We start from the raw sequence: 55089 nt of genomic DNA on the forward strand, positions 1-55089 counted from the left end.
TCCGAGTAGTCCTTCATCGCCATCGGCGGGGTTCTCGCTTCCTCCGGATCAAGCAGATCCAGTATCAGCGTGTCCACCACTCAGGGGGAGGCCCCCTCAGTTCACTGATCCCTCCCCCGCATACCCCTCCGCTGAGATCAGCCCACTGCGATCAATCCGCCGAGATCAGTCCGCCGAGAACCGATCGCCTCGCAGGTTCTCACCAGCTGCTCGGCACAGAATCAGGGCAGTGTGAGAATTCGGGGGCCCTCATCGGTGATGGCGACCGTGTGCTCGATGTGAGCGGCCCGGCTGCCGTCGGTGGTGCGCAGGGTCCAGCCGTCGGGATCGGTGCCGTAGGCGTCTTGTCCGCCGGCCATGAGCATGGGTTCGATGGCGAGGACCAGGCCGTGACGGAGAGGAAATCCGCGGCCGGGGCGACCCCGGTTGGGGACGGGGGGATCCTCGTGCATACGGCGGCCGATACCGTGGCCGCCGAAGTCGGTGGGCATTCCACAGCGGGCCTTGCGGGCGACGGTGCCGATGGCGTGCGAGATGTCGCCCATGCGGTTGCCCACCTGGGCGGCGGCGATGCCGGCGTCGAGAGCCTGCTGGGTGGCGTCGATCAGGTCGAGATCGGCGGGGCGCGGCGTTCCGACGGTGAAGGTGATGGCCGCGTCGCCGGTCCAGCCGTCGAGCTCGGCACCGCAGTCGATGCTCACGAGATCGGAGTCCCGCAGGCGATAGTCGGTAGGGATGCCGTGCACCACGGCATCGTTGACCGAGGCGCAGATCACGGCGGGGAAGGGGACCGGAGCAAAGGACGGGCGATATCCGAGGAAGGGTGAGCGGGCCCCGGCCTTGGTCAGAACGGTGCGGGCTACCTCGTCGAGCTCCTTCAGGGACACCCCCACGCCTGCCGCTTCCCGGGCCGCGGTCAGCGCCTGGGCCACCACCCGTCCGGCTTCCCGCATCGCGTCCAGCGCGGCATCGGTCTTGATCTCCACCATGTGCTGCGATTCCCTACCTCAAGAGACCCAATACTTATACCGGTATTAGTATCACGGTCATGGTGAGGACTCCACTGACTCCGTGGGAACGGGAACGCGGCGAGCGCTTCGGCGCGCTCCTGCGTCAGGCGCGCGGCGACCGGAGCATGACGGAGGTGGCCGCCGCGGCAGGGGTCTCGGCGGAGACGCTGCGCAAGATCGAGACAGGCAGAGCACCGACTCCTGCCTTCTTCACCGTCGCGGCTCTGGCCGCCGCGCTGCACGTGTCATTGGACGAACTGGCGGCCGCGTGCGCACACGATCCGGACTGGCAGGAGCCACCACTCACGGCATGAGAGACGAGACCGGCACTCGGCGTCGCCCGGTGCGAGCAGGCCGGCGAGCCCGGAAGCCGCGGGCACAGCCCCGGCGGAGCCGGCACGTGGAAGACGCCGTCAGGTTGTGCCGGTGATCAGCGTGCGCCGTGCTGTGCGCGCAGTAGGGCGAAGGCGAGCCGAGTGCGCCCGGTGGCGGTGAGGTGCGCGGTGGGCTCGGCGAGTTGTCGCCCCTGCGAGGTGAGAGTGAGCCCTGTACTTCGCGGGTCGTTGGATCGGTCGGGTCGAGTTGGCAACGGAACGGGATAGTTCCGGCCTCGAATCGGACACTGACCAGCATCGGTACGTCTTCGGTTCGACAACGGAAGCAACTCAAGTACGGGAACGGGCGTTGGTCGTCCGACGAACTACTCGCGATCACCGGTGAATCTGTCCGGAATTCAGCCAACCGGTACGCGTGTGACGCCGCCGCGGACCGCGTCTGCCGCATCGATGGAGAGCGCACCCGCTGAATTGACCAGTTCTCGTCAGCACCCTTACGTTCTGCGCCTGACTTGATCCATTCCGGATCGTCCAACCGTCGAGCCCTGGGGGGACACACAATGAGCTGGTTCATCGAGGCCCTGAAGAAGTACGCGGTGTTCAGCGGGCGTGCGCGCCGCAAGGAGTACTGGAACTTCGTGCTGTTCGTCGCGATCATCTACATCGTGCTGATCGGCATCGGTGTCGGGGCGAAGGTAACGGCCGTCCTGGCTCTCGCGGGCATCTTCTACCTCGCGATCCTGATCCCCAGCCTGGCCGTCGGCATCCGCCGACTGCACGACACGGGCCGCTCTGGCTGGTGGCTCCTGTTCGGGATCGTCCCGGTCGTCGGCCCCATCACCCTGTTGGTCTTCACGGTTTCGGACAGCCAGCCGGGCGTGAACCAGTACGGCCCGAACCCGAAGGAGACGGACGCGGCTCCGGGATACGCCGCCTGATCACTGCGCTCCGAGGCCGTTCGGTTTCATGACCGGGCGGCCTCTTCGCGTTCTGAAGGGCAGAGGCGTAATGCCACCGGGCGTGGGCATGGCTCATCGGCCGGGCCAGGCAGCAAGTCACCGGTTCAGGTCTGTGGCCGGCGGGTTTGGGCCGTGCCGAGCCCGAGCCCCACTTGGTCGGCCGGCAGGTGAACCGCGTGAGTGAAGTACAGCACCCCGGCGGTCCGATAGAGGCCGCTGCCGACGGTGCAGACGAAGTTCGAGACCACGAGGACGCGTTGCGGTCCGGTATCCGGCATCAGGCAGGGCATGACTGGGCTCCCCGTCACAGGCGAACAGTAGGGACCCGCCCAGCTTGTTGCACATACTCGCGATAGCAAGACGTAGGCGTTTCTGGTCGGATCCAACCGCGGTTGCCGTGGTGCGGCGTCGCATGATCGGATGGCGGCAGCATCGCGTGCCGATGACGGACTGCGTCAGGCATGGAGGTGCGGAACCGAAGGGGCCGCGACTCGTGGCATCCCACGACAGCGACCGTGTAGTCGCCTTGAGCTTGCAGCTCTCACAAGCACATCAAGAACTGCGTCGCCGGATCAACGAGATCAGGACAGGTCTCGGACGCCGACGGTCGAACGACGAGACGCTTCTCCCCCGTTGCCTGGCCTTCTGTGCCGCGTTGACGACGCACCACCGCGGCGAGGACGACGGTATGTTCTCCCAACTGCTTCGCGAGCGGCCCGATCTCGCAGTGACGGTCGCAAGTCTTCGCGAGGATCACCGAATGATCGCGTCCATCCTGGCCCGGGTGCGCGAACTCGCTGGCACGGCTGTCGAATCGCGTGGCCCAGTCCAGGTGGCGATCGAGCGCGAGCTCGAAGGGTTGGCCGCGATCATGGAATCCCATTTCCGCTATGAAGAGCGGGCGATCAGCGAGGCGCTCGACGGCGGCACACCCGACACCGGCTGGTCCCCTCAGGTGTTCCGGTTCGATATGACGTGACGTGAAACATCGGCGGCCCTCCTCAGAGGAGCCGCTCGTGGCCGTAGGAACGTCGGCCGGTTCACTCGGTGAAGCGGACATTGCTGAGGTCGATCGAGACCATGACCTGGTGCGGACGGGGGCGGCCGTCGGTACTACGACGATAGGCCCGGCGTCTGGTGGGCACCATGATGCCGTCGGCCTCGACATAGTCGCCGACGTACTGCGCGGCGGCGAATCCGCCGGCCACGTCCACGTGGTAGTCGTGCCGGCGCAGCAGCCCGTCGGAGCCGAAGTAGAAGTCCTGGTCGTCACTGTGGCTGGCGATCTCGGGTGGGAAGGTGGCGCGCACTCCTCGCCAGACCTCGTCTCCTTCCCGCCACGGTTCGATCTCGGTGACCGTGAAGCCGGGCATGGTCAGCAGGAACGGCGTCGTGAGGTAGGTCCACAGCGCATAGCCGTTGAAGTAGGCGCGGTCCAGCGCGTCCCAAGGGGTCTCCAGAGCGTGGCCGTCGAACGACGTCCGCGGGTCCATCCGTTCGGCCACGACTCGCCCGTCAATTTTCTCGATGCTCACGCGTTCGGGCGTGAAATCGGTCTTCTGGTCGGGGGCGCCGAAGGGCCTCACCGAGGCGCACTCCTCGTGCAGCCGTACGGTCATCTCCCGTGGCGCGGGATCCTGCGGCACGCCCTTGATGGTGAACAGATCACCGCCGCTGACGATGGTGGCATGCCCCTCGGTCAGTGCCCGCCAGCGTGCCATCCCGCCGTGGGCCTGGATGGCCTGTGCGAGCAGCTCGTTCATTCCTGTCTCCTTCAAGTGTCTCCGCGGTGAGTGCCACGCCGGGGTGCGACGTGAGGCGCGGACGCGGGAGTCCGGCGAAGATACGGGGCCGAGGTGCGTCAGTGACCCTTGAAATCGATGGCGGGGCGGGGCAGTCCTGCCTTGTAGGCCTTGACCGCCGAGGCCAGACCGGCCTTGACGTCGTCGGTCTCGAAGAGCGGCATGGCGATGTCGAACATCGCCTCGTCCGCCGCGGCGACTCCGCCGACGGCCCAGGCGCGCAGCAGGGCCTTGTGGGCGGCGTACGCACGGGTGGGGCCCTTGGCCACCTTGCGGGCGAAGGCCGTGGCCTCGGCCAGCAGGGCGTCGTCGGCGATGACACGGTTCACGACGCCGGCGTCTGCCATGACCGAGGCGGGTACCTGCTCGGAGGTGAGTGCCCACTCCGAGGCACGCGCCCGCCCGGCGCGTTCGGCCACTCGGTAGATGCCGCCGAGCAACGTGACGATGCCGAGGGTCTGTTCGGGGTGGCCGAAGCGGGCCGTCTCGGCGGCGAAGATGACGTCGGCACGCAGGGCGAGTTCCAGGCCGCCGCCGAAGCACAGGCCGTGAACCGCGGCGATGACCGGCAGGGGCAGCCGCTCGAGCTGGTTGAAGACCTGCATATAGCGCTCGAAGAGGCTCCGCAGCTCGCGTACGTCGGCGTCCGGCCAGTCGACGATGTCACCGCCGAAGCTGAAGTCGGGCCCCTCGGCGCGCACCAGGACGGCACGGGCACCGCTGTGGCCGATGGCCTCCAGGGCCTCGGCGAGATCGGTGGCCATCTGCGGATCGATACGGTTCTGCGGCGGGTTGTCCAGGACCAGCGTGGCGAGTCCGTCGTCGATGGAGTAGGTCAGGTGAGGCATGCTTCTTCCTTCGGTTCTGCCTTCGGTTCTGCCTTCGGCTCTTGCTTCGGTTCTTCCGTCAGGCGAGGTGCTCACGGAACCAGGCGAGAGCGGCGGCGCTCGCCTTGTCGAACTGGGCGGTGTACGGGTCGAAGTGGCCACCCGGGATGAGCTGCAGCCGCTTGGGTTCCAGGGCTTGTTCGTAGGCGGCCAGGGCCAGGTCGGTCACGGTGACCGTGTCGTTCCGGGCGACGATCATGAGCAGCGGGGTGGGGGACACTCGGGTGATCCAGGTCCCGGGCTCGTACATGCGGGCGGCGCGGGTGGACCGGACGGTGACGTGGTTGTCCCAGACGCCGTCGGGTTTGGGCTGGAGGTAGAAGTCGATGGCGTCCTGGGACCGGTAGGAGGCGGGCACGGCCGGATCGCTGCTGACGATGGCCTGGGTGCGCGGGGCCTCACCCCGGAACCGTGCGCGCTCGTCCTCGTTGAAGGCCTCTTCGAGTGCGGCCACGGCGTCGGGGGCGATGCGCCGCAGGCCCTGCTGGTAGCCGCTGATGGTGGGGACCTGGGAGACCACGGCCCTCAGTCGGCGATCGGTGGCGCCCAGCACGAGGGCGTGGCCGCCGGCGTAGCTGCTGCCCCACAGGCCGATCCGGCCGGGGTCGACCTCGGGGCGGCTCTCCAGGTAGGAGATGGCCCGTCGCCAGTCGGTGATCTGCTGCCAGGGGTCGACGTCCTGGCGCGGCAGGCCGTCGCTGGCGCCGAAGGTGCGGTGGTCGTGCACCAGGACGACGAACCCGTCCTCGGCGAATGCACGTGCGAAGCGCTCGAGACCGTGGTCCCGGACGCCCGCGTAGCCATGGGCCATCGTGACCGCCGGGTGCGGGCCCGGGCCGTCCGGCAGGAACAGCCAGCCACGCAGCGTGACTCCGCCGTCGGCCTCGAACTCGACATCCTTGCGCTCAACCATGAATATCCTCCTACTGAACTTCGGGCTCAGCCCTGGTGGAACAGATCGGCCGGGACCACACCGCGCAGCCGCTTCCCCAGTTCCGCGGAGAACCGGTGCAGAGCGCCCAGCGGACGGTGATGGATGGCGATCCGGGCGATCTGCCCGTTGTCGTCCTTGGTCAGAATGGTCACGCCCTCGATGGGCACGCCGCCGAACGCCGTGGCCCGCCACTCCAGGTAGCTCCGATGGCCGTCGACGGCCTCCTGGGTGAAGGCAAGCGACTCGTAGATGCCGCTCGCCGCCCCCATCACGCTCGTGACCTGGTCCCGGCCTTCGACCGGACGGGTGAGCGCACTCGCCTCCAGCACCACATCCGCAGCGAACGTCTCCCTGAACGCCTCGGCGGACTTCTCCTCGAACGCGTTGGTCCAGCCCTGCGGGCGTACGGCCGATGCCGCGGACTCGTCGCCCGAGGGGAGCACCCCGGTCAGAAAGCGGTCGAGATGACCGGCGACCTCGACCGGTCGCTCAAGATGCACCCAGTGCCCTCCCCCGCCGACCGACACCGACTCGACCGAGCCGAACCGCGGCGCGACCAGCCCGCCGACCAGTTCCTCGGTGACAAACCCGTCGCCCTCGCCGCGGATGATCAGTACCGGGCCTGTGAAGCGACTGGGCCGCTCGCCTGCCGGGTGACCGGCGTTCCAGCAGTCGGCCATGTCTCGGACGACCTCAGAACGCATGCGCACTCCGGTCACGATCAACCGGTCGAGTTCCGCCTCCGGCAGCGCGACCGACAGTTGCAGCCTGACCGCGCGCTGCGCTTCCGGGTCTCCGCCCAGCGAGCGGAACGGGTCGATCGCCTCGGCGGGCAGATGGGTGCCCGCCAGCGGCACCGGAGTCACCAGCACCAGGCCGACGGCCCGCTCCGGCCGCTCCGCGGCGACCAGTTCGGCCACCGCTGACCCCATGCTCTGTCCGACGATCACAAAGGGCTTGCCCAGCGCGTCGACCACGGCGCCCACCTCGTCGGCGAACCGGTCGTACCCGAACGGCCCGCCCGCCGCCGTACGGTCTCCGCAACCGGCCAGGTCGAGCGTGACGCACTCGACGCCGGACGTCGTCAGCTCGGGGATCAGCCTGTCCCAGACGTACTGGTCGTCGAGGAACCCGTGGACGAACACCACGGCGACATCGCCCTGGCCCTGTCGGCGGAACCGCACATCGGTGTTCCCAACCCGCTCTGTCCTCATCACTGTGCTCACTTTCCGGGAGATGACACCGCGCCGGAGGGGGACCATTCATCCGTGTCGATCGGGGACCAGTCGGCCGGGTGCGCGTCCAGGCGCCGCATCCGACGGCCGTCCCGGGCCGTGAGCAGGTCCTTGTCCAGAGGCGTGGTGAAGACGTTGTCGACCAGCGTGTACTCGGCCGCCAGTCGGCCGACGGCCGGCAGGGCGGTGGTGTCGATCCGTCCGCGCTCCAGATACAGGTCGTCCCGGACGTGGAAGCGCACCACCCTGCCCCACACCACATGGTCGACCCCGTCGTCCCCGACCGGCATGATGCGGTCCACGACACACTCGAACGAGATCGGCGCCCCCTTGACCCGGGGCACGCGCACCACCTCCGACGGTGCCTTCTCCAGCCCGAGCGCCTCGAACTCGTCCACCTCCGGGCCGAACTCGAATGCCGAACTGTGCATGGCGTCCGCCTGCGGCAGCGTCGCCAGGTTGGTGACGAACTCGCCGGTGTCACGGATGTTGACGAACGTGTCCTTGAGCGTGACCCCGTCCTCCTGCGGCTGCAGGGTGATCGAGACCATGGGCGGCTTGCGTCCGACCGCGGTGAAGAAGGAGATGGGCGCGAGGTTGGCCACGCCGTCCCGGGACAGCGTGCCGACCCAGGCCACAGCGCGCGGAATGATGCTTCCGATCAGCAGTTTGTACGCGGAGACAGCGTTCAGCTCCGCAGCGTCAATTATCACCGGAGACCCTCTATCCGTTGAGACTCGGCGTATGGACCAGTGCTGTCGCGGCACGTCCACGGCCAGAGGAGTGACTCGCGGGGCGGTGCCGAACCGGAGGCCCATGGCCAGCGCCTCTCATCGCGCCCTCGTTCAACGTAATCATAAGCATATTGCTTATGTCGAACAAGGATGGAGCGACGAGGACTCCTGTCACGCGTCGACGCGCAAAGCCACAGGGGCGTACCGCGGACACCTCTAACGGAACTGCGGCGGCGCGATACGCAATGCCCACTGAGGTCCAACGTGGAGGTCCAACGCGAAGCAAGTACCAGCACCGACACCGTCAGCTGCGATCCGCATGGCGACGCAAGCGTATGACTTTCACCTCTTAGTCGAGTATAGGCCTCACAGTACGCACCGCATATCGCTTGACGATCAAGGTCGAGGTCGGCCGATGGGGAGCGACGAGCAGGTGGTCGGCATATGCTGGACGATGACGGTTATGTCACCCCGAGGGTGGCGACCGGACAAGTTGGTTTAATCTTGCAACCAGCATTGAGGGCGGCGAACAGCTCCCCGTACGGCGCTCGGCCGCCTGACCAACGCACCCGGAACCCGAAACCCGAACCTCAACCGAAAGGTCCCGATGGAGTCGCTCGACACGCAACGGTTCATGGTGGACACGCCCACTGACGCGGGACAGGCTCCCCTCCCCGGCGCGTCCGGGCGGTCCACGGGGGCTCACGCGCGCAGGCGACAGTCGCCGGCTTTCCGCGGGGAGACCATCGGTCTGATGTCCATCTCACTGGGGACAGCCGGCCTGGGCGGCACGTGGCAGTCGGCGTCAGCGACCGTCTCCGCATCCTTCTCGGTGAGTGATGCGCTGTTCGCTCTCAGCGCCCTGATCTGGGTGATCCTGCTGGTGCGCTACCTCCGCCACGGCGGAGTGCGGTGGCGCAACATCCGGGACGACCTGCACCATCCCGGCCAAGGGTTCGCCCTCGCCTACGTCCCCATCGTCGGCATACTCTCGGCCGGGCACGTCTCCCACTACGACCTGGACCTTGCACGCGGGCTCTACGTCTTCTTCGGTGCGGCAGCGGCGATCATCGCCGCTGGTCTCGTGGCCCACTGGGTCACGGGAGGCCTCGACTCGGCACCGTTGCACCCCGGCTACCTGCTTCCGGTGGTATCGGCCCCGTTCATCTCCAGCGTCACGGCCTCGACCCTGCGCTACCCGGAACTCGCGGCGGCCACCTTCGCCGTCGGGATCCTGTACTGGCTCGCGTTCGGCACCGTGATCCTCGGCCACCTCGTCGCGAACGGCGGCAGCATGCCCGCCCCTGCCCGCCCGACGCTCACCGTTCTGATCATTCCGCCGGCCACCGGAGGTCTTGCCTGGACGGCCGCCCACCACGGCGTACTGGACCCGATCGCCTACGGCTTCGTGGGCCTGCTGCTCTTCACGCTCCTCATCATCGCCTTCCTGCTCCCGGACGTGCGCCAGCAGTCGTTCCACTACGGGTACTGGATCTTCTCCTTCCCCGTCGCCACCAGCACCAACTTCCTCATCCGCTGGCTGGCAGGCACCGGCACCTCCGGCTGGCGGGCCGCCACCTGGATCCTGCTGGCGATCGTGAGCGCGGTCTTCCTGCTCCTGTACGCGAGCACGCTCCGGCATGTGCTGCGCCGCCCGGCCAGGACGGTCACCCAGGAGCCCGCGCCCGCAGAGATCGCGGTAGTTTAGAGATGCAACCACCCCTAGACGATCACCACTCTCCGACCGAGGGGGCCACTGTGGTGCAGAGGACCAGATTCACCGACGACGCATGCCCAGTGGCACGTTCACTGGACCAGATCGGCGACTGGTGGTCGCTGCTCATCATCCGCGACGCACTGGACGGCGCACGCCGCTTCTCCGAGTTCCAAAAGCGCCTCGGCCTGGCCAAGAACATCCTCAGCGCACGGCTGAGCAAACTCGTCTCACATGGCATCCTCCGCCTGGAGCCCGCGTCCGACGGCAGCGCCTACCAGGAGTACGTGCTCACCGAGAAGGGCGAGTCGCTGCGCATTGTGCTCCAGGCCCTGCGGCAATGGGGCCAGGACTTTCTCTTCGCTCCGGACGAGGAGCCCCTGCCGCTCGTGGAGAAGCGGACCGGCACGCCGGTGGCCCGCCTCGAGCTCACCCTCCCGGACGGGCGCGTGCTGCGCCCCCAAGAGGTGGAAGTCCTCAGGGACTTGGACAACTGACATACCCCGCCCGGGGATTCAGCGGGCTTCGCGAAACGCCGCCGCTGAGGGGTACGGCTAATCCGAATCGATCGCCTTGCTGTTCTGCCTCCGGCGTCGGTCGGATACCGACACGCATGTCGCCTGGCGGGCCGTGCAGCGGCGGCTACCAGGGACGGACGAGGACGGTGCCGACCTTGCCGGGCCGTACCGCGAACTGCACCGCGTCGGCCAGCTCGCCGAGGCCGTAGGTGGCGGCGACATCGAACTGGTCCCCTAGCGCCAGCGCGATCTGCTTCGCGGTGGCGACATCCGATGCCCGCCTCTCGGCGGAAGCCTCCGACAGCCACCGGCCGATGTTCTTGCCCCGGATCGTCAGCGACTGGAAGAGCAGCGTCGACGCCTGCAACGGGATCGGCTCCTCGGCGAGTTGCCCGTAACTGACGAGCTTCCCGCCCGGCGTCAGCAGACCGAGAAGACTCTCCGCCAGTTCTCCGCCGATCGGGTCGAGGACCACAACCACCGGACGGCCGTCGGCTGCCCGGCGGACCTGGTCGGTCCAGTCCGGATGTCCGGTCGCCACGACCGGCACCTCCGGGAAACGTCTGCGCAGCTCGTCGGCACCGCGGTCACTGCGGACGACGTTGACGAGCGGCAGACTGTGGAACTGGCACACGCCCGTCACCAGCCGCCCGACCGACGAGCCGGCGGCGGTCTGCACCAGAAGACCGTTGTATCCGAAGGCCGGGTGTTCCTCCGCCTCGCGGCGCAGCATCACCGCGGTCAGCGGGTTCACGAGCATCTGCGCGGCGATCTCGTCGGGCAGTTCGTCCGGAACGGCTACGACCACCCCGGCATCCGCCGTGATCCACTGGGACCACGCCCCGGGATGGGGGAAGACCGATACGCGGCCGCCCACCTTCACCCCCGGCGCCACGCGCGCCCCGGGACCGATCGCCTCCACCACTCCGGTGGCCTCCACGCCGACCGGGACCGGTTCCGGGGCCTCCCCTGGGTAGGACTCGACAGCCAGAAGATCACCATGATGCACCGGGAAGACCGTGGTGCGGATGAGGACCTGGCCGTACCCGGGGGCTGCCGGCTCCGGCTCCTCGACGACGGTCAGGACGTCGGCGGGTGTCCCGCCACGGGTGTGGACGACACGACGGTTCACGGTTCTCCTCCTGCACACCGAGGGGTGGGGGCTGGCCGGAGCGTCAGCCGACGTCCTGTAGGAGCATGTGCTTCGCGCAGAGTGCCCCGTCCAGTTGCATCAGCCGCCCGCCTTCACGCAGACCGCCGAGGTCCAGGGCGGCGAACCCGAATTGGTCCAGCAGGCCGGCCACGACGGCCTTCGCGTCCGCGTCGTCGCCCGCGTAGAAGGCCACCTGCCGCCCCTCGGCATGCCGGGGGTCCGCGGCGATGAACGGGGCGAACAGGGTGTTGAGGGCCTTCACCACCCGGGCGCCGGGAAGGTGGCGGGCAACCCACTCGCTGCCCGTGAGGTCACCGATGTCGTACCGGCCCCGCCAGGGGTTGGCCGCCGCGAACTGATTCGCCGTGTCGACGACGATCTTCCCGGACCAGGTGGTGAGGCCGGTCAGGTCCGGCACGGCGAAGAACGGCACCGCGAGGAAGACGAGCTCCGGCTTCGCCGCCTCCTCGGCCGTCACCGCGCGGGCCTTCGGCCCCAGCCTGCCCACGAGGGCTTCAAGGGTCTCGGGACCTCGGCGGTTCCCGATGAGCACCTCATGGCCGTGGCGGACAGCCTTCTCGGCGACCGCCTGCCCCACCTCTCCTGCGCCGAGTACACCAATGGTTCGGTGTGTGCTCATGGTGCTCTTCCTTGACCGTGTAGGAGAGCCGCGCGGGCCGCCCGGCATCGGCGCCGCCCTCGAACCGACGGGAGGCTTCAGCGTTCCCGATCCCGGAAATGTCCATTTTAAGCCGGTTCTTTATCAAAGCGTAATCAACTCACGGCAGGGGCGCCGTATCGGCAGGACGAGCGTCCTGCACACCCGCCGAGAGTTCGACGCCTCAGGCACCAGCCGCTCAACGGGTGCGGGCGGGTGCCGGGGTCCGCACCAGTCCGGCCCGAAGTAGAGCTCCAGGACCACTGGGCGGGCCGGTTTCCAGTCACCCGATCAGGTGCGACGTCCGCGCCGGGCGCCGGTTGAATTTTGCCGCTCAGCAGTGCTGATTGGCCCCCGCGTGGCCCGCCGTCCCAGGCCCGGCGGGCCAGCGCCCCGAAGGGCGCCGTCGCGAGGTAAACGGAACGTACGCTTCCGCCAGCCAAACCGGAAGCCCCACGGCCGTGTGCTACAGCTCACATCACCCCGCCGGCGACCAGGGCGCAGACGGGGCTGCTGGGCCTATAGGGGGTGTCTGACAATTCCCGCCGGGCGCGCGACTCCCCCAGCACGGCACCTCGCCGCATTGCCGGATCACCCGAGTACGTCCGGTACGCGGATGATCCACCGCCTTGCGATGCTCCCCCGGCTACCGCTGGGAGGTGCCCCCCGCGCCGGACGCCGCGCGCTGATCCGGTGCGAATTGCCAGACACCACCTACCCCTCACGCAGCTCGGCAAGCAGCGAGGGATTGACGATCGAGAGGATGACCTCGATGTGCTTGCTGTCGGCGGCGGCCCAGAGCGTGTCGCGCACCTGCCGGTACTTCGCAGCCAGTCGATCGCGCTGCTCGGCCGGGAGCCGGGCGGCCCGGTCGGGGTGACTGTTGTGCGCGTTGTCGGCGATCTTCACCAGGGTTGCGTCTCGGTTGCTCGTGATGCGCTTGATCTTCTCGCCGTAGAGCACGCCGGGCTGATTGGTCACGGTCTCCACGACCGCGACCACACGCGCCGGCACACCGACCGCCTTCAACTGCTCGGCCGTCCAGTCGGTGTCCTCGATCACGTCGTGCGGCAGCCCGGCCATCACCAGCTCCGGCCCGAACGGCGTGAGTCCGGCAGCGACCGCGCGGACATGCTCGATGTACGGGACGCCGATCCTGTCGACCTGTCCGGCGTGCGCCTCCGCCGCGAAGTCGTCGACTTCCTCGACCGTCTGCATACCAACTCTTCTCGTTCGAGGGGCACTTCGCGCTTCGGGCAGGCCTGCCGATGTTTCTGGACGGTCAGGTGGCGAGGTGTCGAAGACGTCCACGGCGTTCGAGACGCTCCGTCAGTGGACGGCTGATGGGGCATCAACCATCGCTCCACGGTCGACAGAAAGCGACTGTCCATCAACGACTGACGCGGCGCCGGCCCGGACTCGCCACACGGCGCACCAGTCACATCCAGGCGTCGGGGCCCGGGTCGCCGCCGGCGGCGCGGGTGGCGAGGCGGTCGGTGTAGTGACGCCAGCCCTCCTCATGGGCTGCGCAGGCTTCGGCGGTGGGCAGGCCGCTGTGGATGAGGCGGAGGTGGGTGCCCTCGCCGTCAGGGGTCAGGTCGACGGTCACCGTGCTGGATCCGGGCGGGACGTCCGGCATGCCACCCTTGGCCCAGCCCCAGGTGAACACCACACGGTGGTAGGGGCTGATCTCCACGAAGGTGCCGGCGGCGTGGTTGTCGCCGGTCACGTTGGTGGCGTAGGCGCCCCCTGGTTCGAAACTGAAGGTGCCGTCCGCGCCCATCCAGGACAGCCACTTGGCCCGGTCGGTGAAGAAGCTGAAGACGGTCTCCGGGCGGGCGTTGATGCGTTTCTCCACGGTGACGGTCGAGGTCATGGCTCCTGGCTCCGTTCGGCTGCTTCGGCGAGCGCGGCAAGGGTGTCGAGCCTGGCCGCCCACATGGACTGCAGATAGTCGGCGAGCGGCCCCATGCCCTCGCGGTCCGCCTGGTAGATCCGCTGCCTGCCGTCCTTGCGCAGGCTGACCAGACCCGCCTCGCGCAGCACCTTCAGATGCTGCGAGACGGCACCGAAGGTCACGTCGAAGTGTGCGGCGATCTCGCCGGCACTCAGCTCCCGGTCCCAGATCAGCCGCAGGATCTCGCGCCGTCGGGGCTCGGCGATGGCCTGCGTCGCGTCCATGGGGACATGCTACCTGCACATTTTAGTGACTGCTCAAGTTTGACACGTCCGGGCGCCGATGTTTTAGTCATGACTGAAATGAGCGCCCGCGGCCGACCCGGCCGCCGAGCGCACGCTCACCGAAGGGACCCCACCCATGTCCGCCATCACCCCGCAGACCCCGATCGCGGCCCAGCCGGCCGCCGTCCACCACGCGGTGGCCACCGCCGAGGGCATCACCGGCTGGTTCACCGACCGTGCCCGTGTCGAGGGCGGTGTCCAGTACCTGATCTTCCCCGGCTACCCCGGGCCCGCATGGCAGTTCAAGATCACCGACGACCGTCCCGAGCGCGTCGCGATGACCGTGCTGGCGGGCCCGCCGAACTGGATCGACACCGAGATCGTCTACGCCGTCCAGGCCACCGCCCAGGGCTGCGAGCTGCACTTCGCGCACACCGGCCTGAACGGCGACGACCAGGACCACGCGATGATCGAGCGCACCTGGGCCGAACTGATGCAGATCCTCAAGGACTACGCCGAGACCGGCCAGGCCGCCCCGAAGTTCGTCGCCGAGACCCCGCTGACCGAGGTCGCCCGCGTCGTCGCCGACCTCCTGCGCACCCTGCCCGCCGACGCGATGGCCGCTCCGACCCCGTGCCCGGGGTTCACCGTGACCGAACTGCTCGCCCACATCGCCCCACTCCTGGTGAACTCGGCCCGCGCCGCCCGCAAGCTCCCGCTGTCGGAGGAGCCCGTCGCGGACGCCGCTCCGGCCACCGTGGCCGACCTCGCCGTCCAGACCGTCGCCGCGTGGGCCGAGCCGGGCGCCCTGGAAGGCATGACGACGTTCGGACCGGGTGAGATGCCCGCCACGCTCGCCTCCGCGATCACACTGCAGGAACTGGCCCTGCACGGCTGGGACCTGGCCCGTGGCGCGGGCCGCGAGGTGGTCCTGACCGAGGACACCGCGCAGGCCGTGCTGGCGGTCGTCGAGCAGATCGCCGACCAGGCCCGTGCCACCGGCGGCTACGGCCCGGCCCTCGACACACCGGCGCACGGGGGTCCGTTCGAGCGCGCCCTCGCCGCCAGCGGCCGCGACCCCCGGTGGACGGCCTGACCCCGACACCGCTCCCTGCGCCCGGTGTGCGCGGACCCCCGCGACCGCGCCCACCGGGCGACTGTGACGACGTACACCCGCCGACTGCCACCGCTGATGCACCGCGAGCTCACTCACCCGCGTCACAGCAGCCGGCCCTACGGCAAGGACACCCATGACCGCCGCACAGCACTTCGACCGACTCGTCACCGATCTCGCCGACCGCGGGGTCGCCCGCGCCGCGATGTTCGGCAAGACCACACTCAAGAACCGACACGGCAAGGCGTTCGCCGTTCAGCAACCCGGCGCCCTCGTGTTCCGTCTGCTCGCCGGCTCACCCGCGTTCGACCGGGCCCTCGCCCTGCCCGGCGCCGCGGTCTTCGAGCCCGCGCCCGGCCGCGCCATGAAGGACTGGATCGCCGTACCGGAGGCACACGCCGACCACTACCCGCGCCTCGCCGAAGCCGCTCTGGACGCACTCGGCTGAAGCGCACATCAAGCTCTCGGACGTGGTCCGTACGCCGCCCGGTCGCCTGGACCGGAGGTCAGCCGCGGGCGCGGAGGCTGGCCTCTTCGAGATCGAGTTCGCGCTGGATACGGCGCCGGGTCGCGTTGCTGATCTTGTTCGCTTCGTAGAGGCGCTGGAGTTCGGCCGCCTCGATGGCGATGAGTGTGCGGCGTACCTCGCGGTAGGCGTCGGCGGGACGGGCGTCCGGATCGCTGTAGTGGGCATCGTCGGCCTGCTGCACGCGCGCTTCCAGATGGCGACGGGCCTGCTTCAAGGCTGCCTCGGCCGCGGCGCCCAGATCGGCGAGCTGGTCCGGATCGCCGAGCTGTTTGAGCTCCTCGAGAGCGGCGTGGGCGATGTGCCGGCGGGTCCGGGCCTCTTCGCGTGCGGTGTGCTCCGGTTCCAGAGCGATGCCGGAGCGGCGCACGACAGGCGCGAGAGTGAACCCCTGGAAGATCAGGGTGAGCACGATGGTCCCGGTGGTGAGGGTGAGGATGAGTGCTCGGTGCGGCAGCGGCGCCCCGGTGGCCGTGGTCAGCGGGATGGAGAGCGCGGCGGCCAGCGGCATCACTCCCCGGGTGCCCGCCCAGGACAAGACGGCCGGAACGCGCCAGGAGAGCCGACCGTCGCTCCCCCCACGCCGGGCATGGATCAGGGCGGACAAAGGGAAGACCCACAGCAGTCTGATCGTCAGCACGGTGAAGGCGATCACCGGTACCCACAGCGGCCAGCCGTGCTCATCGCGCGCGAGCTGATGGACGGCGGAGGGGAGCTCGAGGCCGATGAGGGCGAAGACGACGCTCTCCAGCAGGAAGGCGACCGTGTCGTAGACGGCGTGGACCTGGATGCGGATAGGGGCGTTGCTGAGCTTGTGGCCGGTGCTGCCGAGGACGACCCCGGACACGATGACGGCGGTCACCCCGGAGGTGTGCGCTTGCTCCGCGATGACGTACGAGGCGTACGGAGTGATCAATGCGATGACGGTCTCCAGTATCGGGTCCTCGGTGCGTCTGCGAATGAGAGCCACGACGATGGCGACCGCCGCCCCGATGAGGGCTCCTCCCCCCGCGAGGATCAGGAACTGCTCGACGGTTCCGGCCACGCTGATGGCGCTGCCGGAGACCGCGGTGACCACCGCGACCTTGTACAGGACCAAGGACGTGGCGTCGTTGAACAGGCTTTCCGCCTGCACCATGGCCTGCACGCGCGGCGGTAGACACAGGCGTCGGCCGAGCGCGGTGACGGCCACCGGGTCGGTGCTGGCCAGAACGGAGCCGAGGATGAAGGCTGTCGCGGCGGTCAGCGGGGTGATCGCCCTGGCGACGTAGCCGACCGCGACGGCCGAGGCGAGAACCAGACCGAAGACCAGACCGGTCACAGGCCGCCACACGCTGCGTACGTCGCGCACGGAGATCTCCCCGGCCGCGGCGTAGAGCAGCGGCGGCAGCACCAACACGTTGATCACGTGCGGCGGCAGGCGAACCTCGGGGACCCAGGGCATCAGCCCGACGACCAGACCGGCGATGACGAGGAGCGAGGGGGCGGGCAGGCTCCAACGCCGGGCACCGGTCGCCACAGCGGTGGCCAGGACCACGAGGAGCAGAATGACGATCAGGCCGGTCATGGAGCGTCCCCGCTGGGTTACGGCTTGTTACCCCCCTCTGACCAGGTACTTTCCCAAAATAGCCGACCCCAGGCGCTGGTGCACCGCACAAGGCACCGGTGCTCCGGCTCCACTTGTCGCGGTGCCGTTTCTCAATTCACGTCCACGTCTTCGAACAGAGCGTGCATCGCACCGAGTACGCGAAGGCACGCGTCGATGTCCGGCATGGTCAGATCACCGTCCGCGCGACGCAGCAGTGCGTGTTCACGGGCTCGCACCGCGCCGATCACGTCCCGGCCCGGATCGGTGAGCCGGATGAGCGGCGACCGGCGGTGCGCGGGGTTGGCGACGCTCTCCACCAGACCGTGCCGCGCCGCGTCGTTCACCATGCGCTGCACGAACTGCCGGCTCAGCGCCTGCGCCCGTCCCATGTGCGGCACGGTCATCGGCCCCCGGGTGCGCAGGAGATCGAGCACCGCGCGCACCCCGACGGACAGGCCCTCGGTCGGCGCCGCATCCTCCACCCTGCGGTGGACCCGCCGGTAGAGCGGGCCGACCAGGTCGAAGACCTCCGTGAGGCGTTCGGCCAGTTCGTCCGGGGAGGGCGTGGCGAGGTCTGCGATGCGCTCGTCGGCCATACGCCCATCATGACACCTTGGTTGTCAAAGCGGTGCGGAGAAGACCTCGGTCGTCATGAGTGCCGATCTCGTATCCACCCCGATCCGCTCACTCGAGACCGCCGACGGCTGTCTCGCCCACCGCGAGGCGGGTTCCGGACCGCCCCCGGTGTTCCTGCACGGTGGCTTCCTCGACCACCGTAGGTGCGCCGGGTACGGGAGATGGCTCTCGGCCCTCTCGCCAAGCACACACCCGGTGAGCCCGACCATCGGGTGCCGCTCACAACCACCTGGGAGCGAGCGGCCGACATCGCCGTCCCAGCGAGCGCGATCAACGTGGACGCACCGGACCACCTCGCCATGGCCGACCGCCTGATGAAGCTTGTCCCTGGCGGCCGTACCGTCACCGTCCCGGATGCCGCGCACCACCCGAACAGGGAGAATCCGCCAGGGTTCAACGACGGACCCACCTCGTTCCTGGTGACGACATACGGGAACGGTGCGTCGATCGCCTGATACGCGCGGAGCTCCGACGCGAGGCGTGGCCCGCTGACGAGACGGTCCGGTTGCCCTGCTCTCAGCGGCGGGTCGGCCGGAGGCGCCTGATGCGGTCGAGGTCGCCGGCGAGGAGGTCATGGTGGCTGATCGTGAAGTCGCCGTTGCGCAGGGCCTGTTCTCGGCCGTAGTGCCGGCCCATGACCGCGTCAGGGAGGAAGGTGCGCAGGCTGTGCCGCATGTCCCTCGGGTAGTCGACAGGTTCGCCCCAGCCGGCGGGGGCCTGGTCCGTGGAGACAAGGACCCAGTGGTCGACGGGCACGACGGTGCCCAGGTCCGGCGCTGCTCCGGTGTGGCTGTCCAGGGCCGGCAGAGTCAGCCGGTCGGGGTCGAGCGGCTGATACCAGAGCAGCAAGGGTTTGGCGCGTTGCGCGTCGGCGTTGTCGAAGCAGCAGACTGCAACGGTGTGGTCGGGGAAATGGTCGGCGTAGAAGCGCAGGAGCTCGGGGTTGAGGTCAGGGCGGCGGTGCGGTGGCACCTGCCGCAGCGCGGCGGGGATCGCGGTGGGGTCGGCGGCCAGGAGCACCGTGTAGACGTCGTGGTCGAAGATCTGGACGGGCTCCGGTTCCGCGCTCATCCACGCGATGCCGTCCGCTCCGGCGGCGGCGGATTCGACTGCGGCGACCATGCGGTGCAGGACGTCGCCGGTGCGTCCGGCGGAGAGGAAGTGCCTGGGGGTGAGTTGCCTGGTGGGCAGGTGCAGCAGCATGGCGTTCGGGCCGGCCGCCAGGTTGACGGCGGTGTTCTGGTAGCCCAGGACATGGATGAGGCCGTGGACGGGATGGTGCTGCCGCCCGCAGTACACGATCGTGCCGGAGAATGCGGCCTCACCTGTCGAGATACACATGGGGGCAAGCTACCGTCCCGGTCCGGCGGGGCCGAGGAATTTACGGTACGGGCAAGGCAGACGGCAGTTGCTGAGGTACCGACGAGCCGGGCTGAGCGGCACCGACGAGCGGGCCTGGGGGAACGTAGTTGCGTACCATCGCTCCCCCAGGCCCGTGCGATCACACGCCTGTCTTCTCGGAGTCCTTGGTTCGGGCGACCGGGCCGGAGGCGATGGGGGCGGTGTGAGCATGATGCTTCGTCAGACCCACTGTGGCCACGAACAGGGTCAACACCATGGCGCCGAGGGCGATCACGAAGCTCAGCGTGAACTGCGATTCCTGTGGCAGCTCAAGTCCGGCCGGCAGGCCGGGGATCGTCTTCGACGCCAGCAGAGAGGTGACCACCGCCGAGGCGACCGCCGAACCCACCGATCGGGAGATGGAGTTGATGCCGTTGGCGATGCCGGTCTGCTGCAGTGGCACGCTCGCCGCGATCAGCGCGGGCATGGCAGCGGAGCCGAGGCGATCGCGATGCCGGTGAACAGGCCGGCGCAGATGACGCTTGCGCTGTGCCCGTGGCCGAGAGCCAGCCAGGCGAAGCCGCCCGCGCCGACCAGAGCGCCTACGGCGAGCGTGGCGCGTGCGCTGATGCGGCGCACGAGTATGCCGCCGACCGGCGCGGCGACGAGCGCGATCAGTGAGCCCGGAAGCAGGTATTCGACACTCGCCCGCAGCACGGAGGCGGTGAAGCCGTAGCCGGCGATCCGCTCGGGCATCTGCACGAGGTAGGAGATACCGATGAACTGGGCGAATGCGGCGAATCCCACGAACAGGCCGGCCAGATTGGTCATGGCCACCTGCCGGTGTGCGAACATCCGCATGTCGACCAGCGGGGCAGCCACCTTCAGCTCCACGAGCACCCAGACGGCCGTCATGACCGCCGCGCCGACGAAGCAGCCGATGACCGAGACCGAGCCCCACCCCCAGGTGTGGCCCTGGGAGATGCCGAGGAGCAACAGCCCCAGGGTGGCCGCCAGAGTCAGTGAGCCGAGCACGTCCACACGTCCGCCGACACGGTGGCCGCCTTCAGGGACCAGCAGCGCGACCCCGAGCAGGGCCAGCACCGAGACGCCGGTGGAGAACCAGAAGACGGAGTGGTAGTCGGGGTTGCCGCCCTGGGTGAGCAGTCCGGTGACCACCAGGGAGAGACCCGAGCCGACGGCCAGAGCCGAGCTGACCAGGGCCATCGCACCGTGCAGCTTCTCGTGGGGGACCTGGTCCCGCACGATCGACAGTGCCAGCGGGAAGATGGCGGTCGCGGAACCCTGCATCACGCGGCCGACGAGAAGCAGGCCCAGCGATGTGGTGGTGGCGGCGAGCAGCGAGCCCAGGACCATCACCACGAGTACGGCGACCAGGGTGCGGCGTTTCCCGTAGAGGTCGCCGACGCGGCCGAGCAGCGGGGTGAAGACGGCGGCGGACACCAAGGTGACGGTGGTGACCCAGCTGACGCCGGCCGCGCCTGCGTGCAACTTGGCGCCGAGCAGGGACAGGATCGGCACGACCTGGGTCTGGGCCATGGCAACGACCATGGCGGCCAGGCCGAGGGCGAATATCAGAGGTCTGCTGCCACGCTCGGCTCTAAGAGCTCCGGACAAAACGGGAGTCCGGCTCGCGGCGTCTGGCACGCACGCTCGCGGCGTTGCCGAAAGGCCCTGGTAGCTCCGCTACAAGGACCTTCCGGTGCCTTGCGATCGCACGCACCAGACGCCGCGAGCTGATCGGACTCCCGTTTTGTCCGGAGCTCTAAGCCGTCGGCGGAGGAGGCGCTCATAGGGGAGAAGGTTCCTTCGAGTTGTACATGTTCACGGGGGCCTCATGGCCTCACGTCGTGATGAGGCTCGAGGACAGCTTTGGAAGACGCGGTACAGCGTTGGAAGAGGCGGTGTCGTTCCCGAGTGCCGGGTGGGCCGCCCTGTCGGCCGTGAGGCTCAGTCGTCGAGCAGATGGGCCAAGTGCGCGCCGAATCGGTTCTCCAGGTCGCCTTCCTGCTGCATCCCGCGCTCGAACAGGGCAGCGACCCGCTGTCGGGTCTCGGGCCACTTGAGGGTGGTCGCGAAGGTGGCCTGACCGTCGAGGAGTTGCTCTACGGGCGGCAGGGAGACCTGGTTGACGAGGTTCTTGGCCGCCTCGATCGGACCCCGGTCGAATGAGGCGAGACGCCGTGCCAACGCATCGACGAAGTCGTCGAGTTCGCTGTCCGGAAGCGACCGGTTGACCCAGCCGTAGCGTTCGGCGGTGTCGGCGTCGAAGTCGTCCGCACCAAGGATGACCTCCAGGGCGCGCCCGCGACCGGTCAGCAGGGGCAGACGCTCGGTGCCACCGCCCCCGGGGATGACTCCCGCACCGACCTCGGGCTGGCCGAGGACGGCGTTCTCGCGGGACGCGAAGCGCATGTCACAGGCCAGCGCGAACTCGCTGCCCACACCGCGGGCACGGCCCCGGATCTTCGCGATGCTCACCACCGGGTGCCGGGAGAGCCGGACGAACGTGTCCATGGGCAGGGCCAGGCCGGTGGGTCCGACCTTCTGAGTGATGCTTCCGGAGTTGCCGGACATGTCGAAGTGAGCGAGGTAGAAGTCAAGGTTCGCGCTGTCGAACACGACGACACGAAGTTCCGGGCTCGCGTCCATCCGGGCGAGCAGGTCGTGCAGACCCTGGAGCAGAGCGCCGTCCACCACGTTGAGGGGCGGGTTGTCGAACAGGACCCTCCAGTAGGCGGGCGACTCCTCGACTATGCGCACAGGCGCCGCCGAATCGTTCTGGCTCTCGTTCATCGCTGCTCTCCTGTTCATCGAGCGAGGTCGGCTCTCCACGGACGGGCCCACAGGTCCTACGCACCGTGGGCAGCGTCATGGACGCCGCCGGGGAGGTCGGCCGGTTCACTTGATCGTCAGATTACACACATCATCCTGATTCTGGAAGTTCCGGATCATCCAGAACGGAGGGCGCCGCACGCAGAGAGCCCTCCCGGACCATCCGCCCGGACAGCCCGCAGGAACGCCGCACCCATCTGTATGATGGAAATCATCTTGATACGCGGGGCGGCCTGCCCCGCTCCTTGAAGGGAGCCGGAATGGGACATTCGCAGGCCGAGAAGGCAGCGACCCGTGAGCGCGTACTGGGCATCGCGTCCCGCAAAGTCCGCCAGGACGGCATGGCAAACCCCGGCGTCGCCGAGATCATGAGGGAGGCGGGGCTGACGCACGGCGGCTTCTACAAGCACTTCGCCTCCCGCGACGAGCTCATCGCGCAGGCCGCAGCCGCAGCCCTGGCCGAGGAGCCGGAGACGACGCAGGGGCGCGGCGACAGGGACAAGCAGGACGAGCAGGACAGGCACACGAGAGTCATCGACGCCTACCTCTCGAAGGAGCACCGCGACTCCCCCGCCACCGGCTGCGCTCTGGTCACACTCGGTGCTGCCGCCGGACGCGGCGATCAGCCCCTCAAAGAGGCCTACGAAAAGCGGGTCCGTGCCTACCTCGACCGGTTCGGCGGCAACGACTCCGAGGAATCACGCGCCGAGGCCATGCTGACCCTCAGCGCCCTGGTCGGCGCGACGCTCATCTCCAGGGCCGTCGCCGACGCCTCCCTCTCCGACGAACTCCTGGAAACCGTCGCGCAGCAACTCAAGGAGCTCTGACGGGACAGGGTTGCAGCAGCCGGACCCGTCGTCCCCGTGGTCGTCGTCGGTTGGTGACCGAAATTCGGCCGCCTACGAGCCCGGCCCCGCACGTACGTCGACCGCATCTCGCGGTGCCCGGCCCGCCCAGCCCTGACGGCGCGAACCGGGTCGGGCCTCCGACTGACGCTTGGTTTCACACATCCCTTTCAGCGACGGCGAGTCCGACGATGATGCCCTCGGGGCCGCGGACGTAACAGAGCCGATGCATGTCTTCGTACTGCTCCAGCGCGCCGACGAGTTCGGCGCCGTAGGTGCGCAAGCGAGCAAGGACCGCCGGTGGTCGGCGTGTTGGCGGCGTCGGCCTACGGCATCACTCGGCGGGGACGGCGAGTGCCAGCTTGCCCGTGACGCGGCCGTCGAGAAGGTGTCGGATGGCTGCGGCGGTCTCGGCGAGCGGGTGGACCCGGGCCACCACAGGGCGGAGCGCGCCCGCGTCGATGAGAGCGGTCAGGTCGCGCAGCCCGTCGGCGTGCTCGGAGGCAATGAAGGTGCCCAGGTGCTGGCCGACGAACGGAGACAGCATCTGTGCGCGGAGCTGCCGGTCGGTGCCTCCGAGCCAGGGGCCGTTTGTCTCGCCACCGGTGATGACCAGCCTGCCGCGGGGCGTGAGGGCGCGGCGCAGGTCTCGCAGACCGCGGTTGCCCGCGATGTCGATGATGGCGTCGTAGCGTTGCGGACCGGCGAGGAAGTCCTCGCTGGTGTAGTCGATCACGCGGTCGGCGCCCAGCGCGCGTACGGCGTCGAGCTTGGGAGTGCTTGCGACGGCCGTGACCCGGGCACCGAAGGCGTGGGCGAGTTGGACGGCGAAGGTGCCCACGCCGCCGGCGGCTCCCGTGATCAGGACCTGCTGACCCTCCTGGACCTTGCTCCTGTCGCGGACCGCCTGGAGTGCGGTGAGCGCGCTGACGGGTACCGTCGCCGCCTCCTCGAAGGTGAGTCCGGCCGGTTTGGCAGCGATCCTGTCGGGACGGGTGGCCGCGTATTCGGCGAACGCGGCGACTGCCGTGCCGTAGATCTCGTCGCCGGGCGCGTAGCCGGTCACGTCGGAGCCGACGGCCTCGACGACACCGGCGATGCTGCGGCCGGGGTTGGGGAGCTTCGGCCCGCGGAGCCCACTGACGGCCCGGACCGCGTACGGCAGACCGGCCATCATGTGCCAGGTGCCCCGGTCCACGCTGGAGGCGCGCACCCGCACCAGCACCTCACCCGGCCCGACGGTGGGCCGGGCGAGCCGCGCCGTGCGCAGTACGGCTTCCGGCTCGGCGCCGTAGTGCTCCTGTAGGACGGCCACCATCGTTCTGGTCCCACCGGTGGTTGAGATCGGCCGGCTCATGTTCCGCATCGTCACTGCTCCCGGTTCCACTTACTTACAGCGTAAGTACACTTACGCCGTAAGTAGAGCACTTACGGCGTAAGCTCGTCAACGCTGGGAGACCCCGAGAGAAAGTGACCGTCCACCGTGACCCGACGTACGACCCCGCAGCCGACCCGCGAGACGCTCACCCGGCAGCGGGTGCTGCATGCAGCCGTCGAACTCGCCGACACCGGCGGCCTGGAGACGCTCAGCATGCGCAGGCTCGGCGAGGCCCTCGGAGTCGAGGCGATGTCCCTGTACAACCACGTGACCAACAAGGAGGACCTGCTCGACGGCATGGTCGACCTGGTCTTCGGCGAGGTCGAACTGCCCACGCCGGGTGACGACTGGCGACAGGCGATGCGGCAGCGGGCCGTCTCCATGCGCCTCGCGCTGTCCCGCCACCGTTGGGCGATCGGCCTGATGGAGTCGCGGTCCACTCCGGGTCCGGCCACCCTGCGGCACCACGACGCCGTTCTCGGCTGCCTGCGTCAGGGCGGATTCTCCCTCGCCCTGACCGCCCACGCCGTCTCGGTTCTCGACAGCTACATCTACGGGTTCGCCCTGCAGGAGAAGGCCTTGCCCTTCGACACCCCGGAGGAGACCGCCGAACTGGCGGAGTCCATCATGAGCGGTTTCGGCGACGGCGAGTACCCGTACCTGGCCGAGATCGCGACCGCCCACGTCATGCGTCCCGGGTACGCCTACAGCGACGAGTTCGCATTCGGACTGGACCTCATCCTCGACGGCCTCCAGCAAGCGGCGGACTGACGAGGCGACGGCGTGGCCCCCGGTGACCGGCCCGACCGGAGTCTGAAGGCGATCATGTGATGGCCGACTGCAGCGCTCAAACGGCCGACTGTTGGTGTGCCAGGCCCCTCCAAGGCGCGCACTCGGCGTTCCAAGTCGGCACGGGCCCAGGGAGGCAACTACCGCAAGACCTCCCCGAGCACGTCGCGAGCGTGCCGCACGTCGTCGAAGGAACAGCCACGGCACGAACACTCCGCATCCTGCGGATACAGGGGCCGTCGCCCCGGCGGTTGCGGAAACGCTCGATACCGCCGCAAGTGCCCGGTCACCTCCTCGATGATCCGCCCGGCCACCCGGTACGCGAAGGAGCTGTACCGCTGCGCCGTGCCGGGCGCGAATACCGGCCCCGGCCAGGGGCGATCGGCGGGCCGCAGGGTCTGCTGGATGATCTGGTCGAAGGTCCGGTACTGGAGACGGCCCGCGATCTGCTGATCCACCGTCATGGGCGGTGCGCCGGCGTCCACGTCCGGCAGGCCGCTGGTGTGGTTGAGCAGCTCACGGATCGTGATCGGCTGGAAGGTGTCCGGCAGCACCCCAGGCAGGTACTGCTGGACCGTGCCATCCAGGTCGACCCGGCGCTCGGCGGCGAGCTGGAGCATGACGGTGGCCAGGAAGGTCTTGCTGATGCTGCCGACGTGGAACTCCGCGTCCGGCGACACCCGCTGCCCGGTGACCTCGTCGGGGTCGGCTCCGCGCCAGCTCCAGCCATCGGGCGACACCCGGCCGACGCCGCCCACGGCGGGTTCGCCCGGGCGAATCGAGAAGGCGGAGCTCAGCGCGGCGCGGCTAAAGTGCTGGGTGCCATAGGCACCTTCCGCGCTCGCGGCCAGCGCGGTGCCGGGCGTGGCGGCCAGTAGCAGCGTGACGCAGGTCAGGATTAGCGGCTTCTTCTTCGGTCCTCCGGAGCGTGCGACAGGTCGTACCCGGATCTTGACCCACCCCGCTGGTACCGGACCTCAGGGCAGCACCCGGAGATCTCCCGAAGAGATCCCTGAGGGCCAGTCAGGGTTCTCCTGCCTTGCCCATGCATCACGGCTTGTCGTGGGCCCGTGAGCGATCGGTGCGCCTCGCACCGATCGCCGTCTCGCAGTGGCCGCACCTTCAGCCCAGCCAAATGATCACCATGCACGAAGACCAATCCGTGACCGGAGCGGCGGTAGTCCGTGAAATTCAGCGCCCGGCGGCCCTGGTACGACCTCCCGGAGCGGCGGTGACGAGCCGCGTCAGACGTCCTGCGTCGCCTCCGCCTGGATGAGACGTTCCGCGATGTCGTCCGCCCACTGCTCGGTGCAGCGGTGCAGTTCGGTGATCGCGTGCTCGTCGAGGCCCAAGGTGGACTCCCTGTTGTCGATCCAGTCGATCCACCCCACTCCCGTCAGAGCCGCTCCGCCATGCCCAGTTCCTTGAACAGCCGCACGTAGCGGTCCGTGAGCGTGGGCCACGCGTACCGTTCCACGGCGGTGTGACGGCCCGTCGCGGCGAGGTGGTCGGCGAGGTGGCCGTCGCCGAGAACTGACTGCAGGGCCTCGGCGAGGGCGGCCGGGTCGCCGGGCGGGACGAGGAGGCCGTTTGCGCCGGGGTCGATGACGTGGGGGATGCCGCCGACCTCCGAGCCCACGACCGGAGTGCCGCACGCCATGGCCTCGATCAGGACCATGCCGAAGGACTCGGCTTCGCTGCGGGAGGGGAGGACGACGACGGCGGCCTGTTGCAGGGCCGTCACCAGGTCATCGCCGGTCAGCAGGCCGGGGGTGTGCACGCGGTCGGTGATGCCGAGCCGTTCGGCGTGGGCGCGGTGGTCGGGGACGGCGTCGCCGCTGCCGACGAGGGCGACGGTGACGTCGTCGGGGAGTTTGGCGGCCGCGTCAAGGAGGACGTCGACGCCCTTCCACGACGAGGTGCGGTCCATGCGACCGAGGTACACGACTGTGCGGGGGCGCCGGGACGGCGGCAACGGTCCGGGCGTGAAGCGGTCGGTGTCCACGCCGGGAGTGATCTGAACGGCGCCGGGGTGGCGGGCAGCCAGGGAGACCGGGGACACGGCGATCAGGGCCTGGGCCCGAGCGAACACCCAGGGCAGCACGTGACGTTCGTAGCAGCGGATGATCCGGTCGGCTGCGGGCTCGCCCTTCAGCATCGAACCGGAGTGATAGGTGACCACGGTGGGCCGCCGACCGCGCAGCGCGACGGCCAGGTCGGCGAGGCCGGGCACGGGCGCGTGGGTATTGATCACGTCGACCTGCATCCGCCGCAGCCAGACGCGCAACTGGAACGGCCACAGCGGGCTGAGCGGGGAGTTGGACAGGCGCGCCCAGGTGCCGAGCCGGACGACAGGCACGCCGTCCTCCACGGTTACGCCGGTGCGCCGGTCCGCCGGATTGGTGGTGATCACCACGGACCGCAGCGCGGGGTCTCGTGCGATCGCTGAGGCGATCTGCGCGGCGTAGTTCTCCACGCCGCCGACCTTGGGCGGGTAGTACGGGGCGACGACCGCGACCGTGCGGGGCCTGCGGCCCTCGAGGACCCGGGCGAACACGTCGGCGGTGCGGACGGCCTGCCGCTCCCAGCCCAGCTCACGACGGACGTGTGCCAGTCCTGCCGCGGCAAGCCGGTCGGCGAGTGCGTCGTCGGTGAGCACCCGGGCCAGCGCGGTGCGCAGTCCGGCGCGGTCGCCCGGCGTCAGGAGCAGGCCGTTGTCCTCGTGCCGGACAAGGCTAGGGATGCCGCCGACGCGGGTGGTGACGACGGGCCGCCGGGTAGCCATCGCCTCTACCAGGACGCTGGGGAAGCTGTCGTATGACGTGGGCAGGGCCAGGACTCGTGCGCGCCGGTAGGCGGCGGCCAGGTCCGGGCCGTGCAACCGCCCGCTGAAGGTGACCGAGCCGCCGAGTCCGAGCCCGTACGCCTCGCGCTGGTAGGCGCTGGCCGCCGTGCCGTCTCCGACGACCTCCAGCCGTACGGGACCGCCCTGCTCCTTCAACTCGGCCACCGTGGCGATCAGCTGGGAGAGACCCTTGTAGGCAGTGTGCTTTTCGAGGGAGCCGACGAACAGCACCCGGGGCTCGGCCGGTACCGGGTCCGGCGTGAAGAGGTCCAGGTCCACGCCGGGCGGGATCGTCGTCGCGCGGCCCGCGAAGAGGCGGGCGAGGTCGGCCACCACGTAGTCGGAGGAGCAGATGACCTCACAGGCCCGCCGCACGGTGCCGGCCAGCACAGTCCGTTCGTACGCAGCCAGCGCGGCGTCGGTCGTGGGTCTGCCCTTGCGCATGCGCCCGGTGTGGTATGTGAGGACGAACGGACGGCCGGTGTCGCCGGCGGCGCGGGCCGCGGCGTCCGCGAACAGCGGCACCGGTGCGTGCCCGTTGACGAGGTCCACGTCCTCCCGTTCGATGATCTGCCGCAGCTGCCGTCGCCAGCCCGCGCCGAAGGGCGTGCGCGACAGCAGCACAGGTGCCGCCAGCCGGTACACGACGCAGCCGCCGGGTCCGTCCTCGTACCGGCCTGGCAGGCCGCCCGTCGGCCCACCTGTGGCCGTCGTCGCGATGACGACCCGGTATCCGTGGTGCGCGCCCAGTTCGCGGGCGAGGTTCCAGACGTACTGCTCCACGCCACCCACGGACGGTGGCAGGTACGGCGTCGCCAGCAGCACTGTCGGCGCGGCGGGCCCGGTCATCGGTGCACCGCCGTGCGCAGGACGCCGACGAAGTCGCCGGCCTGCTCGGTGTAGGCGGGCAGGACGGACCGCAGCCGTTTGCGGTAGTCGTCGCCGGACAGCAGGAGCCGGTCGAGGAGTTCCGCGGCGGCGGCAACCATGCCGGCGCGTGCAGGGAGGCTGTTCACGCCGCCTCCTGGAGCCGCCGAGGCAGTGAGCGGGCGCGCGCAACGTAGCCGGGCAGGTTTCGGTCGAGGACCGCACGGTACGGGGCCTGGTCCTTCAACAGCGGCTCGACCAGCGCCCATAGCCGGTCGTGGGTCACCTCGGCGATGGGCAGAACCCACTCGTCGAGTTCCAGGTCGGCCATGATGCCCCGGGTCTTGTGCTCATATTCGATGGCCACGCAGGGAACGCCACTGGTGAGAGAGAAGATCACCGAGTGGAAACGGGTGCCGATGAGCAACGAGCACTCGTCGTACAGGCCCTTCAGGTCGCGGTAGTCGACGACCTCGTCGATCATCAGTGGCTTGCTCGTACAGTGCGCGGCGATACGGCGTTCGCAAACCCGGTCGTCGTCGCCCAGGTAGTCGGTGCTGACCTGGGGGATGAGTACCACGCGGGCGCCGGTGGCCTGCACGGCGTCGATCGTGCGGGCCAGTTCCCTCTCATATCGGTCTTGGGCTGCCGGGGCCAGCCAGCGGCGGGCGGTGACACCGACGAGGCTCTCGCCCGGACCCACACTGAGCCGGTCGCGCCAGTCAGTCATAGGCTCGGCTGCGAAGGCGAATCCCGCGTCCACGGCTCGCTCGATGCGATCTACCGGTATTCCGCACGTCAGGAGCTCGCCGACGCTGACATCCTCGCGTGCGAGAACCGCGGCGGAGCGGGACATCACCCTGCCGACCAGCCTGCGTTGCGCGGCGGCCGGGAACGGGCCGAAGGACTGCGGAGCCCAGACCACCGGCACGCCCGCCTTCTGTGCCAGCAGCGCCGGCAGCAGCACGAAGAAGATGTTCTGGTAGCCGTCGAGCCCGGGCCGAGCCAGGACGTATCCGCCGCCCATGGACACCACCAGGTCTGCACGCGACACGGCCTCAGCCTCCCGCCGGACCTCGGCCGGCAACACCTGGACCACCGACCGGGCGAGCGTCCGCGGCAGGGTGACGGCGGCGGTGCCCGCGAGGCCCAGCAGCGCCTTGCGCAGCAGGCGACGGGGGAACGATACCGTGCCGTCGGCGGCGTAGCGCCGGATCGATCCGATGTTGCGTACGCCTTCGAACTCGGCGTGCACGGCCGCGTCCTCCATGCCCGCGATGATCAGATCTGCGTCGGGGAATGCTTCGCGGATCTGGCTCAGACACACCGAGAGCAAGGCGGCGTCGCCGGCGTTCTCGCGGACGTAGGCGTTGATCACCACGATGTTCAAGGAGCGGGCCTCTCGTAACTGGGCTAGGCGTGGGACGGGGTTGAGTTGCAGGGCGGGTTGAGATGGGCGGGACCGACCTCGTACGGATTCGTGTGGGGACCTGCGGAGGGATCCGCGTGGTGGTGCGCGAGGGTATTGCAGCAAGGGTTTGGGAAGGCGGTTACCACCGTGGAGACGAGCAGGAAGAGGGAGCTGCGGTGGATACGGCCGCCGGCTGTCTTCATGCGCTCTCCTGCACCTTCCCGGTGCGCCGGTTCCGTCCGCCGCGCGCCGCGCGCACACCCCCGGCCAGCAGCGCGACGCCTGCCGCCGCTCCAGAGGCGAGGTTGCCGGTGCTCCAGGCGATTCCGGCCCACTCCAGGCCGTCGTGCAGCCGGGTCAGCGCGACCCCGAGGACGACGGCGACCAGGACCACGTTGGAGACGACCATCGCCACGAGCTGCCGGGTCACCTTCAGCAAGAAGCTGACCCAGGTGTTGAAGGCCACGGCGAGGGAGCCAAGAGTGAAGACGGTCAGCGTGGTGGTGCCGTGGGCCGCGTACTCGGGCCCGAAGACGGACAGGACGGGCCGGGCCAGGACGATCACCAGCGCCACGGCCGGGACGGTGACCAGAACGATCGCCTTGCCCGAGCGGACGGCGATGGAACGGCGGGCGGCGCCGTCCTGGGAACCCTCGGCGAACAGTGCCTCGCCGATGGCGTAGGAGGCGGAGTTGACCAGGTTGGCGATCTGGAAGGCGACGAAGTACGTGGCGGCGGGGACCGGCCCAAGGACCTGCAGGATGACGATCGGCAGCACGATCTGCGGGATCAGGTTGAGGCTGGCGGACAGATAGCTGCTGAGCGAGTAGCCCAGCGTGCCGCGGAAGGTACGCCAGGAAAAGGCCGCCCGGACCTTGAGACGCAGGCCGCGGCGGATGGCCAGGACGCTGGCCGCGGCGGCGACCGTGGAGGCGGCGGCGCTGGCGGTGAAGATCCCGAAGGGCCCCGCGGAGACGAACACCACCGGCAGCGCGAGCTTGACCAGGCTCATCAGCACACCGTTGACGGCCAGGTTGACGCGGGCCGCGCGAAAGGCGACGAAGACGGAGTCGGTGAGCACATTGACGGCTGCACCGGCGGCGAACACGACGAAACCTGCCGCCTGCCAGAACGAGGCGTGCAGGAAGCCGAGTTCGGGCGCGAACCAGGGCACCAGCAGCACAAAACCGCTGGAGATGGCGCAGGAGCAGACGACGACGGTGCTGAGCGCGGTGCTGACCTCCTCCGCGGGCCGGTCGCTGGTCGGCAGGTGCCGCACCAGGGTCGAGCTGAGCCCGAACAGGCTGAAGTACGACAGCAGGGACAGGCTCGACAGCAGCGACGAGGCGCGGCCCACGTCTGCGGCCGGGTAGAGGCGGGCCACCAGGATCCAGAAGACGAAACCGGCGCCGGCGCCCAGCGCCGTCGTGGCGATGAGGAAGAGGGAGTTGGCGATCAGCGGGTCACGCGCCATGGCCCGGGCGCGGGCGAGACGCGCCGTGACCTGCCGGGGTGGGGCCTGCTGGGGCGGGGCCGGGCGGTCGGTCAGGCTCATATGCGCTCTCCTGCCTGGCGGTCGGGCCGGGCCTGCGCCCGGGCGAGCAGCAGGGTCACTGCCGTCACGGCGAACGCCCACGACGCGGTCTGCCCCTCCCGGGGCACGTCGGCGAAGTGGGTGAGTGGGCGAGCGAGGGTCTCTGGGTGGGTGAGGGAGTTGATGCACAGGTACGCCCACATGAGCAGGCCGTAGACCGTGCCGGTGCGCAGCAGCGCCGGCACGACGCCGCGCCGGGGGTCGGTCCGCGGCCGCCAGCGTCCGGTGGTTGCGTGCAGCAGCGTCGCCGCCAGCGCGGACAGCGCGAAGCAGACGGCGCCGAACGTGTCGCGCCGCACAGGCAGCAGGGAACTGATAGGCACAGTCAGCTCGGCCGGGCGTACGGCGGCGACGGCGGCGACGTACAGCCAGCCCAGTAGCCCGTGGACGAACGCCGTCTCCAGCGCCGCCCGGAACACCCGCCTCATGCCACCGCCTCCTGGGTGACCGGGTCGGCGTCGGTGCCCGTGTAGTGGGCGCGTAGCCGTGCGGTGTGCTCCGGCCAGGCGAAGCCCTCGGTGGCGCAGACGTGGGAGTAGCGGCCCATGGCGGCGCGCAGCTCCTCGTCCCCCGTCAGTTCCGTCAGGGTGGCGCGCAATGCGGGCACCTCGCGGGGCAGTAGCCGGACCAGGGTGCGGTCCAGGCCGTAGGGGGCGTATCCGGGGTCGTCGGTGGTGACGACGGGCAGGCCGGAGGCCATCGCCTCCTGGACGGTGAGTGGGAAGCCCTCGGCGGCCGACGGCAGGGCGAAGACGTCCGCTGCGCGGTACAGCTCGGCAAGCTGTTCCGGGGGCAGGGCGCCGAGGTGGTGCACGCCGGGCCGGTCGCTGGTGGAGACGCTGCCGTCACCGGCGAAGACCAGGTCATAGGCGGGGTCGGCGGCGGCCAGCAGCAGGTCGTAGCCCTTCTTGGGCACCAACCGTCCGACGAACAGCACCAGGGCGCGGTCCTGGGGCAGGCCGAAGCGCAGCCGGGCGTCCATGCGTTCCTGCTCCGAGGCGGGCGGGCGGAACGCCTCGGTGTCGACGCCGTTGGCGAGGAGGCGGACGGTCGCGGGGCGGGCACCGTGGGCGGTGACGAAGTCGGCGACGCGGCCGTTGACGACCAGCACGCGCCGCGCCCGCCGCAGCAGGCTCCGCCCGGCCAGTCGGTACACGGCGCGCTGCACCGCGCGCACGGCGCGGGAGGGGTGCTCGACCACGGCGACGTGCTGGGTGAGCACGTGCGGGGTGCGAGTCAGCGCCGCCGCCAGACCAGCCGCCCACGATGTCACGTACAGGCAGTCGTGGATGTGGACGACGTCGGCCCAGCGGGCCCAGCGCACCGCGGTCGGCCACACCCGCGGCGACAGCAGCGGGAACGGCACGCCGGCCCGCTTCTCCAGGAGGTTCCAGGCGGCGACGCGCACCACCCGCACTCCGTCGTCGTCCTCGGTGACGGTCCTGGCGCCGCTGGTCAGCACCGTCACCTCGACGCCGGCCCGGCAAAGGTGGCGGGCCTCGTGGCGGACGACGTTCTCGATGCCGCCGATGTGCGGCGGGTAGTAGTGACTGACCAGCAGCACCCGCTTCATCGGTAGATCTCCGCTCCCCCGTTGCTGTACAGCTTGTTCTTGGTGACGTCCAGCAGAGCGACCGGGTAGCGGTACGTCACCAGATCCCCACGGTAGAACGTGGTGGCTTGGTCCTTGGTCACCGTGGTGGTGCCGAGGAAGACATACGTGTGCGAGCCCACCAGCGGCGGGAAGATGTCGTTCTGCGCGCGGCCCCGGATGAGCGACTGGAGCCGGCTGAAGGTGTAGCGGTCGGTCTGCACCTCGGACTGGACGTCGGCCCGCTGTGTCTCGGTGGCCCGTGTCTGCACCCAGCGGATCGCGGTGCGCTCCTCGGGGTGGACATAGTAGATGTGGTAGTACTGGCCGGAGTTGGCCAGGTGCAGCTGCGCCGGATAGCCGCCGAGCACCTTGGGTACGACGCCGGTGAGGTCCAGCAGCAGGCCGAGAGCGAGCGCGCAAGCCGCCGGCACCGCCCACCGGCCGGCCCAGCGGAACAGCCACAGCGAGGCCCCGGCCACGAAGGGGGCGTAGAAGAACAGACCCTGCTGGAAGGCGCGCAGCACCCCGTAGTCGACGGACAGCTGGGGCAGTACCGTCAGCAGCGCGATGACGCCGAGCATGCCCAGGGACAGCGTGACCTGGTCACGGCTCGGCCGGAAGCCGGGCCGGGCGCGCCAGCGTCCGGAGCGGCGGGGCCACAGGACCAGGACGAGGCCGACCAGCAGCAGCACCTGGAGCAGGGCGGCGGCACAGGCGCGCAGCAGGCCGTTGGCCGCGGGCACGTCGACGCCGACGTCCCGCAGAGGGCGGCCGACCGCGGTCAGGGGGAGATTCGCCTGCTCGGAGACGACAGGGGTGGCGTACCGGTCGACGGTCTTCAGGGGCAGGTAGTCGCCCTGGTCCCGGCCGCGCTCGGTCTGCCGCACGACATCGGCCCGGTAGTCGACGAGCCGCTGCTCGGCGCTGACCGAGGCGCCGCTGAACAGGCTGTAGGACACGTCCGAGGACGCGGTGTCGGAGCTTTGCCCGGTCAGTTCCCGCGCGGTCAGCGACACGGTGCTGTACAGCTGCCCGGTGGTGTGCGTGACCGGCCCCGACCACACGAATGCCGCTGCCGCGGCGGCGGCCACCATCCACCACGTCAGGAAGCCGCGCCCGGCCCGCGGCCGGCGGCGCAGCCGTGCGAGCAGCCGCCAGGCCAGGTCGGCGGTGAGTGCCAGGGCCAGGACGGCGACGAGGACATAGGTGGTGGAGTAGTGCGACAGCACGATCCCGGCGACGAGCACAGTGAACAGCAGGCGCCGCCGCGCGAGCGGCCGGCCGGTGTCGGTGATGACGACCATCGCGCATCCCATGAGGAAGAACGCGACCTCCTGCCGGCCCAGGAAGGTCATGTCCGTGAAGAAGGTCGGGAACATCATCAGGTACACCGCGGACAGCAGCGCGATGATCTGCGGCGCCGTGTTTCGCACGGACCGGTACACCAGCACCGGCGTCAGCGCGAACAGCAGCGGCAGCATCACCTTGAAGACGTACGTTCCCTCGATGCCGGTCAGCCTCGTGAGCGCGGCCGGCAGCAGGGTGACGCTCAGGCAGGCGTTGTACGGGTCGCGGAAGGCGTTGATGTCCCAGCGCCCGGCATCGGCGGCCAGCCGGAACACCTCGTACTCGCGCTGGATGTCGTGCCCGGTGATGTACCAGCCGCGCAGACTGGTCAGCAGCAGGATCCCGGCGGCCGCGCACCACAGGCCCAGCTCCAGCACGCCGGTCGCGTACCGGCCGCGCCGCACGATGAGCAGCGCCAGCAGCGCGGTCACCGTGATCAGAGCGGTGACGGCGACGCCGCCGCCCAGGCCGTTGTTGAGACGGACGGGACCCGCGACGCACAGCGTCAGGACCAGCGCGCCGAGGGCGCTGACGGGGGCGAGCCCCGCCGGGCGGGCGGCCCGCGGGCGGCTCCCCGGCAGGGGTGACCGGGGCAGCAACGAGCGCCAACCGGCGGACGCGCGCCACGCCGATACTCCCGCGAGCGCCACGACGTACAACGCCGACGTCAGGGCCAGCGGCACCCGTTCCAGGGGCCGGTCCACGCCCAGCGCGGGCAGCAGTGTGTTGAGCGTCAGCAGGAGCGCGAGGGCTCCGACGACGCTCAGGCCCAGCCCGATGAGCGCCCGCCCGTCCCGCGCGGACAGCGCGCGCCCGGTGAACCCGGTGAACAGCAGCGCCGGCGCGCCCAGCAGCAGCCACAGTCCCGCCGGGACCAGCAGCACGGCCGGGGTGCCCGGAACGCACTCCAACAGCGCCGCTGCCAGGGCGGTGGTGGCGGCCCAGCCCCGTACGTTTACGTTCACGACAGCACCTCGGTGTAGATGTCCTCGACCTGCCGGACGACCGCGTCCCACCGGTGGCGCCGGGCAGCCTCGGCGCTGCGCCGTCCGAGGTCGACGCGGAGCCGGGCGTCCGCGGCGACCGCGTCGATGGCCTCGGCAAGCCGCGCTGGTTCGGGGTCTGCCAGCAGGCCGACGCCGTCGAGGAGTTCGGTGTTGCCGGGCACTCGGGTGGCGACCACCGGCAGAGCTGCGGCCATGGCCTCCAGGGCGACGAGCGGCATGCCCTCCTTGTCGGAGGGCAGCACGAACGCCTCCGCGTCGGCGTAGGCGCGCACCAGGTCCGCGCCGAGCGCCGGTCCGTCGAAGCGGACGTTCTTCAGGCCCAACCGGTCCGCCTGGGCGGTGAGTTCGGCCCGGTCCTCGCCGTCGCCGACGATACGCAGCCGGACCGGCCGGGTCACCAGGGCCATGGCCTCCAGCAGCCGGTCGACGCGCTTCTGGGAGCTGAGCCGGCCGACGTAGAGCAGGTCGAGCGTGCCCTCGGCGGGCTCGCGCACGGGCATGAAGTACTGGGCGCCGACCCCGTTGGGCACGACGAACACCCGCTCGGCGGGCACCCCGTAGGTGGTCATGACGAAGTCGGCCTGCGCCGGGGTGAGCACCAGTACCGCGGCGGCGGCGCGCAGCACCCGGCCGAAGACGTGTCGCTTGTAGGCGGGCAGCAACCAGCCCAACCGCCCGGAGGCGTCGACGTCCAGGTGGAAGTGGAGCACGAAGCGCTGGCCGCGCAGCCGGGCCAGCAGCGCGACCATCTCGGGCAGCAGCGCGTGCGCGGAGTGCAGGTGCAGCACCGCACGGCGCGGGCTGCGCAGCAGCGTCCGGGCGATGCCGGGCGCGATCGGGGTGTGGGCGACCTCGAGCGACCGGTGGCGTACGACGCTGACCGCGCCGTCGCGGGTCACGCGCGGGGCGCCGTCGGAGCCGATGGTGGTGGTGACCACGCGCACGTCGTGCCGCTCGGCGAGGCCGGCGGCGAGACTCTCCACGACGCGTTCCAGGCCGCCCAGGTGGGGCGGGTAGTAGGGCGTGATCTGGACGACCGTGCTCATGCGACACCTGCCCCGGCCAGCGCTCCGTTGGTGACGTAGTGAACGTCCGACCGGCCGCCGATGTACGCCAGCACCCGCTCGAGCCGAGCCCAGTCGCCGCGCGCGTCGACCTCCCAGCTGTGTCCCCACAGATGGTAGACCCCGCCCTGCTCCAGGCACAGATCGAACCAGCGGATCGCCAGCTCGTCCCAGTGCAGGTACAGCCGGGCCGCGCGGTCGGGTCTTCCGCCGGCCAGCCGCAGGACCAGCGGGATGTCGACCCGGTGGGCGTAGGCGTTGACCGTCGTGGTCATCTCCAACAGCGGCCCGGTGGCAAGGGAGCTGCGCCGCACGGTGCGGGCGAGGTGGAAGTCTGCGTCGGCGACCTGCTGTACGTGCACCGGCCGGTACTCGCCACGCGGATAGCAGAAGCTCACGACGGGCACGCCGAGGATGTCCTCCAACTCGGCCTTTCCAGCGACGATCTCCTCCCCCGCCGCCGCGTCGCCGATCAGCGGCAGCCTCAGGTGGCTGAGGGTGTGCCCGCCGATCTCGACGCCGTCACGGGCGGCCAGCTCCCGTATGCCCTCGGCCGGCAGCCGATCGGCGGGAGCGAACTCGACGTTGCGGGGCGCGATGTAGAACGTGCCTGGCACGTCGTACCGAGCCAGCAGGTCCGCCAACCGAGGGTCGAGCCGGTGCCCGTCGTCCCAGCTGGTGGTGACCACCGTCCGACGCTGCGTCATGAGGTCCCTCCTGGGTTGTAGTTCAAGGCGTAGTGGAGTGTCTGGGGATGACCCAGGAGAGCGACGTGCACCACCGTGCCCGCCGCCGCACCGTGCCGGGCACGGGGGTACGCCAGCCGGACCGTCGTCCGCTGAGGGACCTCGGTGCCGCGCACGGCGAGACCGACCGTGCGGGAGACCTCGGTACGGCCAGACGCCGTGGCCAGCCAGACGCGCAGCCGGTACGTGTGCGGGGCGGCGCCGTGCGCGATGACCGTGACCGATACCACGGCGGCACCCTGAGCGACAGCCGGCGTGCCTTCGAAGTACAGCTCCGTGTAGGTGCTGGGCAGGCGGGTGAACGAAGAACGCAACTCGTGCCGCACCCACGGCACGGTGCACGCGACCGTCACCAGCACGAGCAGCACCGCCACGACGGCGATGGCGCGCCCCCGCCGCCCTCCCGCGGCACGCGACCGCCGGCGGCGGCGGAGCCCCGAGGGGGAAGCCGCCGGCCGCCGGACGGACGCGTCGAGCAGTCGACTCATGCGGTGGTCCCGAACTCCTCGGCACCGGAGGGCTGTGCGGGCACGGCAACTCCCGTCGACGCGACGAGGGGTCTGCGGAAGCGGTGATGGAGGAGCTGGCGCAGATTGGCCATGCCGTCCGGGAGAGCGTTGAGCTTCACCTCGCCGCCCCGCTTGCGGTACTCGATCGGCATCTCCAGGGTGCGGTAACCGGCAAGCGTCGCGGCGTTCTTTATCTCCTGCGAGAAGGCCATGCCGGTGGACCGTACATCGATGCCGTGCCAGACGTGACGCCGGAAGACCCACATACCCGACTGTGAATCGCGCAGACCGTTGCGGAACAGCATGCGGCTCACCCCGCTGAGCACGTGGTTGGCGACGGTGTGCGACCGCTTCATGGCCGCGGCGTTCTCCCGGCCCAGCCGGTTGGTCGTCATGAACTCGATGTTCTGCTCCTCGAGCGTCGACAGCAGCTTCGGCAGGGCGTCGAACGGATACGTTCGGTCAGCGTCGCCGGTGGCGATCACGTCGCCGGCCGCGGCGGTGAACCCGGCGCGGTAGGCGTTTCCGTAACCCCGCGCCGGCTGGTGCACCACCCGGGCGCCGAGTTCACGCGCCACGTCCCCGGTGCCGTCGGTCGAGGCGTTGTCGACCACGACGACCTCGGTCCTCCAACCGCTGGCAGCGAGTTCGGCGACCGGGACGGTCTCCATCACGGCCGGCAGATTGGCCGCTTCGTTGAGCGCGGGAATGACGATGGACAACGCCTTCATGAAAGCCCCCCAAGGCCTAGAAGAACGGAGTCTGCAGGCACCCTGAATAAGCCCGCCGCTGCATGCGGAATGCCGTTTCCGGGCAGCCGGAAAATGGCATCACCGAGCAGGCAGGACTGTGCCGCGCAGACATGGGTGCCCCCAGCACCCGGAAATGTCAGACAGAAATCGAGGGGGTCGCCTGAATCGACCCACTTGACGAGAACGCCGTCTCAGCTGAGCAGCGTCGAGAGCGAACGGAATGCCAGTAACACGATGTCTCCCCCTCCTCGCTCCGGCGTCGTGCTGATCACCGAAACGGAGGATGACCATATCAACGTGACGGAAGAAGTGAAGAGTGTGTCCAAGATGTGAAGACGACGCCCGGCGGCTGGCCGCATCGCACAGGCCATGCCGGCAACCTTCGAGGCTCCATCCGTACAGCCGAACCGAACGTGTCGCGCGAGCGAGCACATGCCGCGTTTCTGCAGGTCAGGAGTACACTCCGGGGTGCATTAGGGACGTTTCCGGCTCGCGGTCCAAGCCGCGTCGACGGACACACGAGTGTCCGGCCCTGCCGGCCGGACGTGTCGGACAGCCTTCGCGATTTGCTTGAATTTTACACAGTTCTGGCCAACGATCCCGCTGCCATGAAGGGGCGCAACGACACACCTCGGCCCGCTCGCAGGCGGAGACCGCCAGGGTCTTGCGGGCATCCACGACTGGCGACGCACGCACGCGAACCCGTTGCGCTGACTGGCGCCGCCGACTCGGACGATCCATCAACCGCAAGCACCCATCGCCTCGTTGCACCCCTCTCCTGTGTCCAACCTCAGACCGTGGTGGCCAGCCCGCCGACGACACGGCGGACGTCGACCATCTGGTGGTGGAACGCTACTGAGCCGGCAACAGCCCGTGCACGCCCGCCGTTCTGGACTACGCCGCCGCCCACGCCGCGCCGGCCGTCGACCACGGGCACTTCCACACCCAGCCAGCGGTGGAGGACATCAAGGAGGGCCGCGTCCGGACCGTCCTGTCCGGGCGGGCCCTCATCGCCCTGCTGATCGAACTGTGGAACACCCGCTCCACCGCCACCCCGAGGTCCGGCATCACAGGATGCCGGAAGGTCGGCCACCGAGGGGGACACCAATGCTGTACACCGAAACGACCCGGGCGCTGATGAGAGACCGCATGCGCGAGGCTGAGCAAGAACGCCTCGTCCGCGCGGTCCGACTCCAGCGCCGTGCCGAGCACGCCACTCAGTGCGCCCGCCGCGCCCTGAACGCCGTCACCGTATAACCGCCCATCCCGCGCCCAGCCCTCCTACGGGCCGTCACCGAATGACTGGTGGCGGCCTGCTCCCCAGTTGTGATGGTGAGTTCGTCGAAGTGCTTGTCGCCGTCGGTGATGATGAGACGGCTGACCTTGCGGGGTACGGTGCGGCCGGTGAGCGGGTCAGTGGCCAGGACGGTGTCACCAGGCTGAACGGTCTCGATGTCCTTGGTATGGCTGTTGGCCATGAGGACCTCGGTGCCGGCGGGGAAGCACTGGGTGCACCCCTTCACGTGGCGGGCGGACCGCAGGTCCTGCAGCGCTTCCATCCCTCGCTCGAGAAACTTGAACTTCGAGCTGAGGAGGAGGTCTTCACCGAGTTGGGTGCAGGCGAGGACGTTGCCGCCCTTGCAGGCGTCGAGTTGTCCGAGACCGAGGAGGTCCTTCTCCACGTCCCACAGCTGTTTGCCTGCGGCTTCGGCGCCGGGGCCCATGGAGAGGAGGTCGCACAGGGTCTCGTTGTGCTGGCACCAGTTCGCCGGGTGTTCGATGGCGTCGCAGCCGAGGATGCCGCAGCGGTAGCGTGCCTCAGCCTGGCTCCCGGTGTCCTTCTCGGCGGCCTTGCGCTCGGCTTCCTTCTTCTCCACGGCCGCCTGGAAGGCATCCTTGAAGGCCTGGTCTGCCGCCTTGGAGTCCTTGCCGGCCGCGAGGGCGGAAGCGCGGGCCTGGTCTCCGGCGCTGTAGGCGGCGGTGGCGGATGCCTGTGCCCACTGGGCGGAGCCTGCGGCGTCGACGGCGGAGACGGCTGCGTCGCTTGCCGCCTGGTTGGCGGAGGCGGCGGCCTTGGCGGCTGTGCGGGCGGAGGCGGCTGCCTGGTCGGCGGAAGCCTGAGCGTCCTTGGCCGATGCGGCCGCCTGGTCGGCGTAGCCCTTGGCCTGCTTCGCGGAAGCGTCGGCCTTCTTGCCCAGTCGGCTGCCTGCTGTGCGGCCTTGGCGGCGGTGGCGGCGGCCTTGTGGGCTTCGGCGGCGTTCTCCTGGGCGGTGGCCGCGACACCGGCCGCGTCCGCGATCAGCTGCTGGATCTGCGCGGTGCGGGTGGCGCCGAGGAAGTCCTGGCGCTGCGCCTTGTACTGCCCGACCTGAATGAACTGGTCCAGCAGATCATCGGGGCCTTCCAAGGCGATCCGCCCCGATGATTTGATCTGGGGTCCGCCGCTGTCGATCAGCTGGGCCGCGCGGACACGTTCGTCCTGGGTACGCGCCTGGTACTGACCCGTGGTGAGGAACTCGCGGTACTTCTGCGGGTCGTCGGAGTCCAGTGCGGTCCGGCCGGTCTGCTGGACCACCGGTCCGCCGGCGTTGATGATCTGGGCGATGGCTACCCGGAAGTCCTGCGCCCCGGCCTGGTACTGGCCCATGGTCCAGAACTCGAACGCGCCGGCCTTGATGAGGGGCGTTGCCTCATCCGGCCTTGCTGGGGCCGGCTGTGGGCGGGCGGCGCGGCAGTCGGAGGGTGAATGTGGCTCCGGATTCCGGGTTTTCGTTGTGGCCTTGGTTGGTCGGCCGGATGGTGAGGGAGCCGCCGTGGGCGCCGGCGATGTCCCGGGCGATCGGCAGCCCCAGTCCGGTGCCCGTGGCCTCGCCGGCGTTGCGGGTGCGGGCGGCCTGCAGGCGGACGAAGCGGTCGAAGATCCGTTCCCGGTCCTCGGGCGGGATGCCGGGGCCGTCGTCGGCCACCTCCAGGACGGCGGTGTCCGGGCCTTCAGTGGTGGCGGTGACCTGGACTCGTTGGTGGGCGTGGCGGTCGGCGTTGTCGAGGAGGTTGCGGATCAGACGGGTGAGCTGGTCGGAGTCGCCGAGGACGTGCACGTCCTGGTCATGGCGAAGGGTGACGGGGACTCGTGCGGGGGCAGCGTCGATCGCGGTCCGGGCGAGGGCTGCGAGGTCGAGGGTTTCCCGGTGCGTGAGGAGGGTGTCGTCGTCGGAGCGGGCGAGAAGCAGGAGGTGGTCGACCATACGTTGCAGTCGGGTGGTCTCGGTGACTGCACGGTCGGCGAGTTCGGGCCAGGGGGCCCGGTCGGGGTGGGCGAGACCGACTTCCAGGGAGGTGCGCATCGCGGCGAGGGGGGTGCGTAGTTCGTGGGAGGCGTCCGCGACGAAGCGTCGCTGCCGGGCGGCGGAGGTCTCCAAGCGGTCGAGCATGGTGTTGAGGGTGCGGGCGAGGCGCCCGATCTCGTCGTCGCCGGCGGGTTCGGGGATGCGGCGGTGCAGGTCGCTGCCGGTGATCTCGGCGGCCTCGGCGCGGATGCGTTCGACGGGGCGCAGGGTTCGTCCGATCAGGAGCCAGGAGACAGCGACGGCGCCGATCAGGACCAGCGGGAGCATGTACAGCAGGTGGCCTTGGAGGTCGCTGGTCAGCAGGGACAGCAGGTGGGTGGAGCCGCCGACGTAGACGACGACGGGCGTGGCGCCGGAGATGTAGCGCTGGGCGATGACGCGTTCGTCGGCGTCGCGGGCGGGGGATGAGGGGGCGGGCCGGGGAGTGGTGCTGTGGGCAGGCAGGGCGTATAGCGCTGGGTCGCCCGCGACATCGGCGGTCGAGGCGATCACGTGGCCGGAGCCGTCGACGACTTGCGCCCAGGCTCCCAGTCCGCCGGGGGCAGGCGGCAGCGGCTTGGGCCAGGTGCCCCCTGTGCCGGTACGGGAAATGCTCTCGGCGTAGGCGTTGAGCGTGGTCGTGACGTTGCTGCGCGCGGCCTGTACGACGCTGAAGAGCAGTACGGCCGTGGCCAGGGCGACGGTCACGGTGATGGCCACGGTGGCCAGCGCCGTCAGGCGCAGGCGCAGGGAGCGGCTAGGGCCGATGCGGGTCAATGCGGTACCCCGATCCTCGTACCGTCTCGATGATTCGGCGGGTGAAGGGCTGGTCGATCTTGCGTCGCAGGTGGTGAATGCGGACCTCGACCACGCCGGGGGCGGTTTCCAGGGCGGTGTCCCAGCAGTGCTCCAGCAGTTCGCTCTTGGAGACTGCGCGGCCGTCGGCGCGCAGCAGGTATTCCAGGACGGCGAGTTCTCCGGGGGTGAGGGCGATGGTGCGTCCGGCGCGCTGGACGGTGCGGGTGGCCGGGTCCAGCGTCAGGTCGCGGGCCTTGAGCAGGGGTGGGCGCGGTGACGCGGTGCGGCGCAGCAGGGAGCGGATGTGGGCGAGCAGGACCGGGTAGGCGAAGGGCTTCGTCAGGTAGTCGTCCGCGCCGAGGTCCAGGCCTTCGGCCTGGTCGAGATCGGCGTCCATGGCGGTGAGCATGAGGATCGGGGTCCAGTTCGCTGCTTCTCTCAGGCGTGAGCAGACCTGGTATCCGTCCAGGCCGGGGAGCATGACGTCGAGGAGGATCAGGTCGAAGGCATGCTCGGTTGCCTGCCACAGCCCCTCGTTGCCGTCGGTGGCGAGGTGGACGGTGTAGCCCTCGGCTCGCAGTCCCCAGGTGAGGGAGGCGCCGAGGGCTTCGTCGTCTTCGATCACGAGGATGCGCATGGTGCCGGCCCGATCTGTGAGTGAGCGGTCCGCGGCTGTCGTTGCGCCCGCCGGGAGACGAGGTGGTGGGTGGCGGGGATGGCGAGTTGGAGGGCGAGTCCGCCCTGGTCGGGGCGGGCGGCGGTCAGCCGGGCTCCGGCGGGCAGCCTGCCCAAGGTGATGGTGTTGGGTTTGAGGCTCGCCGCCAGGCCTGTGCTGCCGGGTGTCTTGGCGAGTGCGCTGACGGAACGGGTCTGACCGAGGAAGGAGACCGTGGTGGGGGTGAGGGTGATGCTCGTGGCAGTGGTGGTGAGGGTGGTGGTCACGGTCATGAGGAGGCCGAGGCCCCCGACGGGGACGGTCAGGGTCAGGCCGGTGCCGTCCGTGCCGATGCTCGGGTCGGCGGCCGCGGTGCCCAGATGCCGGCGCAGGGCACTGTAGGGGACGGTCGCGGTCGCGGTTCCGCCGCTGGTGGAGCCGTGGGTGGTGACGCCGTGCAGGACGGCGTCCACGTTCAGCCGGGTGCCGGCGCGTGGGACGCCGTCGGCGGTGACGTGCACGGTGCCCAGGCTTCCGGAGAGGGTGTGCAGGCCTGCCAGGGTGTCGGTGAGGTGGGCGGTGACCGCCCCGGTGGGGTGGAGGTTGCAGCGGACGGCGTGGACGACGCGCTGCTGTGCGGTGGAGGCGGCCGCGGTGTCGGTGATGGCGGCGGCCGTGACGCCGACCGCGGCGAGGGCGGCGGTGATGACCAAGGGGGCGCGGCGTCTCATCTTGGGGGTCCGATCTGAAGCGGGTCGTCCTGGCTCACTGCGCTGCCGGGACGGGTGCGGCCCCGGCACAGGCGCCGCGTCGCGCCTGTGCCGAGAGAAGGGGCGGCCGCAGCCGATGTCGGGGTGGAGCCGGGGGCCCCGATCACGACGCGGTGCCTGTCTCAGGCGCGCAGCGGCTGGTGGGCGGCCGCTGGGGCGAGCGGGTCGTCGTCGTGGTCGTCATGGTCCGTCTTCTCTACGGCGCCGGTGGGCTTGATGAGCAGTACCTTCGCCGCCCAGCGGGGCAGGTACCAGTTGGCCCTGCCGAAGAGCACCACCAGTGCGGGCGTGAGCAGGGTACGTACCACCACGGCGTCGATGAGGACACCCGCGGCCATGCCGGTGGCCATCATCTTGATGGTGACGTCCGGGGCGGAGGAGAGGGAGAGCAGGGCCAGGAAGAGGATGAGGGCGGCGCTGGTGACCAGTCGGCCGGTGCGCGAAATGCCCTCGACGACCGCGTCGTTGGTGTTGCCGGTGCGGTCGAAGGCTTCGCGGACACGAGCCAGGATGAACACCTCGTAGTCCATGGAGACACCGAAGAGGAAGCCGAACAGCAGCATGGGGACCAGTGGGTTGATCGACCCGGTGGCGGGGATGCCCCACAGGGTGTTGGAGCCGTAGCCGAGCTGCCAGATCAGCACCAGCACGCCGTAGGCGGCGCCGACCGAGAGCACGTTCAGTGCCACCGCCTTGGCGGGCAGCAGCAGCGAGCGCATACCGCGGGCCAGCAGCACGAAGGTGACCAGGGCGACCAGGGCCAGCAGCAGCGGGAACCACTGGGTCATGATGTGCGTGACGTCGGTGTTCTGGACCTGCTCGCCGCCGATCATGGCGTTGTGCGGGGCGGCCGTGCGCAGGTCTGCCACCGTGGAACCGGCGTGCGCGGTGGCGACCTGGACCTTGGGGAGGCCCATGATCACCGAGCCGCCGCCGTGGTGCCAGGCGGCGCTGTCCGAGACCAGGACGCCGTGCATCGACTCCAGGGAGCGCAGGCTGGTGGCGGTCGCCGCGGGGTCGGTGCCGGCCGGGAGCTCGATCGGGACCGAGGTCAGCACTCCGTTGGGGAATCCGTCGTGCTGCAGCGTGGTCAGGGCTTGCTGTGCCGGACCGCCGGCCGCGAGCGAGGTGACGGAGGGCTGGTTCATGTTGATGGTGAGCCCGAACGCGCACAGTGCGCCCAGGACCACGGCGCCCAGCGCGGCGGCCGCCTTGGGGCGCCTGACGATGGTCCGCGCGGTCCTGGTCCAGCCGGTGTCGTGGCTGGTGGTCCTGCGCCTGCGCAGCCGGATCCTGTCCAGACGCGGGCCGACGGTGGCCAGCAGCAGCGGGACGGTGGTCAGCGCGACCAGGGCCGCTATGGAGGGGATGAACAGGCCGGACAGGCCCACGCCCTGGAGGAACGAGACCGGGATCACGATGAGGGCGAACAGGCCGAGGGAGGCGATCAGGGCACTGAAGGCGACGGAGTGGCCGGCCTTGCGCAGCGCGCGCAGCACGGCCTCCTTGTTCTCGGCGCCGTTGTCGCGCTCCTCGCGCCACCGTTTGAACAGCAGCAGCGCGTAGTCGACGGACAGGCCGAGGCCCAGCAGGGCGACGATGAACTGGACGGAGGGATTGATGGCGATGCTGGTCGCGTAGGTGAGGCACCAGATCGCCAGCTGCATGGTCAGCACCGAGACGATGGCCGAGATCAGCGGCAGCACGGCCAGCGCGGAGCCGAAGACCCAGGCCAGCACGATCAGGGCGAGCCCGATACCGACGAGGATCTCGCTCATCACGCTGGCGCCGGAGCTCGGGCCGCCGGAGCTGAGCTGCTCGATGCCGGTCGCCTGGACCTCGGCGCCGGGCACGGCGTGGGTGAGGGCGGCGCCCATGGCGTCGGTGACCTGCTGCGGAACGGGGTCGCCCATGCGCGGCGGATAGACCATCACCAGGGTGGACGTCCCGCCGGTGCCGACCAGCGCGCGGTCACCGGTGTTGGCGTAGGACAGGTCGCGCACCTGAGGAACTGAGGCGGCGACCTTGTCGGCTGCCTGCAAGCCCGCCTTCACCCGGGGGCTGTCCACGGTGGTGCCGTGCGGCAGATCCACCACCAGGATGCTGGGGTTGGCGGCGACCCCGCCGTACTCCTTCGCCAGGGCCTGGTTGGCCGTGTAGCTGGCCGCGCTGATCGTCGTGCCGCTCTTGAGGCGGTCGGACACGTGCGGCGCCATCATCACCCCGATCACGGTGACGGCGACCCAGGCGATGGCCACCCAGATCCGGTGCCGCATCACGAATGCGGCGAAGCGTTGCATGACTCTCTACATCCAGGAACGGCCGGTGGTCGGCAGCTGCGGACCACTCACGCCGGACGACGGTAGGAACGCCAACCTTTCGATTCGCTTAACCGACCGCCCTCGCGCGAGCCCGCCGTTTCGGGCACGTTGGTGGCTGGTGACCGGCAGGTTTCCGCCGCCTTGACATCCGTGTCCCGCAATGGTCCTCCGCCATAGCAAACACCACACTGCACACATCCGCCAGATACCTTCAAACGTCATGCTATAGCAAATAGCGACAGAGAGAGGCCGCCTCATGCCCTCCAAGCCCTCCCGCTCCGCCGTCCGGCTGGCGCTGGCCCTCCTCATGGCCGGCGCGGCTCTCGCAGGCTGTTCGACCGGTTCGACCGGTGGTTCCTCCGGGACCGCCTCCTCCTCGTCCGCCCCTGCCGCCTCGCCGGCAGCGGTGGCGGACCTGGCGGCCAAGTCCCACGGCGAGTCCGGACTGATCGTCTACGGCAACACGCCGGCCTCGGTCATGAAGCCGCTGCTGGATGCCTTCACCAAGGCCTATCCATGGATCAAGCCCGCGTACTCGCAGCTCTCGGACAACCAGGTCTTCAGCAAGTACCAGTCCGAGCACGCCCAGGGAGCGCGCAGCGCCGACCTGGTCATCACCGACTCCATCCGCCAGGTCGTGCAGGGAGAGCAGAACGGCCTGTTCGCGGCCGTCACCCCACAGGGCCTGGACAAGTTCCCCGCGTTCACCGACCAGGGCCACGGGGTGTACGTGATGTCACCCGACCCGGTGCTGGTCACCTGGAACACCGAGCTGGTCAACGGCGGCAAGGTCCCCACCAGCTACGCCGCCCTGGCCAAGAACGTGAAGGCCAACCCCTCCCACAATTCGCTGGTCAGCTACTCGCCGAACAATCCGCTGGGCTACGAGGCCGTCTACGGCCTGATCCACGTCCTGGGCGCCGACACCGTATACGGCCAACTCGACACCTTGGGACCGCACACCAAGACCTTCGACGAGGGCCTGGACGGCCTGCAGTACCTGGTCCAGGGCGGCGCCTCGACGGGCTGGCTGTCCAGCGGCATCGCCCAGGCGGTCGTCCCGCAGTACAAGGGCCTGCTCGCCTACGGATACATGAAGGATGCCACCCCGCTCACGCCCCGAGTGATCGCCCAGACCGCCGGGGCGGCCTCCCCCGCCTCCGCGCAGCTCTTCATGGACTTCGTCTTCAGCGAGGCGGGCCAGCAGGTCATGTGCGCGTCCGGGATGGAGGCGTCCATGAACGGCTTCAAGCCCGCCACCGGCTGCACCGCGAACCTGACCGACCTGGCCAAGCACGTCCCGGCGGCCGGCACCTACCTGGTTCCTGTGTCCCAGGACGTGGTCGACCAGCAGAAGACGATCACCGACCGCTGGAACAAGGCCCTCGGCCACTGATCCGCCATGACACCCGACACGCTCGCACCGCCGGTCGCCTCCCAGCGACGCGACCGGCGCCGCCCCGCCCCCGCCGCTCCTGGCCAGTACCTGGTCTGGGCCCTGGTCGCCGTGCTGGCCCTGGCGCCGCTGGCACCGCTGCTCATCACCTCGCTGCTGTCCAAGCCCTACTACCTGCCCGGCGGCGTGTTCAGCACGGACGCCTACCGGCAGCTGTTCACCGACCCCGCCTTCCGCACCGCGGCACTCAACACCGTCCTCTTCGCCCTGTGCGCCACCGCGGCCGCCGTGGTCCTCGGAGCCTCCTTCGCGGTGCTGCTCACCCGCACCAACCTGCCCGGCCGCCGTGTACTGGGCCCTGCCCTGCTCGCCCCGATGCTCATCCCGCCGCTCGGCCTGATCGTCGGATGGGAATCGCTGTACGGGCCGTCGGGCTATCTCACCCAGCTGTGGCACAAGAACCTGCACCTGCCGGTGTGGAACCTCACCTCGCTGCCCGGTATGTCGGCGCTCGGCGCGGTGGTCACTCTGCCCATCGCCCACCTGACCTGCAAGGCGGTCCTGGAAGGCGCCGACGGCACCCTGGAGGACGCCGTACGCGCCAGCGGCGGCGGCACCGCACGGGTGCTGCGCACGGTGACCGTGCCGATGCTGCGCTCCGCGCTCCTCGACAGCGGCATGCTGATCTTCACCCTCAGCCTGGAGGTGCTGGGCATCCCGCTGTTTCTGGGACGCCCCGCCCGTATCCAGTTCATCGCCAGCTACCTCTACGACAGCTGGTCCAACAGTCCCGTACCCGACCCGCCGATCGTCTCCGCCGGAGCGATCCTCCTGCTGGCGGTGGCCTCCGGCATCCTGCTGCTGCGCGGACGGCTGCTGCGCAACGCCGCCCGGTACACCTCCGGAACCCGCGCCACTCCTCCCGCCCGCCTCATCGACCTGAGCCGCTGGCGTCTGCCCCTCGCCGCGGCCTGTGGCGCCTTCGTCGCCCTCACCTCGGTGATCCCGCTGCTGGGTCTGGCGCTGATGTCCGATGTCACCAGTCTGACCACCCTGGTCGCCCCCTGGCACCTGTGGACGGCGGAGAACTGGCGCCAGATCTGGACCGACCCCACCCTGCACCGCGCCATCACCGACAGTCTCACCGTCGCCGCCATCGGCTCCGTCGCCACCGTGGCACTGGTCGCCGTGGCGACCGTGATCGCCCACCGTTCAGCGTTCCGGCTGCGCCGCACCCTGCCCGCCCTGCTCGTCTATCCCCGCGCCACTCCCGGCATCGTGTTCGGCGTCGGCTTCTTCTGGCTCTTCCTCATCGTGGACTGGCCCGGAGCCATGCTCCGCAACAGCCTGTGGGGCGAACTGCTCGCGCTGAGCGTGCGCAACATGACGCTCGCCTACATCGTCCTCGCCCCCGCCCTGGCCCGGCTCAGCCCGGAGCTGGCCAAGGCGTCCGCGGCCTCGGGTGCCGGCTGGTGGACCACCACCCGGCGCATCACGCTCCCCCTGCTGCGCCCCGCGCTGACAAGCGCCCTGGTGCTGATGTTCGTGACCCTGGTCAGCGACTACGACCCGGTGGTCTTCCTGGCCAAGCCCGGCACCGAACTGATGGGCACCACCATGCTCCAGACCTGGGCCAAGGGCCTGCCGGGACCGGTCGCCGCCCTCGCTCTGGTCCAAGTCGTCCTGGTCGCCCTCGCCCTGGCCGCCGGCCTGGGCTGGACCCTGCGCAAGAAAGCCCGCCGCCATGCCTGAGATCACCGTCCGCCGGCTCACCCAGTCCTTCGGCGCCACCCGGGTCCTCGACCAGGTCGGCTTCACCGTCCCCGACGGCCGCTTCGTGACCCTGCTCGGCCCCAGCGGCTGCGGCAAGACCACCACGCTCATGTCGATCGCCGGATTCCACACCCCCGAGGCGGGCACCATCGTCCACGGCGACCGGGTGCTGTTCGATGCCGGAGGGCGCAACCTCCCCGCCGAACAGCGCGACCTCGGCGTGGTCTTCCAGTCCTACGCGCTGTGGCCACACCTGACCGTCGCCGAGAACGTCGCCTTCCCTCTCAAGATCCGCAAGGCCGGGCGCCTCGAGATGCAACACCGTGTCAACGACGTCCTCGAACTGGTCGAGCTCGTCCCCCGCGCCGGCGCCTACCCCCATGAGCTCTCCGGCGGGCAGCAGCAGCGGGTCGCCCTCGCCCGGGCCTTGGCCCACGGCCCCAGCGCACTGCTGCTGGACGAGCCCTTCTCCAACCTCGACGCCAAGCTGCGCGAGCGCGCCCGCGAATGGCTCGGCGAGCTCCAGCGCGACCTGGGCGTCACCACCGTCTTCGTCACCCACGACCAAACCGAGGCACTCGCCATGAGCGACCACATCCTCGTCATGAACAAAGGCCGCATCGTTCGCGCCGGCACACCCGAGAACGTCTACCAACGCCCGGGCAGCCGCTTCGTCGCCGAGTTCCTCGGCCGCTGCAACTTCCTCACCGGCACCGCCCGCAGCGTCGACGCCACCACCTGGCTCCTGGAAGCACCCGACCTGCCCGGCGGCCTGCCCTTCCGCACCACCGCCCCGCCGCCGCCCGGACCGGTCACCGTCGCCGTCCGCCCCGAAGCCCTCGTCCTCGGCCGGCCCCCCACCGCGCCCGGCGCTCCCGACTGGCAGGCCCGGGTCACCCACGTCACCTTCCTCGGCGACCACTACCTCTACACCCTGGCTGTCGGCCCCCACCAACTGCAGGCCCTCAGCCCCCGCCGCCTGCCCGAGGCCACTGTCCAGATCACCATCGCCCCGGACAGCGTCAGCCTCGTGGCCGACGACCCCGAGCCCGTCCACCTCGAGGACCCCGCCACCACCCGCCCCTGCACCACTTTTTGACAATGTGCTGTAGCAGATATCGAATACCCTCATGGCGCTTCCCGAACTCAGCTCCCAGTCCCTGTCCGACCAGGCCTACCAGGCCCTGCGGGCAGCGATCGTCCAGGGCGACCTGGCATGGGGCGAGAAGATCACCGAACGCGGACTCGCCGAACGCCTCGGCGTCAGCCCCACACCGGTCCGCGAAGCCCTGCGCCGCCTGGAACAAGAGCAGCTCGTCGAGCGCACCGGCCCCCGCTCCCTGCGCGTGGCCACCGTCTCCCCCCTCGTCCGCAGCGAGAGCGCCACGATCGAGGCGGCCCTGGAAGCCGTCGCCGCCCGCCTGGCCGCGCACAAGGCCACCGACGAGCAACTGGACCGCATGCAACACCTTCTGGACCAGGCCGACGCCGCCGCCGAGGTGCTGCGGGCAGACCGCGACGCCGGGCGCGAGCTCACCCCCGACCTGATCGAGCGCATCTTCAACGCCGTTCGCGACTTCCACCGCGAGGTCGAGACCGCCGCCGACAACGCCCAACTGATGCGCACCCTTGAGCAGGTTCGGGCCTTCAGCCGGTCCGAACGGCTGGAGATCGCCACCGCGCAGGTGACCGCCGGCCGTACCGAGGGTCCGGAACAGCGCTACCGCCAGCACCACGAGATCCTCGACGCACTGCGGGCGCGCGACGCCGACCGGGCCGAGCACCTGGCGCGCACCCACGCGACGTCCGCCATCGGCGAGCTCACGGGCTGGGACCGCGCCTGACCAAGGCCCTCCCGGCAGGCACGGCGGGTTACAAGGCCGGCCCCGGCAAGCAGGGCGGGTTACCCGGGTCCGCCCATCCACTACTTGCTATAGCATATAGAATATGACCTCGTGGAGAGGGACGCATAGATGGAGATCAGGATTCTGGCGCCCACCGGCGCCCTCGGCGCGGGCTTCCGTACCGAGTCGCTGGAGCGGGGGGTCGCGCTCGCGCCCCACGTCATCGCCTGCGACGCGGGTTCCACGGACAGCGGCCCGTACTACCTGGGCAGCGGAGCGCCGAAACTGTCCCGCGAGGCCGTGGGCCGCGACCTGCGCCTACTGCTGAAGGCCCGCGATCGCCTGGACATACCGCTGATCATCGGGTCGTGCGGGACCAGCGGCCGCAAGGAGGGCGTCGATCTCGTCTCCGGCCTCGCCCGCGAGATCGCGCAGGAGGAGGGCCTGTCGTTCAAGCTGGCCCGCATCTACGCCGACCAGGCTCCCGCCTACCTCACCGAGCGGTACGCGCAGGGCCGCATCCGCCCGCTCGATCCCGCGCCTTCCATCGACCTGGAGACGCTGACAGCAAGTCACGTGGTCGGCATGATGGGCGTCGAGCCGATCCAGCAGGCACTGCGTGAGGGCGCTCAGGTCGTACTCGCGGGCCGGGCCAGCGACACGGCCCTGTACGCGGCGCTGCCCCACGCCATGGGCGCGGACCCCGGCCTGACCTGGCACGCCGCCAAGACCATCGAATGCGGGGCCGCGTGCGCGATTCCGCCCAGCGCCGACGGCCTGTTCGTGCACCTGCGCGACGACCACTTCGATGTCGAACCCCTGGACCCCGCCTCCCGGCTGACCCCCCACTCGGTGGCCGCCCACACCCTGTACGAGAACGCCAACCCCTACCTGATCACCGAACCGTCCGGGGTGCTGGACACCACCGACGCGACCTACACCGCACTGGACGAACGCCGGGTGCGCGTCGCCGGCGCCGTCTACCGCCCCGCCCGCACCTACACCGTGAAGCTGGAGGGCTCCTGTCTGATCGGCTACCAGACCATCGCCATCGGCGGCATCCGCGACCGCGTCGTCATCGAGAAGCTCCCCGACCTCCTGCCCATGGCCCAGGACTACTTCCGCGCAAAGATCCGTGACGTCTTCAACGGCCGGGTCGACCCCGACGGCATCGAGATCGACTACCGCCTCTACGGCAAGGACGCCGTCCTTGGCATCCGGGACCCCGACCGCGAGCAGCCGGTCCACGAGCTAGGGGTGCTGATCACCGTCACCGCGCCGACCCAGGAAGTGGCCCACGCGGTCACCACCTTCGTCGCGCACACCAGCTCCCACCTGCCGATCCCCGAGTACGAGGGCCTCGCCAGCACGGTCGCGTTCCCCTTCTCCCCGCCCGAGACCGATCGAGGCCCGGTGTACCGGTTCACGCTCAATCATGTGGTCGAACCGGCCACCCCCCACGAGATGTTCGCGATCATCCACGAAGAGGTGACCGGGTGATCCGCCTGCTCGACCTGTGCTCCCTGATCCGCTCGAAGAACGCCGGACCGTTCGTGCTGACCTTCGACTTCATGTGCCACGACCAGGACAGCTACGACCGCCTGCGCACCTCAGCCCTGCTGACCCCCGCCCTGTTCGCCGATCTGTACGGCACCGACCCCGCACAGGTCCTGGTCGTCCACCACGACCGCGCCCAGGCCGTCAAGGTGTCCATGCCCCGCCCCGTCCGCCAGGGCGACATCCACGACTCCGACAGCTACGGCGGCCAGCAGTACGCCCCCCTGGTTGACCTGCAAGTCCCGGGCCCCTAAAGGCTCGCTCTGCTGGGTCGGCTTATGGGGATGCCTCTGGCCTTGGAAGAGGGGCCACGGATGCCTCACCACCATTCGGGGCCCTTAACAGGCATGCTGCCCCAAGTCACCAGTCGGGCCAGCCCTGCTGCTGCGTCGCTGTCGGGCCCCAGACGGATGTGTCGTATCGCGCCGGCCACGTGATCCTGGACGGAACGCTCCTGCCCATCGACCGAATCGCCGCCGATCGCCCGTTCTACTCAGGCAAACACAAGAAGCACGGCATGAACGTGCAGGTCATAGCTGATCCGAAGGGGCGTCTGATGTGGGCTTCACCAGCCTTGGCCGGCGCCGTCCACGACGTCCGGGCCGCGCGCGAGCACGGCATCATCGAGGCACTCGCCGAGGCCGGCATCACCTGCTGGGCAGACAAGGGCTACCAGGGTGCAGGCGGCACGGTCCGTCTCCCTCACCGCGGCCGATGGGACAGCCTCTCCACCGGCCAGCAGGCCGTCAACCGGTCCCACGCAAAGATCCGTGCACTGGTCGAGCAGGCCATCGCCACCCTCAAGTCCTGGCGCCTCCTACGCAAACTCCGCTGCTCGACGACCCGGATCACGAGCCTCGTCCAAGCCGTCCTGGTCCTCCAGCTCGCTGCCACGGGCTGAGATCAACCCGCAGCATTCACCAGGTCCGTCAATTCGGCCTCGGTCGCCCAGCCCGCAGACGAGCGTCGAAGGTGTAACCCTCATCGCAGAACACCAGGTCAAGGTCCATGGGTGTCAGCCTGCGGAAGACGATCGCCAACCAGATCGAGTCTTCCTCCCAGACGTCCATGCGCACCTGGCTCCAGATGGTCCGCGAGGCTCCGCCCTCCGTCCTCGCGGACACCCTGGGCATCAGCGCTTCCACCGCGATGCGCTACGCGGAACGCGCCGGCACCGACTTCCTCGTCTACGCGTCACTTCCGTCGAAAGAACAATGCACCATCTGAGAGGGACCCTCGGCAACCCGACTCGCGCATCGGCTGAAGAACGGAGACCGCCCAAAGGAGACGCCTCCGACCGGCCAGTGGCGACCGGGTTTCGAAACGCTGCTCTGCCCAGGAAGGTGACCATGCAAGGCCGGTCAGGCAGAGTGCAACTTATGCCGGACTCAGCAGACTTGACGTTTGCCCACCATCTCGCCGATCAGGCAGCCAGCATCGGCCGCCAGCATTGGAAAGCGGGCGAGAGAGCAGTACAGATCAAGGGTGATGGAAGCCCCGTCAGCGCCGCTGACCTGGAAATCGAAGAAGCGCTGCTCCGCCGCATCCACGAGCAGTACCCCGACGACGCAATCGTCGGTGAGGAGTCCGGCGCCCACGGCCAGGGCCGTCGCCGCTGGATCATCGACGCCATCGACGGCACGGCCAGCTTCTTGGCCGGGGATCCCGAATGGAGCACCTTGATCGCGTTGGAGGACGACGGCCGCATCACCCTCGGCAT

57 protein-coding genes and 2 pseudogenes (1 of these 59 only partly in view) are annotated in these 55089 nt (G+C 69.7%); 20 read left to right on the plus strand and 39 right to left on the minus strand.

Annotation, left to right across the window (positions count from 1 at the left end; translation table 11 throughout):
* Positions 1-221: 221 nt before the first annotated feature.
* The gene (map, locus tag ACFY2Z_RS26915) at positions 222-989 is read right to left on the minus strand and encodes a type I methionyl aminopeptidase (RefSeq protein WP_390746670.1); all 768 of its coding nucleotides are present in this window, start codon (positions 987-989) and stop codon (positions 222-224) included.
* 59 nt (positions 990-1048) lie between these two features.
* Between map and ACFY2Z_RS26920 the strand changes: the two genes are divergently transcribed.
* Both ACFY2Z_RS26920 and ACFY2Z_RS26925 read left to right on the plus strand, forming a co-directional pair.
* Positions 1049-1324 (plus strand): helix-turn-helix transcriptional regulator, encoded by a 276-nt coding sequence (locus tag ACFY2Z_RS26920; RefSeq protein ID WP_355914048.1) that lies wholly within the window; start codon positions 1049-1051, stop codon positions 1322-1324.
* Between the two features lie 581 nt (positions 1325-1905).
* Positions 1906-2283 carry a DUF805 domain-containing protein gene (locus tag ACFY2Z_RS26925; RefSeq protein ID WP_390746671.1) on the plus strand — a complete coding sequence of 126 codons (378 nt, stop codon included), beginning with the start codon at positions 1906-1908 and terminating at the stop codon, positions 2281-2283.
* A gap of 125 nt (positions 2284-2408) precedes the next feature.
* Here the strand turns inward: ACFY2Z_RS26925 and ACFY2Z_RS26930 are convergent, their stop codons facing one another.
* Positions 2409-2594, minus strand: a complete 186-nt coding sequence (locus ACFY2Z_RS26930; RefSeq protein WP_390746672.1) for a hypothetical protein — start codon at positions 2592-2594, stop codon at positions 2409-2411.
* 203 nt (positions 2595-2797) lie between these two features.
* Between ACFY2Z_RS26930 and ACFY2Z_RS26935 the strand changes: the two genes are divergently transcribed.
* Complete coding sequence (locus ACFY2Z_RS26935; RefSeq protein ID WP_390746673.1) at positions 2798-3283, plus strand: hemerythrin domain-containing protein; 486 nt, start codon at positions 2798-2800, stop codon at positions 3281-3283.
* Between the two features lie 61 nt (positions 3284-3344).
* On the opposite strand, the gene ACFY2Z_RS26940 is transcribed toward ACFY2Z_RS26935, so the two are convergent.
* The 5 genes from ACFY2Z_RS26940 to ACFY2Z_RS26960 form a co-directional block, all read right to left on the minus strand.
* On the minus strand, positions 3345-4067 hold the full coding sequence (locus ACFY2Z_RS26940) for a hypothetical protein (RefSeq protein ID WP_390746674.1): 723 nt from the start codon (positions 4065-4067) through the stop codon (positions 3345-3347).
* A gap of 98 nt (positions 4068-4165) precedes the next feature.
* Positions 4166-4954 carry an enoyl-CoA hydratase/isomerase family protein gene (locus ACFY2Z_RS26945; protein ID WP_390746675.1) on the minus strand — a complete coding sequence of 263 codons (789 nt, stop codon included), beginning with the start codon at positions 4952-4954 and terminating at the stop codon, positions 4166-4168.
* A 58-nt stretch (positions 4955-5012) separates the two neighbouring features.
* Positions 5013-5906 carry an alpha/beta hydrolase gene (locus ACFY2Z_RS26950; protein ID WP_390746676.1) on the minus strand — a complete coding sequence of 298 codons (894 nt, stop codon included), beginning with the start codon at positions 5904-5906 and terminating at the stop codon, positions 5013-5015.
* 26 nt (positions 5907-5932) lie between these two features.
* Positions 5933-7141, minus strand: coding sequence for an alpha/beta fold hydrolase (locus ACFY2Z_RS26955; RefSeq protein ID WP_390746677.1), 1209 nt, complete (start codon positions 7139-7141; stop codon positions 5933-5935).
* Positions 7142-7149: 8 nt separating this feature from the next.
* Complete coding sequence (locus ACFY2Z_RS26960) at positions 7150-7875, minus strand: flavin reductase family protein (protein WP_390746678.1); 726 nt, start codon at positions 7873-7875, stop codon at positions 7150-7152.
* A 775-nt stretch (positions 7876-8650) separates the two neighbouring features.
* Between ACFY2Z_RS26960 and ACFY2Z_RS26965 the strand changes: the two genes are divergently transcribed.
* Complete coding sequence (locus ACFY2Z_RS26965; protein ID WP_390746679.1) at positions 8651-9604, plus strand: hypothetical protein; 954 nt, start codon at positions 8651-8653, stop codon at positions 9602-9604.
* A gap of 50 nt (positions 9605-9654) precedes the next feature.
* Positions 9655-10107: a winged helix-turn-helix transcriptional regulator gene (locus ACFY2Z_RS26970; protein ID WP_390746680.1), complete on the plus strand. Its 453-nt coding sequence runs from the start codon at positions 9655-9657 to the stop codon at positions 10105-10107.
* 145 nt (positions 10108-10252) lie between these two features.
* On the opposite strand, the gene ACFY2Z_RS26975 is transcribed toward ACFY2Z_RS26970, so the two are convergent.
* From ACFY2Z_RS26975 to ACFY2Z_RS26995, 5 genes are all read right to left on the minus strand, one after another.
* Positions 10253-11260 (minus strand): zinc-binding dehydrogenase, encoded by a 1008-nt coding sequence (locus ACFY2Z_RS26975; RefSeq protein WP_390746681.1) that lies wholly within the window; start codon positions 11258-11260, stop codon positions 10253-10255.
* A gap of 43 nt (positions 11261-11303) precedes the next feature.
* Positions 11304-11921 carry an NADPH-dependent F420 reductase gene (locus ACFY2Z_RS26980; RefSeq protein WP_390746682.1) on the minus strand — a complete coding sequence of 206 codons (618 nt, stop codon included), beginning with the start codon at positions 11919-11921 and terminating at the stop codon, positions 11304-11306.
* A 732-nt stretch (positions 11922-12653) separates the two neighbouring features.
* Positions 12654-13157: a phosphohydrolase gene (locus ACFY2Z_RS26985; protein ID WP_390746683.1), complete on the minus strand. Its 504-nt coding sequence runs from the start codon at positions 13155-13157 to the stop codon at positions 12654-12656.
* Between the two features lie 220 nt (positions 13158-13377).
* The gene (locus ACFY2Z_RS26990; RefSeq protein ID WP_390746684.1) at positions 13378-13815 is read right to left on the minus strand and encodes an SRPBCC domain-containing protein; all 438 of its coding nucleotides are present in this window, start codon (positions 13813-13815) and stop codon (positions 13378-13380) included.
* Positions 13812-14120 carry a metalloregulator ArsR/SmtB family transcription factor gene (locus ACFY2Z_RS26995; RefSeq protein ID WP_311697918.1) on the minus strand — a complete coding sequence of 103 codons (309 nt, stop codon included), beginning with the start codon at positions 14118-14120 and terminating at the stop codon, positions 13812-13814. Before ACFY2Z_RS26995 ends, ACFY2Z_RS26990 begins: the two co-directional genes overlap by 4 nt.
* A gap of 136 nt (positions 14121-14256) precedes the next feature.
* Between ACFY2Z_RS26995 and ACFY2Z_RS27000 the strand changes: the two genes are divergently transcribed.
* Together ACFY2Z_RS27000 and ACFY2Z_RS27005 are read left to right on the plus strand one after the other, a co-directional pair.
* The gene (locus ACFY2Z_RS27000; protein WP_390746685.1) at positions 14257-15216 is read left to right on the plus strand and encodes a TIGR03086 family metal-binding protein; all 960 of its coding nucleotides are present in this window, start codon (positions 14257-14259) and stop codon (positions 15214-15216) included.
* Between the two features lie 154 nt (positions 15217-15370).
* Positions 15371-15682: a hypothetical protein gene (locus ACFY2Z_RS27005; protein ID WP_390746686.1), complete on the plus strand. Its 312-nt coding sequence runs from the start codon at positions 15371-15373 to the stop codon at positions 15680-15682.
* A 58-nt stretch (positions 15683-15740) separates the two neighbouring features.
* On the opposite strand, the gene ACFY2Z_RS27010 is transcribed toward ACFY2Z_RS27005, so the two are convergent.
* On the minus strand, positions 15741-17327 hold the full coding sequence (locus ACFY2Z_RS27010; RefSeq protein ID WP_390746687.1) for a Na+/H+ antiporter: 1587 nt from the start codon (positions 17325-17327) through the stop codon (positions 15741-15743).
* A gap of 131 nt (positions 17328-17458) precedes the next feature.
* The gene (locus ACFY2Z_RS27015; RefSeq protein ID WP_390746688.1) at positions 17459-17944 is read right to left on the minus strand and encodes a MarR family winged helix-turn-helix transcriptional regulator; all 486 of its coding nucleotides are present in this window, start codon (positions 17942-17944) and stop codon (positions 17459-17461) included.
* A gap of 201 nt (positions 17945-18145) precedes the next feature.
* Between ACFY2Z_RS27015 and ACFY2Z_RS27020 the strand changes: the two genes are divergently transcribed.
* Entirely contained in the window at positions 18146-18439 is a 294-nt protein-coding gene (locus ACFY2Z_RS27020; protein ID WP_390746689.1) for an alpha/beta fold hydrolase, read from the plus strand.
* A gap of 61 nt (positions 18440-18500) precedes the next feature.
* Here ACFY2Z_RS27020 and ACFY2Z_RS27025 read toward each other — a convergent pair whose 3' ends face one another.
* From ACFY2Z_RS27025 to ACFY2Z_RS27040, 4 genes are all read right to left on the minus strand, one after another.
* Complete coding sequence (locus tag ACFY2Z_RS27025) at positions 18501-19325, minus strand: hypothetical protein (RefSeq protein WP_390746690.1); 825 nt, start codon at positions 19323-19325, stop codon at positions 18501-18503.
* Between the two features lie 160 nt (positions 19326-19485).
* Complete coding sequence (locus ACFY2Z_RS27030; RefSeq protein WP_390746691.1) at positions 19486-19812, minus strand: hypothetical protein; 327 nt, start codon at positions 19810-19812, stop codon at positions 19486-19488.
* A complete protein-coding gene (locus ACFY2Z_RS27035) occupies positions 19800-20885 on the minus strand; it encodes an MFS transporter (protein WP_390746692.1) in 1086 nt (361 codons plus the stop codon). The genes ACFY2Z_RS27030 and ACFY2Z_RS27035 overlap by 13 nt, the downstream gene beginning before the upstream one ends.
* A 411-nt stretch (positions 20886-21296) precedes the next feature.
* Complete coding sequence (locus ACFY2Z_RS27040) at positions 21297-22142, minus strand: enoyl-CoA hydratase/isomerase family protein (protein ID WP_390746693.1); 846 nt, start codon at positions 22140-22142, stop codon at positions 21297-21299.
* Positions 22143-22441: 299 nt separating this feature from the next.
* Here ACFY2Z_RS27040 and ACFY2Z_RS27045 point away from each other — a divergent pair, with 299 nt between their 5' ends.
* Positions 22442-23008 (plus strand): TetR/AcrR family transcriptional regulator, encoded by a 567-nt coding sequence (locus ACFY2Z_RS27045; protein ID WP_390746694.1) that lies wholly within the window; start codon positions 22442-22444, stop codon positions 23006-23008.
* 175 nt (positions 23009-23183) lie between these two features.
* Here ACFY2Z_RS27045 and ACFY2Z_RS27050 read toward each other — a convergent pair whose 3' ends face one another.
* On the minus strand, positions 23184-23309 hold the full coding sequence (locus tag ACFY2Z_RS27050; protein WP_390746695.1) for a hypothetical protein: 126 nt from the start codon (positions 23307-23309) through the stop codon (positions 23184-23186).
* 51 nt (positions 23310-23360) lie between these two features.
* Positions 23361-24383 (minus strand): NAD(P)-dependent alcohol dehydrogenase, encoded by a 1023-nt coding sequence (locus ACFY2Z_RS27055; RefSeq protein WP_390746696.1) that lies wholly within the window; start codon positions 24381-24383, stop codon positions 23361-23363.
* A 126-nt stretch (positions 24384-24509) separates the two neighbouring features.
* On the opposite strand from ACFY2Z_RS27055, the gene ACFY2Z_RS27060 reads away from it, so the two are divergent.
* On the plus strand, positions 24510-25175 hold the full coding sequence (locus ACFY2Z_RS27060; protein ID WP_390746697.1) for a TetR/AcrR family transcriptional regulator: 666 nt from the start codon (positions 24510-24512) through the stop codon (positions 25173-25175).
* A gap of 158 nt (positions 25176-25333) precedes the next feature.
* Here ACFY2Z_RS27060 and ACFY2Z_RS27065 read toward each other — a convergent pair whose 3' ends face one another.
* The 14 genes from ACFY2Z_RS27065 to ACFY2Z_RS27130 form a co-directional block, all read right to left on the minus strand.
* A complete protein-coding gene (locus tag ACFY2Z_RS27065) occupies positions 25334-25933 on the minus strand; it encodes a serine hydrolase domain-containing protein (RefSeq protein ID WP_390746698.1) in 600 nt (199 codons plus the stop codon).
* 504 nt (positions 25934-26437) lie between these two features.
* Positions 26438-26584 (minus strand): hypothetical protein, encoded by a 147-nt coding sequence (locus ACFY2Z_RS27070; RefSeq protein ID WP_390746699.1) that lies wholly within the window; start codon positions 26582-26584, stop codon positions 26438-26440.
* Between the two features lie 5 nt (positions 26585-26589).
* Complete coding sequence (locus ACFY2Z_RS27075) at positions 26590-28887, minus strand: glycosyltransferase family 4 protein (protein WP_390746700.1); 2298 nt, start codon at positions 28885-28887, stop codon at positions 26590-26592.
* Entirely contained in the window at positions 28884-29054 is a 171-nt protein-coding gene (locus tag ACFY2Z_RS27080; RefSeq protein WP_390746701.1) for a hypothetical protein, read from the minus strand. The genes ACFY2Z_RS27075 and ACFY2Z_RS27080 overlap by 4 nt, the downstream gene beginning before the upstream one ends.
* On the minus strand, positions 29051-30286 hold the full coding sequence (locus ACFY2Z_RS27085; protein WP_390746811.1) for a polysaccharide pyruvyl transferase family protein: 1236 nt from the start codon (positions 30284-30286) through the stop codon (positions 29051-29053). Before ACFY2Z_RS27085 ends, ACFY2Z_RS27080 begins: the two co-directional genes overlap by 4 nt.
* Positions 30287-30515: 229 nt before the next feature.
* Positions 30516-31871, minus strand: a complete 1356-nt coding sequence (locus tag ACFY2Z_RS27090) for a lipopolysaccharide biosynthesis protein (RefSeq protein WP_390746702.1) — start codon at positions 31869-31871, stop codon at positions 30516-30518.
* The gene (locus tag ACFY2Z_RS27095) at positions 31868-32338 is read right to left on the minus strand and encodes a hypothetical protein (RefSeq protein ID WP_390746703.1); all 471 of its coding nucleotides are present in this window, start codon (positions 32336-32338) and stop codon (positions 31868-31870) included. Before ACFY2Z_RS27095 ends, ACFY2Z_RS27090 begins: the two co-directional genes overlap by 4 nt.
* Positions 32335-33483, minus strand: a complete 1149-nt coding sequence (locus ACFY2Z_RS27100; RefSeq protein WP_390746704.1) for a glycosyltransferase family 4 protein — start codon at positions 33481-33483, stop codon at positions 32335-32337. The genes ACFY2Z_RS27095 and ACFY2Z_RS27100 overlap by 4 nt, the downstream gene beginning before the upstream one ends.
* Positions 33480-35816 (minus strand): hypothetical protein, encoded by a 2337-nt coding sequence (locus tag ACFY2Z_RS27105; RefSeq protein ID WP_390746705.1) that lies wholly within the window; start codon positions 35814-35816, stop codon positions 33480-33482. Before ACFY2Z_RS27105 ends, ACFY2Z_RS27100 begins: the two co-directional genes overlap by 4 nt.
* The gene (locus ACFY2Z_RS27110; RefSeq protein WP_390746706.1) at positions 35813-36904 is read right to left on the minus strand and encodes a glycosyltransferase family 4 protein; all 1092 of its coding nucleotides are present in this window, start codon (positions 36902-36904) and stop codon (positions 35813-35815) included. Before ACFY2Z_RS27110 ends, ACFY2Z_RS27105 begins: the two co-directional genes overlap by 4 nt.
* The gene (locus ACFY2Z_RS27115; protein WP_390746707.1) at positions 36901-37629 is read right to left on the minus strand and encodes a polysaccharide deacetylase family protein; all 729 of its coding nucleotides are present in this window, start codon (positions 37627-37629) and stop codon (positions 36901-36903) included. The genes ACFY2Z_RS27110 and ACFY2Z_RS27115 overlap by 4 nt, the downstream gene beginning before the upstream one ends.
* Complete coding sequence (locus tag ACFY2Z_RS27120; protein ID WP_390746708.1) at positions 37626-38156, minus strand: hypothetical protein; 531 nt, start codon at positions 38154-38156, stop codon at positions 37626-37628. Before ACFY2Z_RS27120 ends, ACFY2Z_RS27115 begins: the two co-directional genes overlap by 4 nt.
* Positions 38153-38908, minus strand: coding sequence for a glycosyltransferase family 2 protein (locus tag ACFY2Z_RS27125; protein ID WP_390746709.1), 756 nt, complete (start codon positions 38906-38908; stop codon positions 38153-38155). Before ACFY2Z_RS27125 ends, ACFY2Z_RS27120 begins: the two co-directional genes overlap by 4 nt.
* Positions 38909-40146: 1238 nt before the next feature.
* Positions 40147-40806: a Hint domain-containing protein gene (locus ACFY2Z_RS27130; protein WP_390746816.1), complete on the minus strand. Its 660-nt coding sequence runs from the start codon at positions 40804-40806 to the stop codon at positions 40147-40149.
* Between the two features lie 365 nt (positions 40807-41171).
* On the opposite strand from ACFY2Z_RS27130, the gene ACFY2Z_RS27135 reads away from it, so the two are divergent.
* On the plus strand, positions 41172-41354 hold the full coding sequence (locus tag ACFY2Z_RS27135) for a hypothetical protein (protein ID WP_390746817.1): 183 nt from the start codon (positions 41172-41174) through the stop codon (positions 41352-41354).
* On the opposite strand, the pseudogene ACFY2Z_RS27140 reads toward ACFY2Z_RS27135, so the two are convergent.
* The 5 genes and pseudogenes from ACFY2Z_RS27140 to ACFY2Z_RS27160 form a co-directional block, all read right to left on the minus strand.
* Positions 41337-41576 (minus strand): annotated as a pseudogene (locus tag ACFY2Z_RS27140) (ALF repeat-containing protein); the annotation flags it as partial. The gene ACFY2Z_RS27135 and the pseudogene ACFY2Z_RS27140 overlap by 18 nt on opposite strands.
* Positions 41577-41619: 43 nt before the next feature.
* The gene (locus ACFY2Z_RS27145) at positions 41620-43032 is read right to left on the minus strand and encodes an ATP-binding protein (protein WP_390746710.1); all 1413 of its coding nucleotides are present in this window, start codon (positions 43030-43032) and stop codon (positions 41620-41622) included.
* On the minus strand, positions 43013-43678 hold the full coding sequence (locus ACFY2Z_RS27150) for a response regulator transcription factor (RefSeq protein WP_390746711.1): 666 nt from the start codon (positions 43676-43678) through the stop codon (positions 43013-43015). The genes ACFY2Z_RS27145 and ACFY2Z_RS27150 overlap by 20 nt, the downstream gene beginning before the upstream one ends.
* A complete protein-coding gene (locus ACFY2Z_RS27155; RefSeq protein WP_390746712.1) occupies positions 43675-44439 on the minus strand; it encodes an LmeA family phospholipid-binding protein in 765 nt (254 codons plus the stop codon). Before ACFY2Z_RS27155 ends, ACFY2Z_RS27150 begins: the two co-directional genes overlap by 4 nt.
* Positions 44440-44600: 161 nt before the next feature.
* Positions 44601-46778, minus strand: coding sequence for an MMPL family transporter (locus tag ACFY2Z_RS27160; RefSeq protein ID WP_390746713.1), 2178 nt, complete (start codon positions 46776-46778; stop codon positions 44601-44603).
* A 277-nt stretch (positions 46779-47055) separates the two neighbouring features.
* Here ACFY2Z_RS27160 and ACFY2Z_RS27165 point away from each other — a divergent pair, with 277 nt between their 5' ends.
* From ACFY2Z_RS27165 to ACFY2Z_RS27205, 9 genes and pseudogenes are all read left to right on the plus strand, one after another.
* Positions 47056-48195, plus strand: coding sequence for an ABC transporter substrate-binding protein (locus ACFY2Z_RS27165; RefSeq protein ID WP_390746714.1), 1140 nt, complete (start codon positions 47056-47058; stop codon positions 48193-48195).
* Positions 48196-48201: 6 nt separating this feature from the next.
* The gene (locus ACFY2Z_RS27170; protein WP_390746715.1) at positions 48202-49947 is read left to right on the plus strand and encodes an ABC transporter permease; all 1746 of its coding nucleotides are present in this window, start codon (positions 48202-48204) and stop codon (positions 49945-49947) included.
* Positions 49940-51067, plus strand: coding sequence for an ABC transporter ATP-binding protein (locus ACFY2Z_RS27175; RefSeq protein WP_390746716.1), 1128 nt, complete (start codon positions 49940-49942; stop codon positions 51065-51067). The genes ACFY2Z_RS27170 and ACFY2Z_RS27175 overlap by 8 nt, the downstream gene beginning before the upstream one ends.
* Positions 51068-51098: 31 nt before the next feature.
* Positions 51099-51812, plus strand: a complete 714-nt coding sequence (locus ACFY2Z_RS27180; protein WP_390746717.1) for a GntR family transcriptional regulator — start codon at positions 51099-51101, stop codon at positions 51810-51812.
* A gap of 129 nt (positions 51813-51941) precedes the next feature.
* Positions 51942-53312 carry an acyclic terpene utilization AtuA family protein gene (locus ACFY2Z_RS27185; RefSeq protein WP_390746718.1) on the plus strand — a complete coding sequence of 457 codons (1371 nt, stop codon included), beginning with the start codon at positions 51942-51944 and terminating at the stop codon, positions 53310-53312.
* Positions 53309-53623: a DUF4387 domain-containing protein gene (locus ACFY2Z_RS27190; RefSeq protein WP_390746719.1), complete on the plus strand. Its 315-nt coding sequence runs from the start codon at positions 53309-53311 to the stop codon at positions 53621-53623. The genes ACFY2Z_RS27185 and ACFY2Z_RS27190 overlap by 4 nt, the downstream gene beginning before the upstream one ends.
* A gap of 179 nt (positions 53624-53802) precedes the next feature.
* A pseudogene (locus tag ACFY2Z_RS27195) lies at positions 53803-54270 on the plus strand (transposase family protein); the annotation flags it as partial.
* 107 nt (positions 54271-54377) lie between these two features.
* Positions 54378-54596, plus strand: coding sequence for a hypothetical protein (locus tag ACFY2Z_RS27200; RefSeq protein WP_390746720.1), 219 nt, complete (start codon positions 54378-54380; stop codon positions 54594-54596).
* A 152-nt stretch (positions 54597-54748) separates the two neighbouring features.
* On the plus strand, positions 54749-55089 hold the beginning of the coding sequence (locus ACFY2Z_RS27205; protein ID WP_390746721.1) for an inositol monophosphatase family protein. The gene runs 517 nt beyond the window's last position; only the first 341 of its 858 coding nucleotides appear in the window; its start codon is at positions 54749-54751; its stop codon lies off the right edge, out of view.

The sequence above is a fragment of the Streptomyces sp. NPDC001222 genome (genome assembly GCF_042896945.1).
GTDB classification, from domain to species: Bacteria; Actinomycetota; Actinomycetes; order Streptomycetales; family Streptomycetaceae; genus Streptomyces; species Streptomyces gibsoniae.

Bases quoted from the DNA above. Each gene is read 5' to 3' on its own strand.
- ACFY2Z_RS26955 (WP_390746677.1), bottom strand. From the start codon at position 7,141: ATGAGGACAGAGCGGGTTGGGAACACCGATGTGCGGTTCCGCCGACAG.
- ACFY2Z_RS27000 (WP_390746685.1), top strand. From the start codon at position 14,257: ATGTCCGCCATCACCCCGCAGACCCCGATCGCGGCCCAGCCGGCCGCC.
- ACFY2Z_RS27180 (WP_390746717.1), top strand. From the start codon at position 51,099: ATGGCGCTTCCCGAACTCAGCTCCCAGTCCCTGTCCGACCAGGCCTAC.
- ACFY2Z_RS27045 (WP_390746694.1), top strand. From the start codon at position 22,442: ATGGGACATTCGCAGGCCGAGAAGGCAGCGACCCGTGAGCGCGTACTG.
- map (WP_390746670.1), bottom strand. From the start codon at position 989: ATGGTGGAGATCAAGACCGATGCCGCGCTGGACGCGATGCGGGAAGCC.
- ACFY2Z_RS27005 (WP_390746686.1), top strand. From the start codon at position 15,371: ATGACCGCCGCACAGCACTTCGACCGACTCGTCACCGATCTCGCCGAC.
- ACFY2Z_RS26965 (WP_390746679.1), top strand. From the start codon at position 8,651: ATGTCCATCTCACTGGGGACAGCCGGCCTGGGCGGCACGTGGCAGTCG.
- ACFY2Z_RS27030 (WP_390746691.1), bottom strand. From the start codon at position 19,812: ATGCCCGCGCTGATCGCGGCGAGCGTGCCACTGCAGCAGACCGGCATC.
- ACFY2Z_RS27075 (WP_390746700.1), bottom strand. From the start codon at position 28,887: ATGACCGGGCCCGCCGCGCCGACAGTGCTGCTGGCGACGCCGTACCTG.
- ACFY2Z_RS27170 (WP_390746715.1), top strand. From the start codon at position 48,202: ATGACACCCGACACGCTCGCACCGCCGGTCGCCTCCCAGCGACGCGAC.
- ACFY2Z_RS26930 (WP_390746672.1), bottom strand. From the start codon at position 2,594: ATGCCCTGCCTGATGCCGGATACCGGACCGCAACGCGTCCTCGTGGTC.
- ACFY2Z_RS27120 (WP_390746708.1), bottom strand. From the start codon at position 38,156: ATGAGTCGACTGCTCGACGCGTCCGTCCGGCGGCCGGCGGCTTCCCCC.
- ACFY2Z_RS27165 (WP_390746714.1), top strand. From the start codon at position 47,056: ATGCCCTCCAAGCCCTCCCGCTCCGCCGTCCGGCTGGCGCTGGCCCTC.
- ACFY2Z_RS27200 (WP_390746720.1), top strand. From the start codon at position 54,378: ATGGGTGTCAGCCTGCGGAAGACGATCGCCAACCAGATCGAGTCTTCC.
- ACFY2Z_RS27160 (WP_390746713.1), bottom strand. From the start codon at position 46,778: ATGCAACGCTTCGCCGCATTCGTGATGCGGCACCGGATCTGGGTGGCC.
- ACFY2Z_RS27115 (WP_390746707.1), bottom strand. From the start codon at position 37,629: ATGACGCAGCGTCGGACGGTGGTCACCACCAGCTGGGACGACGGGCAC.
- ACFY2Z_RS26920 (WP_355914048.1), top strand. From the start codon at position 1,049: ATGGTGAGGACTCCACTGACTCCGTGGGAACGGGAACGCGGCGAGCGC.
- ACFY2Z_RS26995 (WP_311697918.1), bottom strand. From the start codon at position 14,120: ATGGACGCGACGCAGGCCATCGCCGAGCCCCGACGGCGCGAGATCCTG.
- ACFY2Z_RS26925 (WP_390746671.1), top strand. From the start codon at position 1,906: ATGAGCTGGTTCATCGAGGCCCTGAAGAAGTACGCGGTGTTCAGCGGG.
- ACFY2Z_RS26980 (WP_390746682.1), bottom strand. From the start codon at position 11,921: ATGAGCACACACCGAACCATTGGTGTACTCGGCGCAGGAGAGGTGGGG.
- ACFY2Z_RS27175 (WP_390746716.1), top strand. From the start codon at position 49,940: ATGCCTGAGATCACCGTCCGCCGGCTCACCCAGTCCTTCGGCGCCACC.
- ACFY2Z_RS27025 (WP_390746690.1), bottom strand. From the start codon at position 19,325: ATGTGTATCTCGACAGGTGAGGCCGCATTCTCCGGCACGATCGTGTAC.
- ACFY2Z_RS27015 (WP_390746688.1), bottom strand. From the start codon at position 17,944: ATGGCCGACGAGCGCATCGCAGACCTCGCCACGCCCTCCCCGGACGAA.
- ACFY2Z_RS27055 (WP_390746696.1), bottom strand. From the start codon at position 24,383: ATGAGCCGGCCGATCTCAACCACCGGTGGGACCAGAACGATGGTGGCC.
- ACFY2Z_RS27110 (WP_390746706.1), bottom strand. From the start codon at position 36,904: ATGAGCACGGTCGTCCAGATCACGCCCTACTACCCGCCCCACCTGGGC.
- ACFY2Z_RS27040 (WP_390746693.1), bottom strand. From the start codon at position 22,142: ATGAACGAGAGCCAGAACGATTCGGCGGCGCCTGTGCGCATAGTCGAG.
- ACFY2Z_RS27185 (WP_390746718.1), top strand. From the start codon at position 51,942: ATGGAGATCAGGATTCTGGCGCCCACCGGCGCCCTCGGCGCGGGCTTC.
- ACFY2Z_RS27090 (WP_390746702.1), bottom strand. From the start codon at position 31,871: ATGAGCCTGACCGACCGCCCGGCCCCGCCCCAGCAGGCCCCACCCCGG.
- ACFY2Z_RS26950 (WP_390746676.1), bottom strand. From the start codon at position 5,906: ATGGTTGAGCGCAAGGATGTCGAGTTCGAGGCCGACGGCGGAGTCACG.
- ACFY2Z_RS27095 (WP_390746703.1), bottom strand. From the start codon at position 32,338: ATGAGGCGGGTGTTCCGGGCGGCGCTGGAGACGGCGTTCGTCCACGGG.
- ACFY2Z_RS27035 (WP_390746692.1), bottom strand. From the start codon at position 20,885: ATGGCCCAGACCCAGGTCGTGCCGATCCTGTCCCTGCTCGGCGCCAAG.
- ACFY2Z_RS27125 (WP_390746709.1), bottom strand. From the start codon at position 38,908: ATGAAGGCGTTGTCCATCGTCATTCCCGCGCTCAACGAAGCGGCCAAT.
- ACFY2Z_RS26985 (WP_390746683.1), bottom strand. From the start codon at position 13,157: ATGCAGACGGTCGAGGAAGTCGACGACTTCGCGGCGGAGGCGCACGCC.
- ACFY2Z_RS26990 (WP_390746684.1), bottom strand. From the start codon at position 13,815: ATGACCTCGACCGTCACCGTGGAGAAACGCATCAACGCCCGCCCGGAG.
- ACFY2Z_RS27020 (WP_390746689.1), top strand. From the start codon at position 18,146: ATGGCTCTCGGCCCTCTCGCCAAGCACACACCCGGTGAGCCCGACCAT.
- ACFY2Z_RS27010 (WP_390746687.1), bottom strand. From the start codon at position 17,327: ATGACCGGCCTGATCGTCATTCTGCTCCTCGTGGTCCTGGCCACCGCT.
- ACFY2Z_RS27100 (WP_390746704.1), bottom strand. From the start codon at position 33,483: ATGAAGCGGGTGCTGCTGGTCAGTCACTACTACCCGCCGCACATCGGC.
- ACFY2Z_RS26940 (WP_390746674.1), bottom strand. From the start codon at position 4,067: ATGAACGAGCTGCTCGCACAGGCCATCCAGGCCCACGGCGGGATGGCA.
- ACFY2Z_RS27155 (WP_390746712.1), bottom strand. From the start codon at position 44,439: ATGAGACGCCGCGCCCCCTTGGTCATCACCGCCGCCCTCGCCGCGGTC.
- ACFY2Z_RS26945 (WP_390746675.1), bottom strand. From the start codon at position 4,954: ATGCCTCACCTGACCTACTCCATCGACGACGGACTCGCCACGCTGGTC.